Annotated in this window: 51 protein-coding genes, 1 tRNA gene and 2 pseudogenes (1 of these 54 running past the window's edge); 37 read left to right on the forward strand and 17 right to left on the reverse strand. The window is 71.2% G+C overall.

The features are described 5' to 3' along the window. Positions 1-243: 243 nt before the first annotated feature. The 3 genes from ABD250_RS12030 to sp36 are packed head-to-tail and all read right to left on the reverse strand — an operon-like array spanning position 244 to position 1,736. Positions 244-1,080 (reverse strand): MBL fold metallo-hydrolase, encoded by an 837-nt coding sequence (locus ABD250_RS12030; RefSeq protein ID WP_344392496.1) that lies wholly within the window; start codon positions 1,078-1,080, stop codon positions 244-246. Positions 1,081-1,089: 9 nt separating this feature from the next. After that, positions 1,090-1,569, reverse strand: a complete 480-nt coding sequence (locus ABD250_RS12035) for a RidA family protein (RefSeq protein ID WP_182657974.1) — start codon at positions 1,567-1,569, stop codon at positions 1,090-1,092. Then, on the reverse strand, positions 1,569-1,736 hold the full coding sequence (sp36, locus tag ABD250_RS12040) for a Sp36 family protein (protein WP_182657975.1): 168 nt from the start codon (positions 1,734-1,736) through the stop codon (positions 1,569-1,571). The genes ABD250_RS12035 and sp36 overlap by 1 nt, the downstream gene beginning before the upstream one ends. A gap of 65 nt (positions 1,737-1,801) precedes the next feature. Between sp36 and bagA the strand changes: the two genes are divergently transcribed. Further along, complete coding sequence (gene bagA / locus ABD250_RS12045; protein WP_241730491.1) at positions 1,802-2,878, forward strand: ATPase BagA; 1,077 nt, start codon at positions 1,802-1,804, stop codon at positions 2,876-2,878. Position 2,879: 1 nt separating this feature from the next. Continuing rightward, positions 2,880-3,986, forward strand: coding sequence for an ArsA family ATPase (gene bagB, locus ABD250_RS12050; RefSeq protein WP_179524408.1), 1,107 nt, complete (start codon positions 2,880-2,882; stop codon positions 3,984-3,986). Between the two features lie 142 nt (positions 3,987-4,128). On the opposite strand, the gene ABD250_RS12055 is transcribed toward bagB, so the two are convergent. After that, entirely contained in the window at positions 4,129-4,506 is a 378-nt protein-coding gene (locus ABD250_RS12055) for a WhiB family transcriptional regulator (RefSeq protein WP_170114850.1), read from the reverse strand. A gap of 270 nt (positions 4,507-4,776) precedes the next feature. On the opposite strand from ABD250_RS12055, the gene ABD250_RS12060 reads away from it, so the two are divergent. The 4 genes from ABD250_RS12060 (at position 4,777) to ABD250_RS12075 (ending at position 10,556) form a co-directional block, all read left to right on the forward strand. Next, entirely contained in the window at positions 4,777-7,161 is a 2,385-nt protein-coding gene (locus ABD250_RS12060) for a transglycosylase domain-containing protein (RefSeq protein ID WP_182657977.1), read from the forward strand. 47 nt (positions 7,162-7,208) lie between these two features. After that, positions 7,209-8,195, forward strand: coding sequence for a metallophosphoesterase (locus ABD250_RS12065; protein WP_182609467.1), 987 nt, complete (start codon positions 7,209-7,211; stop codon positions 8,193-8,195). Between the two features lie 87 nt (positions 8,196-8,282). Continuing rightward, positions 8,283-8,356 (forward strand) — tRNA-Pro (locus ABD250_RS12070). A gap of 118 nt (positions 8,357-8,474) precedes the next feature. Continuing rightward, positions 8,475-10,556, forward strand: coding sequence for an acyl-CoA dehydrogenase family protein (locus tag ABD250_RS12075; protein WP_182657976.1), 2,082 nt, complete (start codon positions 8,475-8,477; stop codon positions 10,554-10,556). On the opposite strand, the gene ABD250_RS12080 is transcribed toward ABD250_RS12075, so the two are convergent. Beyond that, positions 10,495-11,967, reverse strand: a complete 1,473-nt coding sequence (locus tag ABD250_RS12080; RefSeq protein WP_344392503.1) for a hypothetical protein — start codon at positions 11,965-11,967, stop codon at positions 10,495-10,497. The two genes, ABD250_RS12075 and ABD250_RS12080, sit on opposite strands and share 62 nt — an antisense overlap. Before the next feature lie 167 nt (positions 11,968-12,134). Between ABD250_RS12080 and ABD250_RS12085 the strand changes: the two genes are divergently transcribed. The 17 genes from ABD250_RS12085 (at position 12,135) to ABD250_RS12165 (ending at position 29,550) form a co-directional block, all read left to right on the forward strand. After that, complete coding sequence (locus ABD250_RS12085) at positions 12,135-15,008, forward strand: DUF4040 family protein (protein WP_182658615.1); 2,874 nt, start codon at positions 12,135-12,137, stop codon at positions 15,006-15,008. Next, positions 15,005-15,418 carry a sodium:proton antiporter gene (locus ABD250_RS12090; protein WP_182658614.1) on the forward strand — a complete coding sequence of 138 codons (414 nt, stop codon included), beginning with the start codon at positions 15,005-15,007 and terminating at the stop codon, positions 15,416-15,418. The genes ABD250_RS12085 and ABD250_RS12090 overlap by 4 nt, the downstream gene beginning before the upstream one ends. Continuing rightward, positions 15,415-17,067: a monovalent cation/H+ antiporter subunit D family protein gene (locus tag ABD250_RS12095; protein WP_182658613.1), complete on the forward strand. Its 1,653-nt coding sequence runs from the start codon at positions 15,415-15,417 to the stop codon at positions 17,065-17,067. The genes ABD250_RS12090 and ABD250_RS12095 overlap by 4 nt, the downstream gene beginning before the upstream one ends. Next, positions 17,064-17,447: a Na+/H+ antiporter subunit E gene (locus ABD250_RS12100; RefSeq protein ID WP_179524401.1), complete on the forward strand. Its 384-nt coding sequence runs from the start codon at positions 17,064-17,066 to the stop codon at positions 17,445-17,447. The genes ABD250_RS12095 and ABD250_RS12100 overlap by 4 nt, the downstream gene beginning before the upstream one ends. Further along, the gene (locus ABD250_RS12105) at positions 17,444-17,701 is read left to right on the forward strand and encodes an MrpF/PhaF family protein (RefSeq protein WP_179524400.1); all 258 of its coding nucleotides are present in this window, start codon (positions 17,444-17,446) and stop codon (positions 17,699-17,701) included. The genes ABD250_RS12100 and ABD250_RS12105 overlap by 4 nt, the downstream gene beginning before the upstream one ends. Beyond that, positions 17,698-18,075 carry a cation:proton antiporter gene (locus tag ABD250_RS12110; RefSeq protein ID WP_182658612.1) on the forward strand — a complete coding sequence of 126 codons (378 nt, stop codon included), beginning with the start codon at positions 17,698-17,700 and terminating at the stop codon, positions 18,073-18,075. The genes ABD250_RS12105 and ABD250_RS12110 overlap by 4 nt, the downstream gene beginning before the upstream one ends. Next, the gene (mgtE, locus tag ABD250_RS12115) at positions 18,068-19,516 is read left to right on the forward strand and encodes a magnesium transporter (protein ID WP_182658611.1); all 1,449 of its coding nucleotides are present in this window, start codon (positions 18,068-18,070) and stop codon (positions 19,514-19,516) included. The genes ABD250_RS12110 and mgtE overlap by 8 nt, the downstream gene beginning before the upstream one ends. Before the next feature lie 19 nt (positions 19,517-19,535). Beyond that, positions 19,536-19,802, forward strand: a complete 267-nt coding sequence (locus tag ABD250_RS12120) for a hypothetical protein (RefSeq protein ID WP_182658610.1) — start codon at positions 19,536-19,538, stop codon at positions 19,800-19,802. Then, entirely contained in the window at positions 19,799-20,149 is a 351-nt protein-coding gene (locus ABD250_RS12125) for a monovalent cation/H(+) antiporter subunit G (RefSeq protein WP_179524396.1), read from the forward strand. The genes ABD250_RS12120 and ABD250_RS12125 overlap by 4 nt, the downstream gene beginning before the upstream one ends. Beyond that, complete coding sequence (locus tag ABD250_RS12130; RefSeq protein WP_179524395.1) at positions 20,146-21,192, forward strand: hydrogenase subunit MbhD domain-containing protein; 1,047 nt, start codon at positions 20,146-20,148, stop codon at positions 21,190-21,192. The genes ABD250_RS12125 and ABD250_RS12130 overlap by 4 nt, the downstream gene beginning before the upstream one ends. Then, complete coding sequence (locus tag ABD250_RS12135) at positions 21,189-21,524, forward strand: NADH-quinone oxidoreductase subunit K (protein WP_179524394.1); 336 nt, start codon at positions 21,189-21,191, stop codon at positions 21,522-21,524. The genes ABD250_RS12130 and ABD250_RS12135 overlap by 4 nt, the downstream gene beginning before the upstream one ends. Further along, on the forward strand, positions 21,521-23,116 hold the full coding sequence (locus ABD250_RS12140) for a complex I subunit 5 family protein (protein ID WP_179524393.1): 1,596 nt from the start codon (positions 21,521-21,523) through the stop codon (positions 23,114-23,116). The genes ABD250_RS12135 and ABD250_RS12140 overlap by 4 nt, the downstream gene beginning before the upstream one ends. After that, complete coding sequence (locus ABD250_RS12145; protein ID WP_182617783.1) at positions 23,113-24,633, forward strand: complex I subunit 5 family protein; 1,521 nt, start codon at positions 23,113-23,115, stop codon at positions 24,631-24,633. The genes ABD250_RS12140 and ABD250_RS12145 overlap by 4 nt, the downstream gene beginning before the upstream one ends. Then, on the forward strand, positions 24,633-26,441 hold the full coding sequence (locus tag ABD250_RS12150) for a proton-conducting transporter transmembrane domain-containing protein (protein ID WP_344392513.1): 1,809 nt from the start codon (positions 24,633-24,635) through the stop codon (positions 26,439-26,441). Before ABD250_RS12145 ends, ABD250_RS12150 begins: the two co-directional genes overlap by 1 nt. Next, positions 26,438-26,932 (forward strand): Na+/H+ antiporter subunit E, encoded by a 495-nt coding sequence (locus ABD250_RS12155; protein WP_344392514.1) that lies wholly within the window; start codon positions 26,438-26,440, stop codon positions 26,930-26,932. The genes ABD250_RS12150 and ABD250_RS12155 overlap by 4 nt, the downstream gene beginning before the upstream one ends. A gap of 438 nt (positions 26,933-27,370) precedes the next feature. Next, positions 27,371-28,492 carry a TIGR03857 family LLM class F420-dependent oxidoreductase gene (locus tag ABD250_RS12160; protein WP_182657958.1) on the forward strand — a complete coding sequence of 374 codons (1,122 nt, stop codon included), beginning with the start codon at positions 27,371-27,373 and terminating at the stop codon, positions 28,490-28,492. Then, the gene (locus ABD250_RS12165) at positions 28,489-29,550 is read left to right on the forward strand and encodes a phosphotransferase family protein (protein WP_182657959.1); all 1,062 of its coding nucleotides are present in this window, start codon (positions 28,489-28,491) and stop codon (positions 29,548-29,550) included. Before ABD250_RS12160 ends, ABD250_RS12165 begins: the two co-directional genes overlap by 4 nt. Positions 29,551-29,703: 153 nt before the next feature. On the opposite strand, the gene ABD250_RS12170 is transcribed toward ABD250_RS12165, so the two are convergent. Next, positions 29,704-31,230 carry a catalase gene (locus ABD250_RS12170; RefSeq protein ID WP_179524388.1) on the reverse strand — a complete coding sequence of 509 codons (1,527 nt, stop codon included), beginning with the start codon at positions 31,228-31,230 and terminating at the stop codon, positions 29,704-29,706. A 55-nt stretch (positions 31,231-31,285) separates the two neighbouring features. Next, positions 31,286-31,726, reverse strand: coding sequence for a Fur family transcriptional regulator (locus ABD250_RS12175; protein WP_182615825.1), 441 nt, complete (start codon positions 31,724-31,726; stop codon positions 31,286-31,288). Between the two features lie 153 nt (positions 31,727-31,879). Here ABD250_RS12175 and ABD250_RS12180 point away from each other — a divergent pair, with 153 nt between their 5' ends. Beyond that, complete coding sequence (locus ABD250_RS12180; protein ID WP_344392516.1) at positions 31,880-32,734, forward strand: universal stress protein; 855 nt, start codon at positions 31,880-31,882, stop codon at positions 32,732-32,734. A 206-nt stretch (positions 32,735-32,940) separates the two neighbouring features. Beyond that, positions 32,941-34,614 (forward strand): vWA domain-containing protein, encoded by a 1,674-nt coding sequence (locus tag ABD250_RS12185; protein WP_344392518.1) that lies wholly within the window; start codon positions 32,941-32,943, stop codon positions 34,612-34,614. 14 nt (positions 34,615-34,628) lie between these two features. On the opposite strand, the gene ABD250_RS12190 is transcribed toward ABD250_RS12185, so the two are convergent. Further along, entirely contained in the window at positions 34,629-36,209 is a 1,581-nt protein-coding gene (locus ABD250_RS12190) for a hypothetical protein (protein WP_422110524.1), read from the reverse strand. Positions 36,210-36,254: 45 nt separating this feature from the next. Next, the gene (locus ABD250_RS12195) at positions 36,255-37,028 is read right to left on the reverse strand and encodes a SurA N-terminal domain-containing protein (RefSeq protein WP_182658451.1); all 774 of its coding nucleotides are present in this window, start codon (positions 37,026-37,028) and stop codon (positions 36,255-36,257) included. Positions 37,029-37,197: 169 nt separating this feature from the next. Here ABD250_RS12195 and ABD250_RS12200 point away from each other — a divergent pair, with 169 nt between their 5' ends. Next, positions 37,198-38,778: an MFS transporter gene (locus tag ABD250_RS12200; RefSeq protein WP_344392523.1), complete on the forward strand. Its 1,581-nt coding sequence runs from the start codon at positions 37,198-37,200 to the stop codon at positions 38,776-38,778. Between the two features lie 156 nt (positions 38,779-38,934). Here the strand turns inward: ABD250_RS12200 and ABD250_RS12205 are convergent, their stop codons facing one another. From ABD250_RS12205 to ABD250_RS12215, 3 genes are all read right to left on the reverse strand, one after another. After that, a complete protein-coding gene (locus ABD250_RS12205) occupies positions 38,935-39,600 on the reverse strand; it encodes a hypothetical protein (RefSeq protein WP_182658429.1) in 666 nt (221 codons plus the stop codon). A 97-nt stretch (positions 39,601-39,697) separates the two neighbouring features. Next, positions 39,698-41,761, reverse strand: coding sequence for an oxidoreductase (locus tag ABD250_RS12210; RefSeq protein ID WP_344392525.1), 2,064 nt, complete (start codon positions 41,759-41,761; stop codon positions 39,698-39,700). 81 nt (positions 41,762-41,842) lie between these two features. Continuing rightward, complete coding sequence (locus ABD250_RS12215) at positions 41,843-42,949, reverse strand: baeRF3 domain-containing protein (RefSeq protein ID WP_182659191.1); 1,107 nt, start codon at positions 42,947-42,949, stop codon at positions 41,843-41,845. 245 nt (positions 42,950-43,194) lie between these two features. Between ABD250_RS12215 and ABD250_RS12220 the strand changes: the two genes are divergently transcribed. Then, positions 43,195-43,776 carry a CAP domain-containing protein gene (locus tag ABD250_RS12220; RefSeq protein WP_182659192.1) on the forward strand — a complete coding sequence of 194 codons (582 nt, stop codon included), beginning with the start codon at positions 43,195-43,197 and terminating at the stop codon, positions 43,774-43,776. Positions 43,777-43,913: 137 nt separating this feature from the next. Beyond that, on the forward strand, positions 43,914-44,456 hold the full coding sequence (locus tag ABD250_RS12225; RefSeq protein WP_182659193.1) for a CAP domain-containing protein: 543 nt from the start codon (positions 43,914-43,916) through the stop codon (positions 44,454-44,456). A gap of 197 nt (positions 44,457-44,653) precedes the next feature. Here ABD250_RS12225 and ABD250_RS12230 read toward each other — a convergent pair whose 3' ends face one another. Next, positions 44,654-45,190 carry a TetR family transcriptional regulator gene (locus tag ABD250_RS12230; RefSeq protein WP_344392530.1) on the reverse strand — a complete coding sequence of 179 codons (537 nt, stop codon included), beginning with the start codon at positions 45,188-45,190 and terminating at the stop codon, positions 44,654-44,656. Between the two features lie 118 nt (positions 45,191-45,308). On the opposite strand from ABD250_RS12230, the gene bioB reads away from it, so the two are divergent. The 4 genes from bioB to bioD all read left to right on the forward strand — a co-directional run bounded on the left by bioB (position 45,309) and on the right by bioD (position 49,879). After that, entirely contained in the window at positions 45,309-46,448 is a 1,140-nt protein-coding gene (bioB, locus tag ABD250_RS12235; RefSeq protein ID WP_344392532.1) for a biotin synthase BioB, read from the forward strand. Position 46,449: 1 nt separating this feature from the next. Then, positions 46,450-47,832: an adenosylmethionine--8-amino-7-oxononanoate transaminase gene (locus ABD250_RS12240; RefSeq protein WP_344392534.1), complete on the forward strand. Its 1,383-nt coding sequence runs from the start codon at positions 46,450-46,452 to the stop codon at positions 47,830-47,832. Between the two features lie 107 nt (positions 47,833-47,939). Further along, positions 47,940-49,070 (forward strand): 8-amino-7-oxononanoate synthase, encoded by a 1,131-nt coding sequence (locus tag ABD250_RS12245; protein ID WP_344392546.1) that lies wholly within the window; start codon positions 47,940-47,942, stop codon positions 49,068-49,070. Next, entirely contained in the window at positions 49,067-49,879 is an 813-nt protein-coding gene (gene bioD, locus ABD250_RS12250) for an ATP-dependent dethiobiotin synthetase BioD (protein WP_344392536.1), read from the forward strand. The genes ABD250_RS12245 and bioD overlap by 4 nt, the downstream gene beginning before the upstream one ends. Here the strand turns inward: bioD and ABD250_RS12255 are convergent. Both ABD250_RS12255 and ABD250_RS12260 read right to left on the reverse strand, forming a co-directional pair. Then, a pseudogene (locus ABD250_RS12255) lies at positions 49,848-50,486 on the reverse strand (Fic/DOC family protein). The gene bioD and the pseudogene ABD250_RS12255 sit on opposite strands and share 32 nt — an antisense overlap. 4 nt (positions 50,487-50,490) lie before the next feature. Next, the gene (locus tag ABD250_RS12260) at positions 50,491-50,688 is read right to left on the reverse strand and encodes an antitoxin VbhA family protein (RefSeq protein ID WP_182657988.1); all 198 of its coding nucleotides are present in this window, start codon (positions 50,686-50,688) and stop codon (positions 50,491-50,493) included. Positions 50,689-51,070: 382 nt separating this feature from the next. Between ABD250_RS12260 and ABD250_RS12265 the strand changes: the two genes are divergently transcribed. After that, positions 51,071-51,778 (forward strand): Fic family protein, encoded by a 708-nt coding sequence (locus ABD250_RS12265; RefSeq protein WP_182657989.1) that lies wholly within the window; start codon positions 51,071-51,073, stop codon positions 51,776-51,778. Positions 51,779-51,832: 54 nt separating this feature from the next. Here the strand turns inward: ABD250_RS12265 and ABD250_RS12270 are convergent, their stop codons facing one another. Next, complete coding sequence (locus ABD250_RS12270; RefSeq protein WP_182657990.1) at positions 51,833-52,129, reverse strand: ArsR/SmtB family transcription factor; 297 nt, start codon at positions 52,127-52,129, stop codon at positions 51,833-51,835. 169 nt (positions 52,130-52,298) lie between these two features. Between ABD250_RS12270 and arsB the strand changes: the two genes are divergently transcribed. From arsB to ABD250_RS12290, 4 genes and pseudogenes are all read left to right on the forward strand, one after another. After that, positions 52,299-53,411 (forward strand): ACR3 family arsenite efflux transporter, encoded by a 1,113-nt coding sequence (gene arsB, locus ABD250_RS12275; RefSeq protein ID WP_182657991.1) that lies wholly within the window; start codon positions 52,299-52,301, stop codon positions 53,409-53,411. Next, positions 53,408-53,812 (forward strand): annotated as a pseudogene (locus ABD250_RS12280) (arsenate-mycothiol transferase ArsC); the annotation flags it as partial. The gene arsB and the pseudogene ABD250_RS12280, both read left to right, overlap by 4 nt. A gap of 39 nt (positions 53,813-53,851) precedes the next feature. Beyond that, on the forward strand, positions 53,852-54,244 hold the full coding sequence (locus tag ABD250_RS12285) for an arsenate reductase ArsC (protein ID WP_425551902.1): 393 nt from the start codon (positions 53,852-53,854) through the stop codon (positions 54,242-54,244). Positions 54,245-54,310: 66 nt separating this feature from the next. Beyond that, positions 54,311-54,940 carry an arsenate reductase ArsC gene (locus ABD250_RS12290; RefSeq protein WP_182657993.1) on the forward strand — a complete coding sequence of 210 codons (630 nt, stop codon included), beginning with the start codon at positions 54,311-54,313 and terminating at the stop codon, positions 54,938-54,940. A gap of 54 nt (positions 54,941-54,994) precedes the next feature. Here the strand turns inward: ABD250_RS12290 and ABD250_RS12295 are convergent, their stop codons facing one another. Next, positions 54,995-56,111, reverse strand: the 3' portion of a protein-coding gene (locus tag ABD250_RS12295; protein ID WP_182657994.1) for a glutamine synthetase beta-grasp domain-containing protein. Its footprint extends 386 nt past the window's final position; 1,117 of the gene's 1,503 nt are visible here — the last part of the coding sequence; the start codon falls outside the window, past its right edge; the stop codon is at positions 54,995-54,997.

Here is a 56,111-nt window from a genome sequence, read left to right on the forward strand (position 1 = left end):
TCAACAACGACGGCACGCTCCGCGCAGCGGCCTGACCCCCGACGCACTAACGGAGATACCCACTAGCTTCATCGTCAAGAGCGTTCCGCACACATCCCCCGAGAGAGGGGTGAGCGGAACGCTCTTTTCGTTGGGCGGGCCGGCGCCGTCGGGCGGGCCGGAGCCGTTGAGCGGGCCGGCGCCGCTGAGCGGGCCGGCGCCGTTGGGCGGGCCGGAGCCGCTGGGCGGGCCGGACCCGTCGGGCTACCCGGACCGGTCCAGGTAGCGCAGGGCCACGAGCGTCGACTGCTCGGCCACCTTGAGCAGGAACGGCGTGACGTCCTGGTAGATGTGCTGCGTGATGGCCTCGGCGGACGCGCCGGGACCCAGTTCCTCCCGGGCGGCCACGATCTGCTCGAGCCGGTCCCGCCGGTGGCGGGCGAGCACCTGGGCTGCGCGCGCGGTGTTGTCCACGTCCGGCCCGTGCCCGGGGACACCCACGACACCGTCGGCGCGGGCGGCCAGCAGGTCGAGGCTCTCCAAATAGTCGCCCAGGTCGCCATCGGTCGAGTCCAGGACGGTCGAATCGCGGCCCAGGATCGTGTCTCCGAGCACCACGCAGTCCGCGGGGGCGGTGAACCCGGTGCCTGCGGGCCGTACCTCGAGGCTGACCGAGTCCACGGTGTGCCCGGGCGTGGCCAGCACGATGATGTCCAGCCCGGCGGCGTGGATCTCCTCGCCGTCGACCAGTGGCCCGGCGTCGCGGCAGTACCGCTCCCCGATCGCTCGGACCGGCGCGCCGGTCAGCGCGCGGAGGTGGTCGATCCCGTCGGTGTGGTCCCCGTGACGATGGGTGACGACGACGAGCTCGATCTCCCCCACGATGGCGGCGATCCGCTCGGCGTGCGCGCGATCGTCCGGACCGGGATCCACCACCACGGCGGTGGGCGATCCCGGGGCCCTCAGCACGACCGTGTTGGTCCCCTCGAAGGTCATCTCCGAGGGGTTGTCGCAGAGGATCACGCCGGCCAGGTCGGTGACGGGGCGCAGCGTCTCGTACGCGGGGAACGTGATCGGGGCCAGACCGCCGGACGTCGCCATGGTCCGTCCCTAGCCCTCGACCTCGACGATGAGCTCGACCTCGACGGGCGCGTCGAGCGGCAGCTCGGACACCCCGACGGCGGAGCGGGCGTGGACGCCGGCGTCGCCGAAGATCTCACCCAGCAGGTCCGAGGCGCCGTTGATCACCGCGGGCTGGGCGTTGAAGCCCGGCGCCGAGGCGACGAACCCGACGACCTTGACGATCCGCACCACCGAGTCGATGCCCACCAGGCCGTCGACCGCGGCGAGCGCGTTGAGTGCGCAGGTCCGGGCGAGACCGGCGGCCACCTCCGGCGCGACCCCGGCGCCGACCTTGCCGGTCGCGGCGAGGGCACCGTCGACCATCGGCAGCTGACCGGAGGTGTAGACGTACGCCCCCGTCCGCACGGCGGGGACGTAGTTGGCCAGCGGGGTGACCACGGTCGGCAGGTCGATCCCCAGCTGCTCCAGCTTGCGGGTCCAGTAGCCGCCGCCCTCGCCCTCCGACATCAGAGCCGGCGCTTGAGGTAGGCGACGTGCTGCTCGCCGGTGGGCCCGGGCAGCACGGAAACGAGCTCCCAGCCGTCACTGCCCCACTGGTCGAGGATCTGCTTGGTGGCGTGGGTGAGCAGCGGGACGGTCGCGTACTCGAACCGGGCTGCGGTGGATTCGCTCATGCCCCCACTCTAGGGAAGTCGAGAGCAGCCCGCGCGCGGTGGTGGAAGCGCTTAGTCTGGAATGCATGCCGTCCACCGACAATCCAGGAACGCAGGCGACACGAACCCAGGGGACACAGTCGACGAGGGCGACCATCGCCGACCAGCTGTCCACCGGCTGGTCCGACTCCTCCGCCCGCGCAGATCTCCACTACGTCTCCGGGAAGGGGGGAACGGGCAAGACCACGGTCGCCACCTCGCTCGCGCTGGCACTGGCCTCCACCGGCAAGCGCGTGTTGCTGGTCGAGGTCGAGGAACGCCAGGGAATCTCCCGGATCTTCGACCGCGCCCCCCTGCCGTACCGCGAGGAACTCGTGGCCCGGGTGGACGGCGGCGGCAAGGTGTTCGCGCTGGCCATCGACATCGAGGCCGCGATGCTCGACTACCTCGACACCTTCTACCACCTCGGGGTGGTGGGCAAGGTGATGAAGTCGGTGGGCGCGATCGAGTTCGCGACCACCATCGCCCCCGGTCTCAAGGACGTGCTCCTGACCGGCAAGATCTACGAGGTCGTCACGCGCCAGCACGCCAAGAAGGAGGTCGTGTACGACGCCGTGGTGGTGGACGCCCCACCGACGGGCCGCATCGGCAAGTTCCTCGACGTGACCACCGCGATGGCCGACCTGGCCGCCGGCGGGCCCATCCGCCGCCAGGCCGATGCCGTCTCCGAGCTGGTCCACTCCCCGCAGACGGTCGTCCACCTGGTCACCCTGCTCGAGTCGCTACCGGTCCAGGAGACCATCGAGGCGATCGAGGAGCTGCGTTCCCACGACCTCCGGGTCGGCCAGGTGATCATCAACCGGGCCGAGACCAGGCACCTCGACGACGCCGCGCTCCAGCGGATCGCCGAGGAGGACATCGATGCGGAGGCGGTGCTGGCCGGGCTCGAGGAGACCGGTGTGGAGCTCGACGACGAGGGCCTGCAGGGGCTCCTGGTGGAGGCCATCGAACACGCCCGCGTCGCCCGCGGCCAGCTCGCGGCCGGCGAGACCCTGACCTCGTCCGGCTGCCCGACCCTCGTGCTGCCGGCCCTGCCCAACGGCGTCGAGGTCGCCGACCTGTACGACCTCGCCTCCGCCCTCGCCGATCAGGGAGTGCACTGACATGACTCGTCGTCTCGACATCACCGGAATGCTCACCGACCCCGCGACCCGTGTCGTGGTCTGCACCGGCGCCGGCGGCGTGGGCAAGACCACCACCGCCGCCGCGGTGGCCCTGCGTGCGGCCGAGCTCGGCCGCGACACCGTGGTGCTCACCATCGACCCGGCCCGGCGCCTCGCGCAGGCGCTGGGCATCGACAGCCTCTCCAACGAGCCGTCCCGGGTGGACCTGGGACCCGAGCACGCGGATTCGGACGGGTCGCTGCACGCGATGATGCTCGACATGCGTCGCACGTTCGACGAGCTGGTCACCGCCAACACCACGCCCGAGAAGGCGCAGTCCATCCTGGACAACCACTTCTACAAGACCATGGTCACCTCCTTCGCCGGCACGCAGGAGTACATGGCCATGGAGAAGCTGGGCCAGTTGCTCGACGACTCGACGTGGGACCTCGTCGTCGTCGACACCCCTCCCTCCCGCAACGCCCTCGACTTCCTCGACGCCCCGCGCCGACTGGGCGCGTTCATGGACAGCCGTCTCATGCGGGTGTTCGCGGCGCCCGGTCGCGGGGTCGGCCGGTTGATGACCGGCGCCATGAGCACGGCGATGCGGGGGGTCTCGGCCGTCGTCGGCTCGTCCATGCTCAAGGACGCCTCCGAGATGGTCGTGGCGCTGGACTCCACGTTCGGTGGATTCGCCACCCGGGCCTCGCGCACCCAGGCGATCCTGCGCCGCAAGGGCACCGAGTTCCTGGTGGTCTCGTCCGCGGAACGTCCCGCCCTGCGCGAGGCCGCGTTCTTCGCCGAGCGGCTCTCGGAGGAGGAGATGCCGCTCGCGGGGGTCGTGATCAACCGCACCCACCCCCGGCTGACCGACCTCACGGCCGAGCAGGCGTGTGCTGCGGCCGACCGGTTGGCGGGGAACCCGGAGGCCGAGGCGGTGCTGCGGATCCACGCCGACCGGGCCGGCACGGCCAAGCAGGAGGTCCGCCTGCTGGAGTCGTTCACCGACACCCATCCGGACGTGCGGATCGTGGGCGTGCCGTCGTTGCCGTTCGAGATCTCCAACCTGGAGGCCCTGCGCTCGGTCGGCGACCAGCTCTGCGGGTGACCAGCTGTCCCGGCGACCAGCTCTGCGGATGACCAGAGCGGCCGGACGGTCATCCGGGTGACCGGACCCGGTGATACGACGCGACCCGCGGCGGGAGCCGCGGGTCGCGTCGGTGTCGGGGTACGGGGCCGATCAGGTGACGTCAGTAGATGACGGTGTGCCGCTCGATCTGCTGGGCGAAGAAGTCGGCCCAGGACCGTACCTCGGGATGCTGCTTGAGCAGAGCGCGGCGCTGACGCTCGGTCATCCCGCCCCAGACCCCGAACTCGACGCGGTTGTCCAACGCGTCGGCCCGGCACTGCAGGAGGACCGGGCAGTGGCGACAGATGGAGGCCGCCTTGCGCTGCGCGGCGCCGCGAACGAAGAGCTCGTCCGGGTCGATGTCCTTACACCGGGCCTGGGCGACCCATTCCTGGCGCCCCTCCCCGATGATCGTCTCCTCGGACCCGAGGGGATTGCTTGAACCGGGGCGGACCCCGGCGTCGTCGGTGCGGGAGGTCCCGGGAAGGGTGGCCGTCATCGATGTACCCCTGTCTGTGTGGAGTCGCGGACGGGTTGCCGTACACGCCTCCGGCCTTCTGGACCCACCCGGCGCGGCGGGCCCACGGTGTCCACGGGAGCCTCTCGGCCGTGAGTGCCGTCGGACCACGACATCATCCGGGTTCGAAACGTCCCGCGCTCCCTCATATTGTTACCGTAGTCACACAACAGAAGTAAAGAGTCGTGTGCTGCGGACGCCTCACGGGGTGGCGGGACAGGGGTGTTCACGTACTCTGGCCCCGTGTCGGCTATGAGTTCGCTGGGAAAGCTGGTCGCGACCTGTGTCGCGGCCGGGGTGGTGGCGGCCGGGTCGTTGTTCCCGATCGCCGGGGCGGCGGGGCTGGCCTCCAACAAGATGGCGGACTCGCTGTCCGGGACCTCGGCGGACCTGATCAAGGGTGATCTGCCGTCCATCTCCACGGTCACCGACTCCGAGGGGACGCCCATCGCCTGGTTGTACGACCAGCAGCGGGTGGTGGTCCCGAGCGAGGAGATCTCGCAGAACATGAAGCTGGCGATCATCGCGATCGAGGACCGCCGGTTCGCCGACCACAACGGTGTGGACTGGCGGGGCACGATCCGCGCGGCGCTCACCAACGCCACGTCCGGGGACGTGCAGCAGGGCGCCTCGACGATCGATCAGCAGCTGGTCAAGAACTACCAGTTCCTCGTCTCCGCGGAGAACGACGCGGAACGCCGCGCGGCCGTGGAGACCACACCGGCGCGCAAGATCAAAGAGATCCGGATGGCGCTCACGCTGGACAGCGAGATGAGCAAGGACGACATCCTCAGCAAGTACCTCAACCTGATCTCGTTCGGCAACGGTTCCTTCGGGGTCCAGACCGCGGCCCAGACCTACTTCGGCGTCGACGCCTCGGAACTCACCGTGCCGCAGTCCGCCATGCTCGCGGGGATGATCCAGTCCACCAGCATGTTCAACCCGTACGCCAACCCCGAGGACACCAAGAACCGCCGCGACACCGTCATCGACACCATGGTCCAGACCGGCGCGATCACGCCGGCCGAGGGCGCGGCCTACGCCGCCGAACCCCTCGGTGTGCTGGAGCGGCCCAACTCGCTGCCCCGTGGCTGCATCACCGCCGGTGACCGGGGGTTCTTCTGCGACTACGTGCTGGACTACCTGGACCAGAACGGCCTGAGCCGGGAGATGGTCCAGCAGGGCGGGTACACCATCCGCACCACCCTGGACCCGACCGTCCACGACTCGGTGCAGCGGTCGCTCAACACCTACGGCAACCCGACGGGCCAGGGCGTGGCCGAGGTCATGAGCGTCGTGCGCCCCGGCCGGGAGTCCCACAAGGTCGTGGCGATCGCCTCGAGCCGCCAGTACGGCCTCGAACTGGGCGACAGCCAGACCGTCCAGCCGCAGCCGTTCTCGCTGGTCGGCGACGGCGGGGGGTCGGTGTTCAAAGTCTTCACGGTGGCCGCGGCCATGGAGAAGGGCATGGGCACCAACACCAGCCTGGCCGTCCCCCGCCGCGTCCAGGTCTCGGGCCTGGGCTCCGGCGGCGCGCGCGGGTGCCCGCCCGCCCAGTACTGCGTGGAGAACGCCGGGTCGTACCCGAGTTCCCTGTCCGTCGCGGACGCGCTCGCGCAGTCGCCCAACACGACCTTCGTGAACCTCATCAAGGACGTGGGGGTCGCCCCCACCGTGGACATGGCGGTGCGGCTCGGTATGCGGTCGTACGACCGCAAGGGGACCGCGGCGGACGGCGACTCGATCGCCGGGTTCATCAAGAAGAACAACCTCGGGTCGTTCACCCTCGGGCCCACGGCCGTCAACGCTCTGGAACTGTCCAACGTCGGCGCCACCCTCGCCTCCGGCGGGATGTGGTGCCCGCCGAGCCCCGTCGAGTCGATCACCGACCGCACCGGCAAGCCGGTCGAGCTGAGCGAGCCGGGGTGTGAGCAGGTGGTCGAGCCGGGGCTGGCGGACACGCTCTCGGTGGCCCTGTCCAAGGACCACGTGGGGGCCGGCACCGCCGCGGGCGCCGCGGGTGCCGCGGGGTGGAGCCTTCCCATGTCGGGCAAGACGGGGACGACCGAGGCCAACCGCTCCTCCGCGTTCCTCGGCTTCACCAACCACTACTCCGCCGCCGTCTACGCCTTCAACGACGGCACCACCACCAGCGAGCTGTGCACCAGCCCGCTGCGGCAGTGCTCGTACGGAAACCTCTTCGGCGGTCTCGAGCCGGCCAACACCTGGTTCTCCGCGTTCGCCCCGATCGCCCAGATCTACGGCCCGGTCCAGCTGCCCGCGCCGGATCCCGCGTTCCAGGCGGGCACCAGCGGGGCGGGGACACCCGATGTCGAGGGGATGAGCCAGTCGGCGGCCACCTCCCTGCTCACCGGAGCCGGATTCGTCGTCAACACCCAGTTCGTGTCCGGCACCGGACGCCCCTACGGGACGGTCGTGGGACTCGACGGCGGGACCGGCATCCCCGGATCCCAGATCACCCTCCGCGTCTCCGACGGTTCGGGCGGCGGTGGCGGTGCCGCGGCGCGGGGCACCGACGGCCAGGGCGCGTCCGGACCGGGGGCCGCGATCGGCGACGAGCCCGTCGTCCTCAACGTCCCCGGGCTCGCACCGATCACCATCTCGCCCCCGAGGTAGTCGCCGCGGCCGGGGAGGGTTCCCGCAACCGCCGGTAGAGTGAAATGATGCAACGCCCCTCACGTCGGCCCCAGAGCACCCCGTCGAGTCCCTCCGCCCGCGCGGCGGCCGTCCTCGCGGGGGCGGTCGTGGCCGGGACCGTCTACGCCTCGGGGTGGGAGCGCAACGCGTTCACCGTCCGACGCCACTCGCTCCCCCTGCTCGCGCCGGGGTCGGAGCCCCTCAAGATCCTGCACATCTCGGATCTGCACATGATGCCCGGCCAGAAGCGCAAGCAGGACTTCCTGGCGGCACTGGCGCGGCTGGAGCCGGACCTGGTGCTCAACACCGGCGACAACCTGTCGGACGTGCGCGCGGTGCCGTCGGTCGTGCAGGCGCTCGGCCCGCTGCTCGGCCGGCCCGGGGCGTTCGTCTTCGGCTCCAACGACTACTACGCCCCGGTGCCCAAGAACCCCCTGTCCTACCTCGGGATCGGCCGGAAGAAGCACTCGTCCGTCCCGCTGCCGTGGCGCGACCTCAAGGCGGCGTTCTCCGAGCGGGGCTGGGTCGACGCCACCCACCGGCGTGCGGAGATCGTCGTGGACGGCCGGCGCGTCCTGGTGGCGGGCGTCGACGACCCCCACATCGGTCGCGACCGCTACAGCGAGATCGAGGGACCCGCCGGGCCGGCGTTCGACCTGCGGATCGGGCTGGTCCACTCCCCGGAGCCCCGGGTACTGGACCGTTTCGACGCCGACGGGTACGACCTCGCGGTGGCGGGCCACACCCACGGCGGACAGCTCTGCCTGCCCACGGGGGCGATCGTCACCAACTGCGGCATCGACCGCTCGCGGGCGCAGGGCCTGTCCGCGTGGGGCCGGAACCTGGTCCTGCACGTGTCCGCCGGACTCGGGACCTCGCCGTACGTGCCGGTCCGGACGTTCTGCAGGCCCGAGGCCACACTTCTCGAACTGGTCGCCGGACCCGGCGGTGGCGGAGACGACGCGACGGTGCCGGAGACGCCTCTGCGCGAACGGGTGCCGCTGCCGGCCTGACCCGGTTTCGCGAATCACCCCGGTTTCGCGAATCACCCCGGTTTCGCGAATCACCCGGCGGGGCGCTAGAGTATCCCTCGTTGTCACCGGGGTGTGGCGCAGCTTGGTAGCGCGCTTCGTTCGGGACGAAGAGGTCGTGGGTTCGAATCCCGCCACCCCGACAATGCGAGGTCCCGGGCCGTTCACGGTCCGGGACCTCGGTCATTTGCGTCCCCTGACGGTCCGATTCCGGCCGCGCTACCGGTGCACTTCGGCGTGGACGATCCGTAGAGTCGTGTCATGACCTCCCAGACCGACGTCCAGAACGCCGCGGCCCCGGGGGCGGCAGCCCCCCAGACGACCCACACGGGCCATCCCCACTACGGCCGCATCACCACCACCGGCCAGGGGGACCCCGCCCTCGCCGCCGGGCTCCAGAAGGTCCTCGACGGCCGCTGGGCGGACGCACGGCGGATGACGCGCGAGGCCATGACCCCGGACATGCTCAACCCGATCGGGGTCACTATGGAGGAGCACCGCGCCCACGTGCTCGACCAGATGAGGCGCCTGGCCGACTCGGGCATGCCCGGGCTGGGGTTCCGCACCGAGGACGGCGGCACCGGGGACACCGGTGGGGCGTTGACCTCCTTCGAGATGCTCGGCCACCTCGACCTGTCCCTCATGGTCAAGGCCGGCGTGCAGTGGGGTCTGTTCGGCGGGGCGATCGCCAATCTCGGCGACGCCGAGACGCGCGGGAAGTACCTGCCGGGCGTCATGTCCCTGGACCTGATGGGCTGCTTCGCCATGACCGAGCTCGGCGGCGGGTCGGATGTGCAGAACCTCGAGACCACCGCCACCTTCGACACGGAGACCGGCGAGTTCGTCGTCCACTCCCCCACTCCGAGTTCCGAGAAGTGGTACATCGGCAACGCGGCCCGCGACGGTTCCATGGCCGCGGTGTTCGCGCAGCTCATCACCCACGCCGAGAACGGCGAGGAGCTCCGCCACGGCGTCCACTGCCTGTTGGTGCCGATCCGGGACGAGGCCGGGAACGACCTGCCGGGGGTCACCACCACCGACCACGGGCACAAGGGCGGACTGCTCGGCGTGGACAACGGCAAGATCATGTTCGACCACGTCCGTGTTCCCCGTGAGGCGCTCCTCGACCGGTTCGGTGCGGTCGACGCCGACGGACAGTACTCGTCGCCCATCGACTCCGTCGGTGCCCGCTTCTTCACCATGCTCGGCACGCTGATCCGCGGCCGGGTCTCGGTGGGTGCGGCCGCCGGTGCCGCGGCCCGGACCTCACTGGCACTGGCGGTACGGTATTCGCTGATCCGCCGCCAGTTCGACCACCCCGCGACGGGCAAGGGCATCCCGCTGCTCGAGTACCGCGAGCACCAGCGTCGACTGATGCCGCGGGTGGCCCGCGCGTACGCCTACGCGTGCGCCCAGAACGCGATCGTCGCCGAGCTCCACGACTTCGAGAAGAACCCGGAGGCGTTCGACGCCGAGCGACGCCGCGAGATGGAGTCCCACGCCGCGGGGATCAAGGCCACCGTGACGGGCTTCGCCAACGACACCATCATCGAGGCCCGTCTGGCCTGCGGTGGGGCCGGGTACATGGCCGAGAATCTGCTCACCGAGATGCGCGCGGACTGCGACGTCTTCTCGACGTTCGAGGGCGACAACGTGGTGCTGACGCAGTTGGTGGCCAAAGAGCTGCTCGGCGCCTACGCCGCGGAGTTCGGGGACATGGACCAGCGCGAGACCGTGGCCTTCGCCCTCACCACCGCGGTGGACGTGGTGCAGGAGAAGGCCCGCGCGTCGACGCTGTGGCAGAAGCTCATCGACACGGTGACGGACCGGGAGAACACGGACCTGCTCGACCGCGCCAACCAGCTGGAACTGCTGGTGGACCGCGAGGAGCACCTGTTGGAGACGGTCGCCCGCCGCCTGCGCAAGGCCCAGGGCGAGGACGGCTCGGCGGCGTTCAAGGTGTTCAACTCGGCGCAGGACCACATGCTGCAGGCCGGGCGCGCGCACATGGACAGCTGGGTGTTCGCCCGCTTCGCCGAGGCCGTGGACGCCTGCGAGGACCCCGAGGCCAAGGAGGTCCTGGGAACGCTGTGTGACCTCTACGTCCTGGACATCGTGGACCGCGACAAGGGGTGGTTCCTCGAGCACAACCGCCTGACGACCGAGCGCACAAAGGCCGCGACCGCCGCCCGCAACCGCCTGTGCACCAAGCTCGCGGGCAAGGCGCGGACCCTGGTGGACGCCTTCGCGATCCCCGAGTTCGTCTTCGACGTCCCGATGCTCACCGACGGCGGGGTGGACGCCCCCCTCGAGACCACGTCGGGAGCCGACGAGCGCGGCTGACGGGCCGCTGACCGCAGATCCCGGCCGCCACCGCGGCGCACAGGGCCACCGCGGCCAGCACCGCGGCGGCCGTCCACGCCACGGTGGGGGAACCACCCAGCAGGACCGCGTCGAGGGCTGCGGTGGCCTGGCCGGTCGGGGTACCCGACACCGCCGTCAACGCTGCGGTCGGTGCGCCTCCGGACACCCACACCCACCAGGCGACCCCGATCGAGGCGGCCGCCGCGAGCAGTCCCGCGACGCGGCCGGGCCAGGTGCCGAGCACGACGGTCAGCGCGTGCCACAGGGTCGACGAGGCGACGACGACGAGGAGGATCAGGCCCACCACGGCGGCCGCGGTCGCGGCGGTCGGCGCATCCGCCGTGGCGAGGGCCCACGCGGACAGGCCCGCGGAGAGCACGGCCAGGGCGAGCACCGGTTCGGTGATGCCGGAGCCGGGCCGGCGGACCAGGGCGACGAGCAGGGCACCGAGCACCGCCGCCGCGGCCAGGGCGAGGATCCCGGCCGAGGTGCGGCGCTGGGTGTCGTCGGCGGCCTCCGCGGCGGCGGCCCCGGCGTCCCCGCGCTCCGCCGCCAGGGCCCGCCCGGCCCGGCCGATCGCGTCATCTGTCCGCTCCGCGGACCCGGCGACCCCGGCGGCACCGTCGCGCAGTTCCCCGGTCCCGGCGGCGAGCTCGGCGGCCCCGTCCCGCAGCTCGTGGGAGCCGCGGGTCACCTGGAACACGCCGTCCCGCAGGGGCGCGCCCGGGGCGGAGAGCTGACGGGCGAGTTCGTCGGCCCCGCCCTCCAGGGCGTCGAGTCCGTCGAGGGTGCCCTGCCCCATCCCCTGGGTGGCGAGCTGCTGTTGCAGCCCGGTCAGCGCCTCCCGGGCCCGGACCACCTCGGGGGCGTCGCCCTGCAGGCGCCCCAGCGCGTCGTCGATCGCCGTCGAGACCTGTCCCTGGATCACCGCCACCCCGCGCACCGCTCCGACGACCTCCCGCACTCCCCCGGCGACCTCTGTCGCACCGGAGCCCGCCTGACCGATCGCGGACTGGAGTTGGTCCATCCCGTCCGCGAGCTCGGCGCCACCCGCCCGCATCTGCTCGGCGCCGTCCGCCAGCTCGGCCGAGCCGTCACGGAGTTGTTCCGCCCCCGCCCTGGTGAAGGTGGACTGGGCCGAGGCGTCGGCGAGCGCGGACTGCAGCGGACCACCCGCGCCGGCGCGGTCGGCGTCCCCGTCCGGGGCGGGGCCGACGGCAGCCCACAGCGCCGCCAGGACCAGCGGCAGGATCACCACGACCAGCGCGAGGGCCCGCCTGCCGGGGCCCGGGCCGCTGGGCGCCCCGCCGACCGGCTCGTCGACGGGCTCGTCGACCGGGTCGTCCAGAGGTTCGTCCGCGCGGTCGGCTGCACTGGGGGTGGGGGGCATGCCGTGGATGGTAGTGACGTGGCGCACTCGTTCCCGCAGGTCATTCGGCATGCCCCGGAATCCTGCCCGAATCCACCCCGGCGGACAGTGTTAGCCTGGCCCGGCGGGCTCGGTACCCACGGGTCTGTTCCGACGCCCATCTCGACCACCTCCGGAGCCAACGGCACGTGACCCTGACCCTCGCCCTCGCAGTGGCCTTCGGCATCGCGGCGATCTCACCGTTGCTGGCCCGCACCATGGGGCGGGACGCGGGATGGCCGCTCGCGGCGCTGCTCGGCGGCCTCGCCCTGTACATCTGGTTCGCCGTCCCCGTCGACACCGTCTCCACGGTCGCGTGGATGCCCGCGTTGGGCGTCGAACTCCGCCTGTCCCTCGACCCGCTGGCCCGCGTGTTCACCATGATCGTCCTCGGGATCGGGGCCGTGGTGATGGCCTACTCGTCCCGGTACCTCGGGCGCGGTGGCGGTCACGGCGGGTACTACGGCCTGATGACGCTGTTCGCCGCGTCGATGCTCGGGCTGGTCCTGGCGGACGACGTCGTCCTGCTGTTCGTCGCGTGGGAGTTCACGACCCTGTGCTCCTTCTTCCTCATCGCGCTCGCCGGCCCCAAGGGGACGCAGCCCGCGGTGCGGACGCTCCTCGTCACCGTCGCGGGCGGGCTCTGCCTGCTCACCGCCGCGGCGCTCATGGTGGTCCGCACCGGCACCACCGTGCTGTCGGAGATCCTGGTCGATCCGGTGTGGTCGACTGACCCCGGCTTCGCCACGGTGATCGCCGTGCTGATCGCCATGGCCGCGTTCACCAAGTCCGCGCAGTTCCCCTTCCAGGCGTGGTTGCCGGACGCCATGGTCGCGGCGACGCCGGTCAGCGCGTATCTGCACGCGGCCGCCATGGTCAAGGCCGGCATCTACCTGCTGCTGCGGTTCTCCGAGGCACTGCACGACGTCCCGGTGTGGAACCTCCTCCTCATCACCTGCGGCATGACCACCGCCGTGCTCGGGGCCGTGTTCGCCATGCAGCGGGACGACCTCAAGGAACTGCTGGCCTACTCCACGATCAGCCAGCTGGGCTTCCTGGTGGCGACGATCGGCGTCGGCACCCCGGCCGCCATGGTCGCCGCGATCGTGCACACCATCGCCCACGCGCTGTTCAAGTCGTCCCTGTTCATGTTTGTGGGAGTGGTCGACCAGCAGACCGGCACCCGGGCCATGAGTGGTCTCCCGCGGCTCTACCGCATCATGCCCGGCACGGCGATCGGCGTGGGCCTGGCCGCGGCGTCGATGGCGGGGTTGCCCCCGCTGCTGGGCTTCGTGTCCAAGGAGTGGATGTTCAAATCCATGCTCGACGCGCCGGGAGCCGCGTGGACCGGGCCCGCGCTCGGTGCCCTGGCCGTGTTCGCCGCCACCTTCACCTTCGCCTACTCGGCACGCTTCCTGCTCGGCGGGTTCGTCACCCACGGCCCCCCGGCGGGGCCGGGCCCCGAGCCGGTACACAGCACCCCGGAGACCATCGAGGCGCCCCACGCCACGTTCTTCCTCCCCGCCGCCCTGCCCGCGGTGCTGGGGCTGGTGCTCGGATTCACCGGGTTCCTCCTCGAACCCGCTGTCGCGGCAGCGGCCCGCGCCTCCCTCGGCGAGGGATACAAGGCGGATTTCGGTCTGTGGCACGGGTTCGCGCCCGAGTTGTTCATGTCGATGGCCGTGATCGCGTTCGGCATCGTGCTGGTCCTGGTGCGCAATCCCCTGGACCGCTTCCTCGACCGTGAGCTCGCCCCCATCACCGGGGTGGCGACGGTCGACGCGCTGCGCCGCTGGGCCATCGCGGGCGGGGCGCGCGTCGGCGACGTCACCCGGACGGATCGGATCTCCCGGCACGTCTGGGCCGTCCTCGTGGTGCTGGTCGCCCTGGCCGCCGTGGGTGTGGCGGTCGTCCGCCCCGAACCCGAGGTGGGCTCACCCGTCCGGGCGGAGGACTGGGTGGTGGTGCTACTGCTCGTGGTGGGGACCGCAGCCATGGTCATCTCCCGCTCCAGGGTCGGCGCCGTCGCGAACGTCGGGATCGTCGGGTTCGCCATGGCGCTGTGGTTCTTCACTCTCGGTGCGGTCGACGTGGCTTTGACCCAACTCCTCGTCGAGGTCCTCACCGTCGTCGTCATCGTCCTGGTCCTCCAGCGACTCCCCCCCACCTTCCACATGGTCTCCCGCTCACGCATGCTCGTCAGCGCGGCCGTCGCGATCGTGATCGGCCTGGCCTCGGGCGCGGCGGTGTGGGCCATGACCGGTCGCCGGGAACTCTCCGATGTCGGGCGGTACTTCCTCGACAACGCGGAGGAGGACACCGGTGGCATCAACGTGGTCAACACCGTCCTGGTGGACTACCGAGCGCTGGACACCCTCGGCGAACTCACCGTGCTCGGGGTGGCCGGACTCGCGGTGGTCCTGGCTCTGCACGCCAGGCGCACCCTGCCCCGTCGCCAGGTGCGTCTCTCCGTCCCCTCGAATTCGCCGCTCCTGCCCGCCGAGGACAACGGGGTCTTCCTCCGCACGTTCGCCCGGGTACTGGGCCCCCTGATCGTGTTCCTCTCTCTCTACTTCCTCGTGCGCGGCCACAACGCCCCCGGCGGAGGTTTCAACTCCGCGCTCATCGGCGGCGCCGGGATCGCGATCTACTACCTGCGCGCGCCGAGCGACGAGGCGGCGCGGATCCGCGTGCCGTACGTCGCGGTCATCGCGGCCGGCGTGATCATCGGGGTCCTCACGGGCCTGGCGGGCTTCGCCGACGGCTCCTTCCTCCTGCCGCTGCACGCCTACCTCGGTGACGTGCACCTCACCACCGCGCTGGTCTTCGACGTGGGCGTCTACCTGGCCGTTCTCGGCGTGGTCATGGCCGCGATCGACAAGCTCGGCGGGGACGACCGGAGCGACGAACCCGCCGTGCCGCCCCCGCCCCCCGGCCCGGGCGCGGAGGCCACCGACCCCGCCACCACCGAGGACGCGGAACCGGTCCTCGACGCGGCCGACAACCGGGAGGTACAGGCATGACCCTCGCGATCTCCGTCGGCGTCCTCATGGCCGGCTTCGTCTTCCTCGTCCTGCAGCGCGGGATGGTCCGGCTGATCCTGGGGTTCATCCTGCTCAGCCACGCCGCGCACCTCACGCTCATGGCGGCCGGCGGGGCGTCCCGGCGCGAGGAACCACTGGTGTCCGACCCCGACCCGTCGCTCACGGCCGACGGTCTGCCGCAGGCGTTCGTGCTCACCGCCATCGTCATCGCGTTCGCCATCACGATCTACCTGCTCGTGCTGGCGGTGATCGGCGGGGACGACGACGACACCGACGTCGGCGATCTCGACCACCTGGACCTCCTCCCGGAGATCCCGGGGGGCGCCCACCCGGAGGACCCGGAACCCGACGAGCCGACGAACCACGACGCGGAAGGGGCCCACCGATGATGCTGGAGTCCGCCCTCACCCTGTTCGTCGCCGTCCCGTTGTTGGCGGCGGGCCTGCTCGTCGCCGTCGCCTCGCGGACGCGCCTGGTCCTGTCGGTCCTCTTCGTCGTACTCGTGGCGCAGCTGGCCGCGGCCGTCGCCACCGTGCCGTGGGTGTCGGACGGGTCGGTCGTGGTGCACCAGGTCGCGCTGTGGGCCCCCGGGGTGGCCATCCCGTTCGTGCTCGACATGTTCTCCGCTCTCATGCTCACGGTGACGAGCCTGTTGACGCTCACGTGCGCGGTCTTCGCCGTGGCGGCCGGGGAGGCGTTCAAGCGGTTCTACCCGCCGTTGGTCCTGCTCGTGACCGCCGGCGTCAACGGGGCCCTGCTCACGGGGGACCTGTTCAACTTCTTCGTCTTTGTCGAGGTCATGCTTTTGCCCTCGTACGGGCTCATGATGATCACGCGGTCCGGGCGGGCGAGCGTGGCCGGGGTCGCCGCGTCGCGGCTCTACATCTCGGTCAACCTGCTCGCCTCGACCATCCTGCTGATCGGCGTGGCCCTGATCTACGGGCTGACGGGGACCGTCAACATCGCCGAACTCCACGGGGCCGCGTCCGAGGACACCGCTGTGGCCGTGGCCACCGCCCTGGTGCTCTTCGCGCTCGCCATCAAGGCCGCCGTGGTCCCCGTGCACGGGTGGTTGGCGCGGGCGTACCCCAAGATGTCCCCCGCGGTGACCGCGATGTTCTCCGGACTGCACACCAAGATCGCGATCTACGCGATCTACCGCGTCTACGCGGTGATCTTCGACGGGGACTCCCGCTACCTCTGGGTGGGCGTGGTCGTGTTCTCGGCCACCATGCTGATCGGCGTCCTCGGCGCGGTGGGCGAGGCCGCCCCCCGCTCGATCCTCGCGTTCCACATGGTCAGCCAGATCGGCTACATCCTGCTCGGGGTCGCCCTGTTCGGCCCCCTCGGGCTCACCGCCGGCATCTTCTATCTGCTGCACCACATGATCGTCAAGGCCGGGCTGTTCCTGGCGATCGGCGCGATCGAGGTGCGCTACGGACCCAGGCGGCTCGGGCAGCTCTCGGGACTGGCCAAGACCGAGCCCCTCATCGCGATCGCGTTCTTCGCCTCCGCCATGTCGCTGGCCGGGATCCCGCCCTTCTCCGGCTTCGTGGCCAAGCTCAGCCTGATCATCGCCGCCCTCGACGCCGGGCAGATCGCCGCCGCGGCCGTCGCCGTGGCGGTGAGCATCCTCACCCTGCTGTCGATGCTCAAGATCTGGACGGGGATCTTCCTCGGCGAACCCACCGCCACCGACTCCCGCACGCTCCCGGAGGGTCTGGACCCCGCCTACTCCGATGCCCCGGGGATCCCCGACGGCCGGGACCGCGCCGGGCTCGACGCGACCGGTGACGCCGCGAGCGGTGGCGCCGCGACCTCCACGGTGGCCACCGCCACGGCGGCGGCCGGGCCCCCCGATACCGTCATGGTGCCCCCGGGTCGCCGGATCGGTCTGGCACTCGCGGCGCCCTCGCTGGTGCTCGCCGCGGTGACCCTGACGCTGGGACTGGGTGGTCAGCTGCTGCTGGAGTTGTCCGGGACCGCGGCGGCCAACCTGTACGACCCGACCGGATACGTTCAGGCGGTGCTGGGATGACAATCGCCACTCGGAGGAGTGCCACGTGGACCTGGCCGTTGCGGATCCTGTGGTTCCTGCTCTGGTTTCTCTGGCAGCAGACCACGACCAGCGCGAAGGTCGTCCGGGACGCCTTTCTGCCCCACGCCGCGATCACGCCCGGGTTCGTCCGGTACTCCACCCGGTGTCGCACCGAGCTCGAGGTGACCGCCTTGTCCGCGCTGATCACCCTGACGCCGGGGACGTTGACCCTGGGCGCAGATCACCCCGGGGAGGGTGGAGAGTGGGAGATCGTGGTCCACGGGATGTATTTCACAGATCCCGACGATCTGACGACCTCGATACAGAGTATGGAGAACCACATGCTGACCGCGGTCCGGAGAGAGGGGTTCATCCGATGATCGTCGTCGACATCGCGATCATCCTCGTCGGGATCGCCGCCGTCATGTCCTCCTACCGCATGATCCGTGGACCCCACGCCGGGGACCGGGCGATCGCAGCGGACCTGCTCTTCTTCGCGTTCATCGCTCTCCTCGCCCTCGTCGGCGTCAGGGTGGACAGCCCCTTCGTCTACGACCTCGTCCTGGTGGCGACCCTGGTGGGCCTGGTCTCCGCTCTCTCCCTGGCCCGGCTGATGTCGGGAGGTCGGCGATGAGCTGGGAACTGGTCGCGACCGTCCTGGGATCGGTCTCCATCGTGACGGGTTCCGTGGTGTTCCTCGGTGGCGCCGTCGGTCTCCTGCGGTTCCCGGACCTCTACGTCCGGACATCGGCGATCGGTGCGGCCGCCGGACTCGGGCTGGTCTTCGTGATCGTCGGCGCCTTCCTGCTGCACCCCACCTGGGACGCGGCACCCAAGCTGGCGGTGGCCGCGCTCCTCCAGTTCGCCTCCTCCGCCATCGGCGCGATGTACATCGCCCGCGCCGGGTTCCTCTCCGGTGCCGCACCCACCACGGCGACCCTGTATTCGCAGATCAGGTTCACGGCCGACGCCCCGCCCCATGACCCGGAGGAAGCTCGTGATGAGTGAGCCGCGCGATCTCCCGGACGATCCCGGGGGGCCACCGACCGACGCCACGGGTTTCGCCCTGGTCGACGAGCATGCCGACGAGGACAACACCTACGGCGAGATGAGTCTGGACGAGGCGACCCGGCGGTTGGCCCGGCTCCGCTCCCGCGGCGATCTGCGGGCGGCCTCGCGCCTCATGGCATCACTGCCCGACCAGGTCGTGGTGGACATGTTCGAGCGCAGTGCCGACCGGGACAGGGCCGTCGCGTTCCGGCTGCTGCCCAAGGGGCGCGCACTGGTGCTGTTCGAGGCCCTCGACGCGCCGGTTCAGTCCGAGCTGCTCCGCGGGCTGCGCGAGGAGCAGGTCGCCCACCTCTTCGAGGAACTCGACCCCGACGACCGCGTGGCGCTCATGGACGAGCTCCCGGCGTTCGTCGCCACCCGCCTCCTGCGCGGTCTGCCGCCGGAGGAGCGCGCACTCACCAACGAGATCCTCGGATACCCGGCCGGTTCCATCGGCCGCAGGATGACGCCGGAGTTCGTCTCCGCCCGACCGGAGATGACTGCGGATCAGGCGCTCGACAGGGTCCGCGCCCGGCTCGTCGACGTCGAGACGATCTACACCATCCCCGTCGTGGACCAGGGACGCCGCCTCATCGGCGTCGTCGGACTCCGGTCCCTCATGGGCGCGGATCCCGACACCCTCGTCGGGGACCTGATGAACGACGCCATCTCGATCCACGCCCGCGCCTCCGAGGAGGAGGCCGCCCGCCTGAGCGCGGACGAGCGCGTGATAGTCCTGCCGATCACCGACGAGGAGGACCGCCTCGTGGGCATCCTCACCGTCGACGACGCGCTGCGGATCCTCGAGGACGCCGAGACCGAGGACGCGGCCCGCCAGGGTGGTGCCGAGCCGCTCCGTCGGCCGTACCTGTCCACGCCCGTCCGGTCCATCGTCCGCTCCCGCGTGGTGTGGCTGCTCGTGCTGGGGTTGGGCGCCGCGCTCACCGTGCAGGTGCTCGCGGTGTTCGAGACGACGCTCGAGCAGGTGGTGGCGCTCTCGCTGTTCGTGCCGCTCATCATCGGCACCGGCGGCAACACCGGCAACCAGGCGGCCACGACGGTCACCCGCGCGCTGGCCCTCGGCGACGTGCGCCCCCGCGACGCCCTGCGGGTCCTGGTGCAGGAGGTGCGGACCGGGTTCATCCTGGGTCTGGCGCTCGGCGGGGTGGGGTTCGTCGCCGCGGGGTTGATCTTCGGATTCGACTTCGGGATGGTCATAGGGTTCACACTGCTGGCGCTGTGCACCATCGCCGCCACGGTGGGCGGGCTCATGCCGCTGCTCGCGCAGGCCGTCAGGGCGGACCCGGCGGTGTTCTCCAACCCGTTCATCACGACGTTCGTCGACGCGATCGGGTTGATCGTGTACTTCCTCATCGCCCGCTCGGTGTTGGGGTTGTAGTGGTGCAGGGGTCGTAGCCGTGGACGTGGTGACCGTGGTCCTGCAGGCGCTGGTGGTCGTGCTGGTCCTCAACATCCTGGCCTGCCTGGTCCGGGTGGTCCGCGGTCCCGGCCCACGCGACCGCGTCACCGGGGTCGTGCTGGCCGGCACCACCGGCGCCGCCCTGCTGTGCACGCTGTCCGTCCTGGCCGGCGCCCCGGCGGTCCGTTCGGCGGCGCTCGCACTCGTGGCGCTGGCGCTGGTCGTCACCGTCACCGTCGTGACCGCGGAGCCGGGGCGTCGATGAGCAACGCGCTGGAGATGGCGCGCGACGTCGCGATCGTCCTGTCCGCCGCGGCGGGACTGCTGTTCTTCACCGCCGGGACCGTCGGCCTGCTCCGGTTCCCCGACCTGCGTAGCCGACTGCACGCGGTGACCAAGGCCGACACCCTGGGCCTCGGGTTCGTCATGCTGGCGTTGTCGCTGGCCTCCGACTCCCTGTGGGCGGCCGCCACGTTCATGCTGGTGTGGGTGCTGGGCATGGGCGCGGCCGCGGTCTCCGCGACCCTGCTCGGCTCGGGCCCCGAGGCGGCCCCTGAGGCGGACGGCGCCCCGGGGTCCGGGACGAGCCCGCACGACCGGGGGTCGCCATGACCGGGCCCGGGATCGTCGACATCGCCGTGGGCGTGGCCGTCCTCGTGGCCGCCGCGGTGGCGCTGGCCGTGCGTGACCGGCTCACCTCGGTGGTCACGTTCATCCTGCTCGGCGGGCTGCTGGCGCTGCTGTGGACCGCGGTCCGGGCCCCGGACGTGGCCCTGGCCGAGGCGGCCATCGGCACCGGCGTCACCGGGGCACTGCTCGTCGACGCCGTCGCCGACCGCCGGTCCACCCAGGCTCGCTCGGGTCGGGGACGGGGACGGCTCGTCGCATGGGCCGCGGCCGCGACCGGCGGGGCCGGCCTCGTCGTCGCCCTGGTCGCCGGCGTGCTCGCCGCCGACGGTTCCGGCGACGCCGCCCCGCTGACCGGTGCGGTCAACGAGGCCATGTCCTCGGCGGCGGTGGGGCACGACATCACCGCCGTCCTGCTGGACTTCCGCGCCTATGACACCCTCCTCGAGGTGGCGGTGATACTCGTGGCGGTGGTGGGCGCGTACGCCCTGGCCTCCGCGGTCCCCCCGGGGGCCGCCGCCGGACACGCCGCCGATTCCTCTGCCGGACACGCCGTCGGTTCCTCGGCCGGTTCCTCGGCCGGTTCCGCGGCCGGTTCCGCGGCTCGGGGGTCGACGCCGCCCGCCGCGACCCTCGTGGACTTCCTGCGGGTGGCCTCGCCGGTCCTGCTGCTGCTGGCCGCCTGGCTGCTCTTCGCCGGCGCCTATCAGCCGGGAGGGGCGTTTCAGGGCGGCGCGATGCTCGCCGGGGCCGCGATCCTCGCCGCCGGCGCCGGGGCGGCCCCCGCCCTACTCGAGGGCGTCGCGGGCAGGGTGGCGGTCACCGTGGGCCCGCTGGCCTTCCTCGCCGCCGGCGGGGCGGGGGCGCTGCTGGCCGGACACTGGCTGCACATGCCGCCGGGGATCGAGGCGCCGGCCACCGTGGCGGTGGAGACCGCACTCGCGGTGTCCATCGGCGCCGGCCTGGCCACGCTGTTCCTCACCGTCCGCCGCCGGCCCCGGCAGATCATCGGTGGTGATCCCGCATGACCGCGCTCGCCTGGTACTCCGCGGTGGGAGCCACGCTGTTCGCCCTGGGTCTGGTGACGATGCTGGTGGCCGCAGACCGGTTCCGCCGAGTGGTGGCGCTCAACGTCGCCGCCGCCGGCACGCTGGTGATCCTGCTGGCCGTCGCCGGCCGGGGTGCGGACGCCGATCCGGTGCTGCACGTGCTCGCCCTGACCGGGATCGTCATCACCGTGGCGTTCACCGGCTTCGGGGTGGTCCTGGCCCGCCGGATCGACGACGCCGAAGCGGCCGAGGCCACCGAGACGGCTGAGGCCGCCGGGGCCGCCGAGGAGATCGACGGTGATCAGCCGTGAACCCCTCCCCCACCTGGGCGGCCGCGCTGCTGCCCTCGGCCGTGTTGCTGCCGCTCGCGTGGGCGGTGCTGTGCGTTCTCATCCCCGCCCGGGCGCGGCGGGTGCTCGGGCCGGTGGGCGCCATGACCACCGCGGCCGTCGGCATCGCGATCGCCGTGGTCGTCGCCGTCGGGGGCCCGGTGGAGGCCGCGCTGGCCGGACGGGTCCCGCCGTTGGGCATCGCCGTACGCGCGGACGGGCCCGGAGCGCTGTTCCTCCTGCTCACCTCGATCGTGGGCGGGTTGGTCTCGTTGTTCGCGGCGATCCACCCGCACTCGACGGGTGTCGCGGGGGCCCGTGACTGGTTCTGGTCGGCCTGGCTGCTCGGCTGGAGCGGTCTGGCGGCGGTCTTCCTGTCCGCCGACCTGTTCAACATGTACGTGGCCATCGAGATCGTCGGCCTGGCCGCGGTGCTGCTCGTGGCGCTCGGCGGCCCCGGCGCGTGGCGGGCGGCGTTCCGCTACCTCATGGTCACCGTCACCGGGTCGCTGCTGTTCCTGCTCTCGCTGACCATGGTCTACGCCGCGACCGGGGTGCTGGACCTGCGACTCGCGGGCGAGCGGCTGGCCGCCGGCGACCCGGGCGGCGTCCACGTGACGGTGATCCTCGCGCTCGCCGCGGCGGGAATGGCCTTCAAGTCCGCGCTCTTCCCACTGCACGGCTGGCTGCCCGACGCCCACGCCGGCGCGCCCGGGGCCGTGAGCCCGCTGCTGTCCGCGCTGGTGGTCAAGTCGTCGTTCTTCATCCTGTTCCGGGTGTGGACGGAGGTCACCGGCCCAGACCCGGTGGTGGGCGCCGTTTTGGGAATCGCGGCGGCCGGATCGGTGCTCTGGGCCGGCCTGTCCGCCATCCGCACCCCGCGCTTCAAGCGACTGGTCGGCTACTCCACGGTCTCGCAGGTCGGCTACCTCTTCCTCTACTTCCCGCTGTCCGCCGCCGCCGACGGCCCCGAGCAGCAGCGGGCGGCGTGGATCGCGGTGGCACTGCTGGCGTTCGCGCACGGTTTGGCCAAGTCGTCGCTGTTCCTCTCCGCCGGGGTGATCAAGGACCGACTCGGCACCGACCGATTGGCGGCGATGACCGATCAGGACGCCCGGATGCCCGTCGTGACGATGGCGATCGCGATCGCCGCCGTGAGCCTGGCCGGGCTCCCCGTCAGCCTGGGTTTCGCCGGCAAATGGCAGCTGCTCATGGCCGCTGTAGGCACCGGATTGTGGTGGGTGGTCGCGGTGGCCGTGGCGGGTACCCTCGTCGCGGCCATGTACCTGCTGCGACCGGTCCAGACGTTGCTGTCGGGGGAGTCGAGCGACCACCGGCCCACCCCGGGCGGCGCCGGTGATGGGGGCCACGCCGACGATGGGGGCGACGACGAGGGCCGCAGTACCGATCCGGCGTCCGGTGCCCACCTCCGCGGAACGGGCACGAGAGCCGTCCCGCGCGCCGCCACCCTGATCCCCTTGGCCGCGGCCCTGCTCGCCGCCCTCGCGATCGGGGTGTCCGGGCCGTTGGCCGACCTGGCGGTGCTGGGGATGACCCACGGAGGTGGAGCATGACCCCGCCGTCCTGGGTCGGTGAGTCGTCCCTGCTCGCCGTGGCCCCTCTCGCGCTCTCGGCTCTCGTCGCCGTCGTCGTCTTCCTCATCCCGGAACCCCGCACCAAAGCGCGCACCACGGTCAACATCACCGGCGCCTCGGTCAAGTTGCTCATCGTCGCGGCGCTGGTGCCCGCCGTCATCGCGGGCGCCCGGCCCGAATGGCGCAGCGCCCTCCTGCCGGGTCTCGACCTGGTCCTGCGCGTGGAGCCGCTCTCACTGCTGTTCGCCGGACTGAGCTCGCTGCTGTGGTTGCTCACCACCATCTACGCGATCGGCTACCTGGAGGGCCGCCCGCACCGGGCCCGGTTCTTCGGCTTCTTCTCGCTGTGCGTCACCGCCACCGTGGGCATCTCCTTCTCCGGGAACCTGGTGACGTTCCTGATCTTCTTCGAGCTGCTCACCCTTGTCACCTACCCGCTGGTGGTGCACAACGGCACGGCGGCCTCGTTCCGCTCCGGCCAGCTGTACCTGCGGTACACCCTCAGCGGCGGGCTCTCGGTCCTGGTGGGCGTGGCCTGGCTGACCGCGCTGGTCGGCGACGTGGACTTCACCGCCGGCGGCGCGGCGGCGGTCGCCGAGCTGGCCGCCGAGGACCCCGCCACCGCGGTGGCGATCTTCGTGCTCATCGCGGCCGGCCTGGGCGTCAAGGCCGCGCTGTTCCCATTGCACGGCTGGTTGCCCCGGGCGATGGTGGCGCCCGCCCCGGTCAGCGCGCTGCTGCACGCCGTCGCCGTGGTCAAGGCCGGCGTGTTCGGCCTGGTCCGACTGATCGACGACGTCTACGGCGTGCAGGTCGCCGACGACCTGGGCGTGCTGCTGCCGCTGCTGGTGCTGGCCTCGTTCACGGTGATCTACGGCTCGGTCCGCGCCCTCATGCAGGACGATCTGAAGAAGCGACTGGCCTACTCCACGGTCAGCCAGGTCTCCTACGTCACGATCGGCATCGCCCTGGTCTCCGAGATGGGCACTGCCGGCGGACTGACCCACCTGGTGCACCAGGGCCTGATGAAGATCACCCTGTTCTTCTGCGCCGGGCTGTTCGCCGAGGTGCTGGGGATCAAGACCGTCTCGCGACTGGCCGGGCTCGGGCGGCGGATGCCGTGGACGTGCGCGGCGTTCACCGTGGGCGCGTTCGGGATGATCGGGGTCCCGCCGATCGCCGGGTTCGCGTCCAAGTGGCAACTCGGGCTGGGCGCACTGGACTCCGACCACACCTGGGTGCTGGGGATCTTCATCACCAGCGCGCTCCTCAACAGCGCCTACTTCCTGCCGCTGGTGTACTCGATGTGGTTCGCCGAGCGGCCCGGGGGCGAGTCCCCGACAGGTGCGGGCCGACGGCGGGCGGAGGCGCCCCTGGCGCTGCTGGTGCCGACCATGATCACCGCGACGGCCTCGCTGCTGGTGGGGATCATCGCCGCGGCCCCGTACTCGCCGATGGGGATGGCCAGGTTCATCGCCGAGGGGGTGTTCCCCTGATGGCCTCCGCCCCGTGGATCGCGGCCCTGTGGGCTGCCGCGCTCGTCCTGCCGCTCGTCGTCGCGGCCGCCCTCGGCGTGACCTCCGTGCCCCGCCGGCCGGCCGTCGACACCTCGATCCCCTCGCCCGACCGTCCGGCCCCGCGGCTGCTGCTCCTGCTCGCACCACTGACCGCGCTGCCGGCGCTGGCGCTGACCGCGGTGCCGGATGCCGCGCTGGAGGTGCCCTGGCTGCTCGTGGGCACACACCTGCACGTCGACGGGGTGGCCCGCCCCCTGGTCCTGGTGTCGGCGCTGCTCTACGCCGCCGCCCTGGCCGCCGTGGCCTGGGCCGGGTTCCGGGGCGGCCGCGGACTGGTGGCGTTCCTGCTGGTGTGCCACGTGGGCACGACCGTGGTGTTCACCGCCGGCGACACGGCGACGTTCTACCTGGGCTACAGCCTGATGAGCTTCGCGGCATACGGGCTGGTGGTGAACTCCCGTACCGTCGAGGCGCTGCGGGCCGGCCGGGTGTACATCGTCCTGACGGTGATCAGCGAGTCGGCGGTGCTGGCCGCGCTGATCCTCATCACCGCCTCCGGTGGCAGGGTCGTCGCCGACGCCCCGCTGGCCGTGGCCGAGTCCGACCACACCGCGCTCATCGTGGCATTGCTGCTCGTGGGTTTCGGCGTCAAGGCGGGCACGTTGCCGCTGCACGTCTGGCTCCCGCTCGCCCATCCGGCTGCGCCGCCCGCCGCCAGCGCGGTCCTCTCGGGCGCGATGGTCAAGGCCGGCCTGATGGGCTGGCTGCGGTTCCTGCCCCTGGGTGAGGCGGAGCTGCCCGGCTGGGGGCTCGCGCTGCTGGTGCTGGCCCTGGCCGGGGCCTTCCTGGCGGTGCCCGCCGGCGAACTCCAGGGTGACCCCAAGGTCGTCCTAGCCTACTCCACGATCAGCCAGATGGGCTTCCTCGCCGCCCTCGTCGGGGTGGCCCTGGCCTCCCCCGGGCTGGCGCCCGCGGTGGTGCCGGCGGCCGTGGCGTACGCGGTGCACCACGCGCTGGCCAAGGGCGCACTGTTCCTGGGCGTGCCGGTGTGGTCGCACCACGCGCACGGCGCCCGCCGCTGGGTGGTGATGTTCGGCCTGGGCGGCGCCGCGCTCGCCGTGGCGGGAGCACCGTTCAGCTCCGGCTCGGTGGGCAAGTACGCCGCCAAGAACGCCGTGGAGGGCGTGCAGCTGGGCGGCGTGGACCTGGTCGATCTACTGCCCCTGATCGCCACCGGGTCGACGCTGCTGCTGGTGCGCGCGGGGTGGCTACTGGTCCGGCGCGAACCGGACTCCCGCCCGAGGGCGGACGCCGAACTCTGGGCGTGGCTGCTGCTGGTGGCGGCCGGGATCGTCGTGCCCTGGGCCGTCACCGACCGCTGGTTGCCGCTGACCGACGTGCCCGGACTCGCCCCGGTCGCCCTGTGGGATGCCACCTGGCCCATCCTGCTGGGGCTGGCGATCGCTGCCCTGGCACTGCTGCTCTCACGCCGGCATCTCCTGCCCGGATGGGCGGCGCACCCCGACGGCCGGGCGCTTCCGCCGGGCGACCTGGTGGTGCCCGAGGAGCGCCTGGCCCGCGTCGCCGGTTCGGTGGCGGGGTCCGCGCTCACGGGTGTCCGGCAGGTGCGCGACCGCGGGGTAGACGGGCTGCGGCGCTCCGTCCCCTCCGCCGCGGCGGGCCGCGCCCACGACGCCCTCGAGGCGGGGCTGTCCTCCCGCCCAGGCAGCGGAGCCGTGGTGGTGCTGTTCTGCCTGGCGCTGATCACCGCGGGAGTGCTGTCATGACCTACGCCCTGTCGACCGTCGGCCGGTTCCTCGGTCTCCTGCTGCTGTGGTGGATCGTCGCCGGTGGGGACGCCGCCTTCTGGTACTACGGCCTGTTCTCGGCGGCGCTGGCCACGGCGCTGAGCCTGCGCCTCATCCCGCCCGTGCGGCCCGGGGTCGGTCGGCGCGCCGGACGGCGGGGCAGACCCTGGGAGATCCCCGGACTCACCGTCTGGTTCCTCTGGTCGGCCCTGAGCGGCGGCGTGGACGTCGCGCGGCGGGCGTTCGCCCCTGCCATGCCGATCTCCCCGCACGTCGCCCGGGTGCCGATCGGCATCCGGCACCCGGGCGGCCGCCGGCTGGCGCTGTGGATGGTCAACCTCATGCCGGGGTCACTGGTGGTGGACGAGGGCGACGGCTGGGCGGACCTGCACGTGCTGTCCGCCGAGCTCGACATCGAGGCCTCGTGGCGGGAGCTCAACCGGCGGATCGCGCGGATCGTCGGCGACTGAACCCGGTGCCGGCGCGCGCACCACCCGCCGCCCGTGGCCCGGGTTCTTCCACGGCCCCTCGGTATCCCTCCGGCGTCCCTTGGTCCCCTTGGTCCCCTTGGTCCCCTCCGTCCCGACCTACGTGTCCTCTTTGCCCAGGCCCGGCCGGGTTGCGTGCCCTCTTTGGTCCATTCCGCACACGCACCCCGGCGCGGCCAACGGAGCGCGACATTCCGCACGCGTACCCCGGCGCGGCAGCCCGGCGCGGCAGCCCGGCGCGGCCCGGCGCGGCAGCCCGGCGCAGCAGCCCGGCGCGGCCCGGCGCGGCCCAAGGACCCAGCAATACCCACACCGGGCCGACGGCGTCTGCGGCAACACCCGGTGGTGGACTCCGCAGGCGGGCTAATGTGACACCTGTCACTCAATATCTGCGTGACCATCCACCGCCGGAAGGCGCCCATGCCCCACGCTGCAGCTGCCCACCTCATGCCCGAGCTCGCCTGCTACGGACTCGCCGGGCACAGCGCGTCGCCGGCCGACCTCATCACAGAGGCCGCGCGCGCCGAGGAGTTGGGACTCGGGTCGATCCTGCTGTCGGAGCGGTTCGCCCTCAAGGACGCCGCGGTGATGGCCGGCGCTGCCGTGGCGGCCACCAGCCGGATCGGCGTGGGCACCGCGGCGACCAACCACAACACCCGGCATCCGCTGGTCACCGCCACCATGGCCACGACCCTGCACCGCATGTCGGGCGGGCGGTACGCCTTCGGGCTGGGCCGCGGCATCCCCATACTGTTCGACATCATGGGCCTGCCCCACGTCACGTCGGCGCAGCTCGAGGACGCGGCGGGGATCTACCGCACCCTGTGGCGGGGCGGGTCGGTGGCGGGGCACGACGGCCCGGCGGGGAGCTATCCCTATCTCGTGCAGGACCCCTCGTTCGACGAGGACATCCCGGTGCTGCTCATGGCCATGGGCGACAACTCGCTCCGGCTCGCCGGACGGATCGCCGACGGCGTGGTCCTGCACACCTTCATGTCCGACACCGCCGTCGCCAGATCCGTCCGGCTGGTCCGCGAGGCCGCCGAACGGGCCGGCCGCGACCCGGCGCAGGTGCGGATCTGGTCGGTGATGGCCACCATCGAGGACTCGCTCGACGAGACCGCGCGGCTGCGCAAACTCGTCGGCCGCCTGGCCACCTACCTCACCGGGTACGGCGATGTGCTGGTCCGGGTGAACGGCTGGGACCCGGCGGGCCTCGAGCGGTTCCGCGCCGACGAGCGCCTGTCCGCCCACTCCGGTGCGCTCGACGCGACCGACGACCTCGACATCCTGCGTCACGCCCGCGACGTGCTCCCGGACGAGTGGCTCGCCTGCGCCGCGGTCGGCAGCGCCGAGCACTGCGCCGACCGCATCGAGGGTCAACTCGCGCTCGGCGCGGACTCCGTCGTCCTGCACGGCGCGACCCCCGACGAGCTCGCCCCGGTCCTGGCCGCCTGGCATCGCCGGCGGGACCCCCGCCGGTTCGACCATCTCGCACCCAACCCCGGACGTCTCCACCTGCGGAAGGACCCCCAGACATGACCAGCGTCGACTCGAGCGCCTCCGTGGTCTGCACGCCGGAGGAGGTGACGGCGGGGTGGCTCACCCGGGCGCTCGGCACCGAGGTCCGGTCGGCACGGACCGAGGCGGTGGGGACCGGCCAGATCGGCTGCTGCGTAGTGGCCCACGTGGACGGTGACGGGCTCCCGCCGACGCTGTTCGTCAAACTCCCGAACCCCGACGAGGGCATGCGGCCGCTGCTGCACGGCGTCTACCGGAGCGAGGTGCTGTTCTACCGCGACCTGGCGCCGACGGTGGCCGTGCGGGTTCCGCGGGCGCGGTTCGCCGCCCTCGGGGAGCGGGAGGGCGAGTTCACGCTCGTGCTCGACGACGTGGCGCCGCTGGTCCAGGGCGACCAGCTCACCGGGCTGACCGTCGAGGACGCCCGCGACTGCGCGGTCAACCTGGCCGGGTTGCACGGCCCGCGCTGGTGCGATCCGGCACTGCGCGGCATCGACGGCCTCTCCTGCCCCTCCGCCGAGGACAACGTCACCCTCCAGGAACTCGGCGGGCCGGCGCTGGAGGCCTTCCTCGCCGAGTTGGGGGACCGGCTCGACGACGACGAGCGACGGATCCTGTCCGAGATCGCGCCGCTGATCGCGGACTGGGCCAACGGGCGGTCCGATCGCTTCGCGCTGCTGCACGCCGACTACCGCGCCGACAACATGCTGATCGACCCCTCCGGGGAGCGGCCGTCCCTGGCCTGCGACTGGCAGACCCTCACGGTGGGGTTGCCCGGGCGCGACCTCGGCGGCTTCCTCGGCTCCAGCCTGGACGTCGCCGACCGCCGGGCCGCCGAACGCGGGATCGTGGCCGACTACCACCGCGCGCTCGTCGGGCACGGGGTGACCGGGTACTCCCTCGAGACCTGCTGGGACGACTACGTCTACGGGCTGCTCCAGACCCCGGTGCTCGGGATCTTCGGCTGGATGTACGGCACCCGGACCCCGCGCGGTGACGAGATGTTCGCCCTGCTCATGCGGCGGGCCTGTCGGGCTATCGCCGACCACGACGCCCTGACCGTGGTCCGCGGCGGCTGACTGGGCCCTGACCTTGGTCCGCGGCGGCTGACGGGGCCCCGGAAGCCGGCGCACGAGGAGGGCCCGACCCCGCTGGTCGCGGGATCGGGCCCTTCGTCTCAGTCGAGTTCGGCCGACGCGTGCTCGACCGAAACATGCTCGGCTACGGAGTGGTCACTCCTGGCGACGGTGGTTGCCGCGCGGACCGGACTCGACGCCGGCCTTGACGGCCTCGCACAGCCCCTGGTCGACGGCCGCCCAGTAGGCGTACACGCGCTCGAGGAGCTCGGTCTCCGAGGGGTCGATCTTGCTCACGTGACCGGCGATGTTGGACGCCAGACGCTCGCGGGCCGCGTCGTCGAGGACCTCCCGGTAGAGCGTGGTGGCCTGCGCCTGGTCGGTGTCGTCGGAGTGCGGCGAGACGTCCCCGCGGTAGATCTCCGAGCCCTTGGTGTCCCAGTCACCGAAGTCGAACGCCTTGGCCGGGTCCGCGACCGGGCCGTCGAGGGTGTTGGGGGCGTACTCGGCCTGCGCCGGGTGCGGGAACTCGTACTGCATGGCGCCCTCCTTGGAGTAGGAGTTCACCGGCGAGAGCGGTCGGTTGACCGGCACCTGCTGGTAGTTGGCGCCGATGCGGTAGCGCTGGATGTCCGGGTACGCGAAGACACGGCCGAGGAGCATCTTGTCGGGCGAGAAGCCGATGCCCTTGACGATGTTGGTCGGCGCGAACGCCGCCTGCTCGATCTGGGCGTGGTGGTTCTGCGGGTTCCGGTTCAGCGTCATGGTGCCGACCTTGCGCAGCGGGTAGTCCTTCTGCGACCAGACCTTGGTGAGGTCGAACGGGTTGAAGCGGTAGGTCTCCGCCTCGTCGAAGGGCATCACCTGGACGTGCAGGTCCCACGACGGGAACTCGCCCTTGGCGATGGACTCGTAGAGGTCCTGACGGTGGTAGTCGGCGTTCTCACCGGCGAGCTTGTCGGCCTCGTCCTGGGTGAGGAAGTCGATGCCCTGGTTGGTCTTGAAGTGGAACTTGACCCAGTGGCGCACGCCCTCGGCGTTGATGAACTGGTAGGTGTGCGAGCCGAACCCGTCCATGTTGCGCCAGGTGGCCGGGATGCCGCGGTCGCCCATGAGCCAGGTGACCTGGTGGGTCGACTCGGGGCTCAGGGTCCAGAAGTCCCACTGCATGGCGTGGTTGCGCAGGCCGGAGGCGTTCTTGCGGCGCTGCGAGTGGATGAAGTCCGGGAACTTGAGGGCGTCGCGGACGAAGAAGACCGGCGTGTTGTTGCCGACCATGTCGTAGTTGCCCTCGTCGGTGTAGAACTTCAGCGCGAAGCCGCGCGGGTCACGCCAGGTGTCGGGGCTGCCCTTCTCGCCGGCGACGGTGGAGAAGCGGGCGAGCATGGGGGTCGTGACGCCCTGCTGGAACAGGCCTGCGCAGGTGATGTCCGAGACGTCCTCGGTGGTGACGAACTCGCCGAAGGCGCCCGAGCCCTTCGCGTGGGGCAGACGCTCCGGGACGTTCTCGCGGTTGAAGTGGGCGAGCTTCTCGATCAGGTAGAAGTCGTGGATCGGCTGCGGACCCAGCTCGCCCAACCGGGCGCTGAACTCGTCGCTCGGTACCGGCTGGCCACTGTCGGTGGTGGTGGCGGACTTGGGCTGGAAGTCGCGTACGCCGCGGTCGGCGGGATGCGTGGTCACGTCTGGTGCTCCTCGTTGTGGTGGGGTGATGGGCGATGTGGTCTGGGTCTCAGTCTTAACCGAGCCGGGCACGGCCCGCCTGACATTCGGGACATGTGCCCCAGTAGTTGACCTCGGCCTCGTCGATCAGGAAGCCGTGATCGTGGTCCGCCTGCAGGCAGGGCGCATGCCCCACCGCGCATTCGACATCCTCGATCCGGCCGCACTGCCGGCACACGAGGTGGTGGTGGTTGTCCCCCGTGCGGCGTTCGTACCGGGCCGGCGAGCCGGCCGGTTCGATGCGCCGCATGAGTCCGACGTCGGTGCACACACGCAGCGCGTCGTAGACGGTCTGCGTGGACACCGCGCCCAGCCGCTCCCGGACCAGTACCGCGACGTCCTCCGCCGCGATGTGGGGACGACTGTCGACGACGGCGAGGACCGCCAACCGGGGAGAGGTGACCCTCAACCCGGCTGTCCGGAGCAGCGCTCCCGGATCCTCCATCTGCGTCGTCATGGGCCTCACCCTAGCCGACTTTCTGGAACTGGTCCAGAAAAGGACTGGTTCCGCTTTGGTAACGATGTCGGCTGCGCATCTGCTGCTCCCCCCGGACGCCGTCGTACCCGCCGACTAGGCTGATCCGCGACGCCGAACCCGCAGGAGGACGCCATGACGGAAACCGCCACCGGACCGGTCGTATGCGGCTACGACGGTTCGCGGGACGCCCGCCGGGCCGTGGCCTGGGCCGCGAACTGGGCACGCGACCACGACGCGGGGCTCGAGGTGGTCTCGGCCGACCGCGCCGTCGGACGCGTGGTGGCCTTCGACGAGACCGCCCGCGCCAACGTCGAGGGAGCCATGCGGGACCAGCTCACCGACCTCGTCGGACAGGTCCCGGCGACCTACCGCGTGGTCGCCGACAGCCCCGTCGGCGCGCTCGTCGAGACCACCGGATACGCCTCGGCGATCGTCGTGGGCAGCCGCGGACTCACCGCCCGCGAGGACTTCGCCATGGGGTCCACCTCCGCCGGGGTGGTCGAACACGCGAGATGCCCCGTCCTCGTGATCACCCCGCGCACACCGGAGGGCCCCGCCAGCGGCCCGGTGGTGCTGGCCGCCGACGGATCCGAGGCCGGGGACCCCGCCGCGGCGTTCGCCTTCGCCGAGGCCGAGAGGCGGGGCACCACCCTGCGGGTGGTCCACTCCGTCGAGGTACCCCGGCTCCCGGGTGCCTCGCTGTTCGACCTGGACCAGCTCGCCGAGAGCGTGTTGGCCGAGGACGAGAAGGCGGTCACCGACGCTCTCGCCCCGCACGAGGCCCGCCACCCGGGCGTGACCGTCGACCTGGTCCTCGTGGTGGGCGAACCCGCCACCACCATCGCCACCGAGGCCGAGGGCTCCGCGCTCCTGGTGACCGGATCGCGCGGACACGGCGGGTTCGCCGGCCTGTTGCTCGGTTCGGTCAGTCGGCGACTGCTCCAGACCGCGCCGTGCGCTGTCGCCGTCGTCCGCCCCGCCGACTGACCGGCTGACACACGCCTCCGGGACCGAACCCCCGGCGCTTCGGCTACCACGTTCGCCACTGGCCGCCGAGTCGTCACCTGTCACTCGTTCGGGGGACAGACGAGGGCGCCGACCGCTGTCATCATCACGGGATGCGCCCTGCTCCACCCTCTCGATTCGGTCGGCCCGCTCGACACGGCCGCTCCCGGATCCACTGGTCACGGGCGGTGACCGCATCGACCGTCGCTCTGGCGATGGGCCTGTCCGCCTGCGGCTCCATCGGCGGCGAAGGCTCGGACGGCAGCGCCGACGCAGCTGCGGCCACGGGCGTGCCCACGGTCCTCGTCGTGGACGCCTCGGCCTCGATGCTCGTCGACGATGCCCCCGGGCCCCGGATCGACGCCGCCAAGGCCGCGGCCGATGGCTTGCTCGCCGTACTACCCGATGACGCGGTCCTCGGCCTGGTCACGTACGGCACCTCCACCGATGATGCCCCCGGGTCCCAGGCCGCGGGCTGCCGGGACGTCACCACCCTCGCGACGCCCGCAGGTCTCGGCGACGACGGGCACCGGCAGTCCCTCGTCGACCTGGTGGACGGGGTGGTGCCGCAGGGTTACACGCCCATCGCCGAGTCGCTCCGCCAGGCCGCCGGACTCCTGCCCGACGGTGAGACGGCCGTGATCGTGATCTCCGATGGCGAGGACAGCTGCGGAGACCCGCCGTGCGAGGCCGCCGCTGAGCTGCGCGAGCAGAACCCCGGCCTCCGGATCTCCACCGTGGGATTCAAGACGGCGACTCCGGAGCTCGCGTGTATCGCCCGCACCACCGACGGGTTGTTCGTGACCGCAGACGACGCCGACCAGCTCGCGACCCGACTCATGGCCGCCCGCGACGTGGACAGCAACGCGGCGGCGCTGACCCCCACCGGACTCGGCGGAATCGACGTGGGCACGCACTACGACGACATCGTGCAGGCCCACCAGGACTTCCCCGGCCAGTCCACCGGCACGGCAGACGGCGAGAACACTGTCATCACCTACATCGACTGCGATTACGTCTTCGACCCCTCCGGCACCGTCATCGAGGTCCGCCCCCACACCGGCCGCACCGTCGACGGCCTGGCGGTAGGCGATCCGGTGAGCAAGGCGGTCGAACTGTACGGCGAGGCCGTCGAGGATCCCAGCCGGTCCACGGACGCGGACACCCGCCTGTTCGTCGCGAGCCGTGAGGCCGGCACCGCCTGGAAGGTGAAGGTCGACGACGATGTGGTCACCACGGTCGCACTCTGCCGATGCCTTCCGGGCACGGTGGCCTCGTCGGCGGCAGGCTCGGGCTCGACCTCCGGCGATTCCCGAAGAACCACCATGAAGAGCGGCCAGACCGAAGTCATCATCTATGACCCGTACCTGGACGACGGATCACTCGCACCCGGCCTCGATATGCGGGACGGTGAGAACACCGGCTGGGGCTGTAGCTCCATGGACGACGAACTGTTCCGTTGCGGCCGCATGCACACGGACGGCTCCGTCTACTTCTGCTCCACCGACGGGGCTACTGCATGGTGCCCCGACCGGCAGTCCACCGACGGACTGGAGTTCACACGCCACGCGAGGGTCCAGGTACTTGACGGCGGTTACGATCCACGGAGCGGCTCGGAACCTGTCCCGGTCTACGTGGATCTCACGAACGGCGACAGATGCTGGTTCAGTGTCCAACTCGGCAATATCAGGACGGACGCCACCGAACGGTTCATCTGCGCGGGGCAGCAGTGGCTCTGGGAGCCCGCCGAAGGCAGGATCTTCGACAACACCAGCGGGACATGGACTGCGCTGAAGGCGCCGAGTTCGCAGTCGGCGCCGTTCGAGCAAGTGACGGTGGCCCGCGCTGTGTTCATCGAATAGTTGCTGGCTGGCGGTCAGGCGGGGCCGATCCGGAGCATGCGCGTGAGCGTAGGCTGCCACATGACACTCGGGGCCTCGCCGCGGGAGACCACGGTGCCGGTGAGCTCCATCGGCTCGTCCAGCGGGGCCACGCCCACGAAGGAGCGCGCCACCTCCCGGCCGGTCTCCACATCCGTCGAGGTCACGTCCACCGGGCCGAACTTCTGGGCCAGCCCCTGATCCAGTGCCGGGTGCACACCCCGCGGGCCGTACGCCAGTGCGTGGATCAGCCCGTCACCGGTGGTGAGCTTGGGCAGCGACGCCGTCCGCGACAGCGAGGTCCAGGCCCGGGAGCAGGTGCCGTCCGCGCCTCCGGTCCCGTCGGTCCGCACGTCGATCCGGGTCATCCCTCCGGTGTACGGCGCGGAGGCGGGCACGGCCGGGCCGTCGACGGCGAACGGCGGGTACTCGTACCCGTAGGTGTTGACCAGCACCAGCGCGTCGGAGACCGCGATGATCGAGTTCTCCGTGGCCGCGGGCCCCTCGATCAGCACACCGTCCGGAGCGGCGGAGGCCGGCGCGAGCGAGGTCGCGAACGCCGGCATCCGGCACACCTCGGCGCCGTCGGCTCGGCGCAGGACGATCAGATCGGGGTGCTCGGCGTCGTCGGTGATCGCCACCAGCGAGTCGCCCGGGCCGAAGTACGTGGGCGTGGTTCCCGAGCCGTGCGCCAGCAGTCCGGGCTTGCGCGCCGGGCCCACCTCGTAGCCGTGCCGCCAGCGCACCACCGGGGTCCCGTCCGGCGCCGCGTCCACCTCGTAGAGCGCTCTCGTGGTGATGATCGACGCCCCGCCCGGACGGACCGTCAGCCCGTTGGTGATCCTCTCCCCTGCGGGTAGTGCGAGGGTGCGCACAGTGTCGTCGTCGCCCGGTAGGACGGTTCCCACCACCCCGCCGGACGTCGCGAACCAGACCCGTCCGTCGAACGCCGGGATCAGGCCGGTCACCGCGTCCCCGTCGGGGACGCCCGCGGACAGGTCGGCCAGGACCTCGACCGACATGCGCCAGGTGCCGTCCGGATCGCGGTGGTGCCCGACGGCGAGGAGCTTGCGGTTGCCGTCGGCAACCACCACCCGGTCGAGCTCGTCGAGGTATCCGTACACACCGCCCAACAGCGCGCCCTTGGCCAGTTGCACCTCCGCGAGCACCGCCGCGGTGTCGGGATGGAAGAGCTTGACCGTCGGGGCGAGCGGGGTCGGCGGTTGGAGCCCCACGTAGGAGGTGCACAGCGCGACGGGCATGCCGTCGGTGCCGACGAACACGGTCGAGCAGGTGGCCCCCGTCAGCGCGCCCACGATCGCGGGGTTCGCACCCGGCCCGCGACCGGGCATGGTGTCGGTGGAGGCCACGTCCCCGTGGACCGTGGAGGTGCCGGCGGGGCCGAGTCCGGGCGGTGCTGCCACCGGGTGCGCGGCGTGCGGCTGCGCAACGGCCGTCGTGGCGCTCAGGACCACCACACCCGTCACCGTCGCGGCCAGAGCAGCGGTCACCGCCGTTCTCAGTGCCGCAGTCAGTGTCGCGGTGCCTGCCGCGTAAATCCTGCCCGGTGCGCCCATGGAGCCGATTCCACCACGGACTCAGGCGCCCTACTGCCGGTTCCGCTAGAGGTGCTCGGTCACGTCCGCGTCCTCGCGCAACTCCTCGGAGAGCGTCTGCATGGCCTGCGCCTGCTGCTCGGCCACCAGCTGCTGTTCGACCTCACCGCGAACCTGCTCGAGTGGGGGCAGTCCACCGCCGGCCTGGCCTCCGGACATCGCCTGCTGCTGCACCAACTGCTCGTAGGCGGCCTCGATCTCCTGGTCGGTCGCGGAGAACTCGCCGTACTCGTCGACGATCAGCTTGTCCACGAGGAGCTGCTTCTCGATCTGCTCCATCACGGCGTCGCGGTCCAGACCCTGTTCCCCCATCGCCGCGAAGAATTCGTCCTCGCTGGCCTGGTTGGCCTCGGCGAACCCGGCGAGCGCGGTGTTGATCTCGGCGTCCGAGACCTCGAGCCCGCGCTCCACGGCCTCCTGGCGCAGCAGCTCGCTCCCGACCAACCCCTCGAGGGTCTGCGCCTTGAGCTGGTCCTCGTCCACGGGCTGCCCGGTCATCTGCGCCTGCATGGTCATCTGCTGGTACTGGCCCTGCAAGACGGTGACGAACTCGTCCTTGGTGATCTCGGTGCCGTTGACCTCGGCCACCGGATCCGGGATGTCGTCGGTGTTCGGGCCCGCGCCGTCCTGGTCGGCGTCTGCCTGGGCGTCGGCCTGCTCGGTCGCTGCGGTCGGCTCGCCCTCCGGGGCGCCCTCACCGTCGCCGGGGGCACTGCAGCCCGCCACGATGAGCACGGACGCCGCCGCGACCGCTACCAGCCGCCATTTGTTCTTCAGCACTCGATCTCCTGACGTTGATGGGTGCATCAGTCCGCCGAGGTTACACACCGGAGTTAGGCGGGACCTGTGCACGCGGGACCCGGACCCGCGCGACCTGGGTACGCGCACGGGGGCGCCCGCCGCGCGACGACCGGCCGCCTCCCGCTGGCCCACGGATACCATCTCCCGGGTGACCGACCAGCCAGTGACTCCCGCGGCCGAGCCGCCCGTGAGTACGGCGCGGGTCCTCACCACCCTGATGGTCCCGCTGTTCATGGCGCTCCTCGCGTTGTCGGTCATCAACGTGGCGCTGCCCGTGATCGGCCCGGCCCTCGAGGCCGACTCCAGTGGCCTGCAGTGGGTGGTCTCCGGGTACGCGTTGTCGTTCGGCCTGCTGCTGGTGCCCTCGGGGCGCCTCGGTGACGCGACCGGCCGCAAGCGGCTCTTCCTCGCCGGGGTCGCCGTCTTCACCGTCGGGGCCGTCATCGCCGGTTTCGCGCAGAACATCGAGATGCTCAACGCCGCGCGGGTGGTCCAGGGCATCGGGTCCGGGATGCTCAACCCGCAGACCTTCGGACTCATCCAGAAGTACTTCCGCGGGTCGGCCCGCGCCCGCGCGTTCGCCACCATGGCCACCACGGTCTCGGTGGCCACCGCCTCGGGCCCACTGGTCGGCGGCCTGCTCATCGAAGCTCTCGGCGACGACCTCGGGTGGCGCGCGATGTTCCTGGTCAACGTGCCGCTCGGCGTGCTCGCCCTGGTGCTGGGACTGCGGTGGTTGCCCGACGACCGCGCACTGCCCCGGACCGCCCACGACGGCCGCGACGTCGGCGGATCCAGGGCGCGCGCGGGCGCGTTGGCCTACCTGGAGAACGACGACGACGAGCACGCCGCCTCCCGGGCCGCGGCCGCGACCAACGCCCCCGCGCCGGTGACACCGCCGCGGAAGCCAGCACGCCGCCGCCTCGACCTGGACCCGGTCGGAATCGTGCTGCTCGGGGCGGCCGTGCTCTCGGTGATGCTGCCCTTCCTCAACCGCGGGGCCCACCCCGCGCTGTGGGCGCTGGTGCCGCTCGGGGTGGCCCTGCTCGCGGCGTTCGCCTGGTGGGAGCGCCACTACGAGCGGGTCGGTCGCCCGCCGCTGGTCAATCCCGAGATCTTCCGCGACCCGGCGTTCCGCAACGGCATGATCATCGTCTCGATCTACTTCATGGGCGGGACCAGCCTGTGGATCGTGATGCCCATGTACCTGCAGTTCCACCTGGGGTACGCGCCGATCGACTCCGCATTGGTGAGCCTGCCCGCCTCGATCTGTGCCGCGGTGTCCGCCCAGGTCGCGGGACGGTTCGTGCTGAAGCTCGGGCGTCGGTTGGTGATCGTGGGGTTCTGTCTCACCCTCACCGCACTGGCCACATTCATCCTGCTGGCGGGGTTGGTCGAATCCGGGGCGGTGGGCTACCTGATCTTCATGGCTCCCGCCGCGCTGATGGGCACCGCCCAGGGAATGACCATCTCCCCCAATCAGACGTTGACGCTGCGGGCGGTCGACCCCGCGTACGGAGGGGTGGCCGGGAGCATCATCTCACTGGGCCAGCGCATGGGCACCGCCATCGGCACGGCGGTCGTTCCCGGCGTGCTGTTCTGGATCGTCGAGTCCCAGGACGACTGGCTGCTCGCGTTCCGGGCGGCCCTGGGATTGATCGCCGCGCTGGCCGCGGGAGCGCTGGCGTTCAGCGTCGTCGACCGCCGCCGCGAGAAGCGCTGCGCCTGAGTGGCCTCGCTGTTCGGTCCACGCACCAGACTCGCGGCCCCGAACTCGCCTGTGGGGTCGCTCCACACGCCGATCGGGTGTCATCCGAACCGCGTTTGTAGGTCGACTCCGCGAGCTCGCACCTGGAAATTCACAGATCCCCGCGAAACACCGGGGCTAGCTGCCATTCAACGAGACGGCCTGCCGGGAGACGGTGAACCGCTCGCCGCTGCCTGAGTCTTCGCAGGTCATTCCGTCTTCTCGGCTGGTGCAGGTCACCTGGCCGTCGGAGGTGGCCTGACCGTAGGGCAGGACGGGGAGGCTTGAAGGGCCTCCCCGGTAGTCGAAGGGCTGCCCGCCGGCGCACATGCCCTGCACCGCCCGGCCGCGGGAGTCGACCGCTGCGGCCCCCTCCATCGATGACACCCCTCCCTGGCAAGTCGGCCTTGGCGCCTGTCCGCTGAAGCTGCCGACGTAGCAGGCCGCGCGTGGTGTGCTGTCCCCTCCGAAGACCGCGGCAAACTGGCCTCCGACCTGGCAGACGATGTTGCCGGTCGGCGATTGGAAGACGTCGTAGGAGTATGCCGGCGCCTGGCCCGCCGCCTCTGTGGCCTGAGCCGGTCCCGGGGTCTTGTTCGCCGGGGTGTCGTCGGCGCCTGGCGCCGCGGCGGCACTGGTGACCCACTCCCGTGGTTCGGTGTGGGCAACGCTCGCCTCGGGGACTGCTGTGGACTCGGGGCTGCGATCGACGATGAACCAGACCAATGCGGCGGCGGCTACGGCGAGCACCACGACGAGGAGGGCCAACCCGGTCACGAGGCGACGGTGCGCGGCGTCAGACATAGGATAAAGGTTAGTTGATTTAAATCGTAGAGCGCACCAATGCGGGAATGGCCTCAGACGCAGAGGCCGCAACGGCCATCCGCCCTTGGCGAGCGCCTCAGAGGGTGGCCGCGAGCTCCACGCCCTGTTTGATGGCGCGTTTGGCGTCCAGCTCGGCGGCCACGTCGGCGCCGCCGATCACGTGGACCCGGCTCCCCGCCGCGGCTCCGGGACCGGCCAACTCATCGGCGAGGTCGCGCACCGACTCCTGGCCCGCGCACACCACGACAGAGTCCACCGGAACGACCTGATGAGCGCCCTCGGCGTCGAGGATGTGCAGCCCGTCGTCGTCGATCTTCTCGTAGGTCACCCCGGTGTACTGCTGGACTCCGCCCGACTTGAGCTCGGCGCGGTGGACCCAGCCGGTCGTCTTGCCCAGGCCCTTGCCGATCGAGGTGGTCTTGCGCTGGAGCAGATGCACCTCGTGCGCGGGGTCGTCCAGGACAGCGGTGCCCAGGCCCGCGCGATCGACGGCCGGGTCCGTCACCCCCCAGTGCCGCTTCCACGCCTCTACGTCGGTGGAGTGTCCGTGGGCGCGGCGGCCGTCGAGATCCAATCCCGGCCCGCCGGCCAGCAGGAATCCCGAGACGTCGACGCCGATCCCGCCGGCACCGATCACGGCCACGCGTCGACCGGGCCTGCGCGTACCGGTGAGCAGCTCGGGGTAGGTCATGACCATCGGATGGTCGGCGCCCGGCAGGTCCAGCTCGCGCGGGCGGACGCCGGTCGCCACGACCACGTGGTCGAACCCGGCCAGATCCGAGGCGGCGGCGCGCCGGCCCAGGTGTACGGGAACCCCGAGAACGTCGAGGCGGCGGCTGAAGTAGGCCAGGGACGCCGCGAACTCCTCCTTGCCCGGTACGCGCATGGCGTAGCGGAACTGCCCCCCGATCTCGTCCTCGGCCTCGAACACCTCCACGGCCAACCCGCGTGACGCGGCCGCCTCCGCGCAGGCCAGGCCGGCCGGGCCCGCACCCACGACGGCCACCCGGCGGCGCGAGGGGGCCACGGTGAGCACCAGCTCCGTCTCCCGGCCCGCGCGGGGGTTGACCAGGCAGGACGCGCGCTTGTTGGCGAAGGTGTGGTCGAGGCAGGCCTGGTTGCAGGCGATGCAGATGTTGATCTCGTCGGCCCGCCCCTCGGCGACCTTGGCGGCGAACGCCGCGTCCGCCAGCAGCGGCCGCGCCATCGACACCAGATCGGCCTGCCCGCTCGCGAGGATCTGCTCGGCCACGTCGGGGGTGTTGATGCGGTTGGACGCGATCACCGGGACCCCCACGGTCTGCTTGAGTCGGGCCGCCAGGTCGACGAACGCCGCCCGTGGCACCGAGGTCACGATGGTGGGGATGCGCGCCTCGTGCCAGCCGATGCCGGTGTTGAACACGTCGACCCCCGCGGCCTCGAGGCGCTGGGCGAGCTCGGCGGTCTCGTCCCAGGTCTGCCCGTCCGTCACCAGGTCGAGCACGCTGATTCGGTACTGGATCAGGAAGTCCGGGCCGACCTCGGCGCGGACCCGGCGGACGATCTCCTCGGGGAACCGCATTCGCTTGCTCGCGGTGCCGCCCCAGGAGTCGGTGCGCTGGTTGGTCCGGGCCGCGAGGAACTGGTTGATCAGGTACCCCTCGGAGCCCATGATCTCGACGCCGTCGTACCCCGCCCGGCGCGCCAGTCGTGCGGCCCGCACCCAGTGGTCGATGGTGCGCTCGACGCCCCGCGAGCTGAGGGCCCGCGCCTTGAACATGCTGATGGGGGACTTGGTGGACGAGGCCGAGCGGACGAACGGTTGATAGCCGTACCGGCCGGCGTGCAGCAGCTGGAGCAGGATGTGCGAGCCCTCGGCGTGGACGGCATCGGTGAGGCCGCGGTGTTTGTCCGCCATCCGCCGGCTGGCCATCATCGACCCGGCAGGGAGCAGCCAGCCCTCCACGTCGGGGGAGAACCCGCCGGTGACCATCATGGCGGTGCCGCCGCGCGCCCGCTCGGCGAAGTAGGCCGTGAGCTCGGGCAGGTGCTTGCTGCGGTCCTCGAGTCCGGTGTGCATCGACCCCATGACCACGCGGTTGCGAAGGGTGAGGGGCCCGACGACGAGGGGGCTGGTCAAGTGCGGGTGGCTGGAGCTCATGGGACCCATTGTGCCCTGACCGGACACGACCTTACCCACGGGTAAGGTCGTGTCGCGCGAGAGCCGAGTGCGGCACCACGGTCAGTAGCGCAGGATCGCGCCGACCGAGTTGCCGTGCGGGAGAGCCTCGAGCACCACGAGCCGACCGGACGTGGCGCAGGTGTGGCCCACGGCGTCGTCGAGGTCTCCCGGCTGATCCTCCGGACGACAGGCCGCCCCGGTGAGGATCAGCGTCTCCACCCGGCCCTCGGCGGCCGCGGTGACGATCTCTCTGGGGTCGCTCACCCCGAGCCCGGTGCCGAGGGCCTCCCCGAACCGCTCGGTCGCGGCGGCGGCGTCCGCGCTGAGGACGGGCTGCACGATCGGCCACGCCTTCTCCTGCAACTCCGCCCCGCTGGCATGGTCCGGGTTCCCGGCCACCACCTCGTCGAGGAGGTGGGGATAGGACAGCTCGTCCCTGAGCATCGGGTGGTGCTCGGCCACCGCCGCCAGGACGAGCGGTCGGCGATCGGGCCCCGCGAGCAGCTCGTCGATACCCGCTGCCACCTGACGGAAAAACTTCTGCAGCATCACGCGGTCCACCTCGCCGCCGGCCCCGTGCCCGTGGAAGGCGGCGGTGCCCCCGGCCGCCGCCTGGTGCTGCAGCTGGGGCTCGCGCTCGGTGCGACCCTCGGCGTCCTCCATCGACGCCGGCGCGGTGCCGATGTCCCGCTCGTGGACCGAACCCCGGGTGGCCTCGAACAAGCGCACCGAGTTCTGGCTCAGGGCCAGGATGAGGAACTCGCCGTCGCCGACCGCGGACGGGACCAGGGGGCGGACGGCGAACGAGTCGGACACGTGGACCAGTTCCGGCATCTCCGTGCCCAGCCGGAAGGCCCGTGCGATGCCGGGGGCGGCGTAGAGCGCCAGTCCGTGGGCGGTGTGCTGCCAGAAGGGGTCCTCGTTCCCCAGCTCCCGCAGCGGCGCGAGCAGCTCGGCGGCCACCTCGGCCGGTGTGCCCCGGGTGACCAGCTCGGCCTGCGCGCGGTCGAGCAGCGAGCGCAACCTCAGCGGGCCCTGCCGCGTCTCCGGCCCGCCGCGGTGCGTCGGCATGAACACCGACACCGCCGGTCCCGAGGCGGTGCCCAGCGACTCCAGGTCGGCGGCGGTGATCGGATCGATGTTCCGTGTTCGTTGGATCGACGTCATGGCTCCGACCGTAACGCCGATCACAGCTCGACGCGGGCTCTCGAGCCGATCGTTGCAAGTCGGAGATGTGCACGGGCACGGCACACGCAGCCGCCTCCAGCCGGGCCCGGGCAGCCCACTACATGCGGTGTAACAGATGTGACTTCTGTGACGAAAGATGCGTGAGTGAACTCGCGGCACTACTATGTGAGTCAACGATCCCCGCCGGGTCCGGCTCCGGCCGCCACCCAGGAAAGGACACCCACGTGCGTCATCCCATCCGTTCCGCCGTCGCAGCCGGGGCCTCCGCCCTCCTGCTCGTCACGGGCGCCGGCACGGCCTCCGCCCAGGGGTCACTCGAACTCGCCCTGCCGTTCCCGCTGGACATCCCCGGCCTCGCCTCACTGATGTCGGGCCCGTCCGCACCGGGGGCCACCGCCGTGGCCGAGCAGGACGCCCCTCTCGTCGTGGTTCCGCCCGAGGTGGCCCGTAAGGCGTTCGAGGGCAGCGTGGTGGCCGGGGTCAACGAGGCGCGGACCGCCGTGGGTGCCGAACGCCTGGTCACCGACGCGATCCTGTCCGTCGAGGCCGGGGTCCGCGCGGACCAACTGGCGGTGGGCGACCCCACGACCGGCGACCTCCCGGTCCCTGACAGTGGCGAGGACCGGGACCGCACGGTCCTGGCCCTGCCCCCGGAGGCCACGCCACAGAACGTGCTCACCGCCATGCTCACCGACACCGGAATGCGCGAGCGGATGCTCGACGGCGAGTTCACGAAGGTGGGAGTGGGAACGGCCGCGGGCGAGGACGGGGTGATCCACGTCGTACTCGACTTCGAGCGGGGGTAGCCCCACCAGGGGTTATTTCGGTTAACAGTGTGAAAATTCGGCTAGAGTTCCTTTCCTGCTAGCCCGACGGGGACTTGCTCTCTACTGTTGCCTCTGCGCGCCCTCCCCCTCGGGGTGTGCAGAACTGGAGATCCCACGTGCGTCGCACTTCCCCTCGTTTCGTCACGCCCCTCGCCGTCTGCGCTGCCGCCACCATGGCGGTCGCCGGTCTCGGCGCACCCGCGGCCTCCGCGCAGCAGTTCCTCATGCCTGGCTCGTCGTTCGGCGTCGCCGTCGGCGGCGGCGGCACCGTCCCGGCGCTCGACCCCACGAGCGACGAGTACCGCCAGCAGCTCCACGACGCCACCAACGCCGCGCGTGTGGCCAACGACCGGACGTCGCTCCCGTCCAACGACGCACTCGTTCAGCTGGCCACCGCCTGGAGCCAGGTGCAGGCCGCCGAAAACCGGATGTACCACAACCCCGACCTGCGCTACCAGGTGCCGAGCGGAACCACGCGCTGGTCGGAGAACGTGCTGCAGAACTGGCGCAACGCCACCCCTCAGCAGCTGGTCAACCAGTGGATGGCCTCCACCGGCCACAGGCTCAACCTGCTGCGCAGCGACCACACCTCGATGGGAGTGGGCGTCGCCGTGGCCGCCGACAACAAGCTCTACGCCACCCAGGTGTTCACCCGCTAGCTGAGCCGGCCCGACCCTTCCCGGTCGAAAGCGCTCGTCGACGAAAGCGCTCGTCGACAAGGACGTTCCGCACACGTTTCGCGAGAAGCGGGTGTGCGGAACGTCCTTTTCGATGCGCGGGCCCGGTCGATGCGCGGGCCCGGTCGATGCGCGGGCCCGGGCGATTCGCGGGACGGGCGACCAGCGAGTCGGCGGGTTCAGCCGGCCATTCCCGCCAGCATCGCCTCGAGCCCCTCGTCGAATCGCGAGTCGTAGTCGACGCGTGACATCGCGGGGTCCACGGCCGCGAGATTGTGGTGGGTCTGCTCCTCGACGGTCACGCCCAGGACGTAGGCGGTGAGCGCCGTGGTCAGTCCCGCCGCCCGTTCGCCGCCGCCGTGCCGCGCACACGTCCGCCCGACCGCCTCGGCCACCGGGTTCACCGCACCGGCGGCCAGCCCCAGCGCCACGATCTCGGCCCCGTCGGGCACCCCCGCGACAGCGATCCGCATCGCCCGCGACACCCCGCGAAGTTCGTCGGCGGCCGATGCTCGAGCCTCCACCGGGGCCACGTCCGCCAGGACCCGCTCGGCCACCGCGGTGAGCAGCGCCTGCTTGGACGGGAAATGCCAGTACAGCGCACTCGGCTGGACGTTCAATCGCGTCGCCAGCGTGCGCATCGACATGCCGGGCAACCCCGCTTCGTGCAGGAGTCCGAGCGCGGTGTCGACGACGGCCGACTTGTTGAGAGCCACGACCGGTAACCCTATCGCCCCTCCCGCGGCTCCGACGCGCCTGCAACCTGAACGCTGTACAAGTCGGCGAATTCCCGCTACCTTAACGGCGTTCAATGAACGGCGTTCAGGAGGAACCATGGCCACCACGACCACCCGTTGGCACGAGCTCGCGGACCGCATTCTCGACGGCGGGGCGATCGACGCGACGGAGGCGCTCGCCGTGCTCGACTCGTCCGACGCCGAGCTCATGGAAGTAGTCGCGGCGGCGTCCCGGCTGCGGTTCGAGCACTTCGGCAACAAGGTCAAGGTCAACTACCTGGTCAACCTCAAGAGCGGCCTGTGCCCAGAGGACTGCTTCTACTGCTCGCAGCGCCTCAACTCCACCGCTGGCATCCTGCGCTACACCTGGCTGAACACCGAGGAGGCCGTCACCGCGGCCAAGGCGGGCATCGCGGCCGGCGCCTCGCGCGTGTGCCTGGTCGCCAGCGGCACCGGCCCGAGCAACCGCGAGGTCGGCAAGGTCTCGGACATCATCGAGGCCATCAAGTCCGACACCCCGGGCGTCGAGGTGTGCGCCTGCCTGGGCGCGCTGAAGGACGGTCAGGCCGAGAAGCTCTGCGCGAGCGGCGCCGACGCCTACAACCACAACCTCAACACGGCGGAGAGCCACTACGAGGAGATCTGCACGACCCACACCTACGCCGACCGCGAGCACACCGTGAGCCAGGCGCACGGCGCGGGCCTGTCGGCGTGCTCGGGCTTCATCGCCGGCATGGGCGAGACCCGCGAGCAGCTGGTCGAGCTGGCCTTCGACCTGCGCGCCAAGGGCGTCGACTCGATCCCGGTGAACTTCCTGCTGCCCTTCGACGGCACCCCGCTCGAGGGCGTGGACACGCTCAACCCGCGCGACTGCCTGCGGATCCTCGCGATGGTCCGGTTCGTCGCCCCCGACACCGAGATCCGGATGGCCGCCGGCCGCGAACGCCACCTCGGCTACCTCCAGGGCATGGGCCTCTTCGTGGCCAACTCGCTGTTCCTCGGCGACTACCTCACCAGCGAGGGCCAGCCCGGCGGCGAGGACCTGCAGATGATCGCCGACGCCGGGCTCGAGGTCCTGCGGATGGAGGACGCCGACGGGGCCGGGGCCGGGCCCGGGGCCGGCGAGATCGCCCACGCCGCCGCCCCCGTGACAGCTCCCGCCGCGCCGGTCGCGCAGGAGAAGAAGGTGGCGATCCGCACCCGCGGCGCCGGCACCAGCGAGCCCGCGAACGCCTGACATGGCCGCCGCTCCCTCCGCTGCCGGCCTCGTCGTCGTCGATCCGGGCGCCGTCGGCGACACCCGCTCGTCACCAGACCCCGCCGCGCTCCTGGCCGCGGACGCCGAGCACGTCTGGCACCCGTACGGCGGGTTCCCGGCGTCCACGCAGCCGCTGCCGGTGGCGTCGGCGTCCGGGGTGCGGCTACGTCTGGCGGACGGCCGCGAGCTGATCGACGGCATGAGCTCGTGGTGGGCGGCCATCCACGGCTACCGCCACCCGCACCTCGACGCCGCCGCGCACCGGCAGGTCGACACGATGAGCCACGTGATGTTCGGCGGGCTCACCCACGCGCCGGCGGTGGAGCTGTCGACCCGGCTCGCGCGGATGGCGCCGGGTGGGCTGAACAAGGTGTTCCTCGCGGACTCGGGGTCGGTGTCGGTGGAGGTGGCCGCCAAGATGGCGCTCCAGTACCAGCGCTCGATGGGCCGACCCGGGCGCACCCGCCTGGCCACCTGGCGCGGCGGCTACCACGGCGACACCCTGTCGCCCATGAGCGTGTGCGACCCCGACGGCGGCATGCACTCGATGTGGCGCGGGGTGGTGGCCGAGCAGGTCTTCGCGCCCGCCCCGCCCGCCGACTACTGCGATGACTACGTCGCCGAGCTCGAGCGGGTGATCCGTGGGAGCGCCGACGAGCTGGCGGGGATCATCGTCGAGCCGGTGGTCCAGGGCGCGGGCGGGATGCGCTTCCACCACCCCGGTTACCTGCGCGACCTGCGCCGGTTGGCCGACGAGACGGGCACGCTGCTCATCTTCGACGAGATCGCCACCGGCTTCGGCCGCACCGGCGAGCTGTGGGCCGCCGACCACGCGGGCGTCGCACCGGACGTGATGTGCGTGGGCAAGGCCCTGACCGGCGGGTATCTCACCCTCGCCGCGACGCTCACCACCGACCGGGTGGCCGAGGTCATCAGCGCCGGCGAGGCGGGGGGCCTGGCGCACGGGCCGACGTTCATGGGCAATCCGCTGGCGTGCGCGGTGGCGTGCGCGTCGTTGGACCTGGTGGCCGGCGGCGGGTGGCGGCGCGATGTGCCGCGCATCGAGGCGCGCCTGCGCCACGGGCTGGCGTCCGCACTCGACGTGCCTGGTGTGGTCGACGTGCGGGTGTTGGGGGCAATCGGCGTGATCCAGCTGGCCGAGCCGGTGGAGATGACGACGACGACAACAGCGATCACCTCGCACGGCGTGTGGCTACGCCCCTTCCGGGACCTCATCTATACGATGCCGCCGTACACCTCTACGGATGAGGAGATCGGTCAGATCTGTGCGGCTGCCGTGTCCGGAGCGAGAGCCGCGGCCGGGGCGGCAGCTGCGGACGCGCGGGCGGGGTCGGGCCGATGACTGAGCAGACGCTTTCCGCTGGACCCGGCGCTTCGGCCGAGGCCGTCGACCGCTCTCCCGCCCTGGATTGGCTCGACGACGCCGCCGCCGACCGCCGGGCGCGACACATGCGTCGCGTGCTCACCCCGCGGGCGCCGCGCGACGGCGTGATCGACCTGGCCTCCAACGACTATCTCGGCCTGGGACTGCACCCGGAGATGGTGGACGCAGCCGTGGCGGCAACCCGCCGCTGGGGTGCCGGAGCCACCGGATCGAGGCTGGTCACCGGCACGACCGACGAGCACCTGGCGCTGGAGGCAGAGCTCGCCGAGTTCTGCCGTCAGCCCGCCGCGCTGGTGTTCTCCTCCGGCTACACGGCCAACCTCGGGGCCGTGGTGGCGCTGTCCGGGAAGGGATCGCTCATCGTCTCGGACGGAGGTTCTCACGCCTCGCTCGTGGATGCGTGTCGGTTGTCGAGGGCCCGCGTTGTCGTCGTCGAACGGGGTGACGTCGCGGCGGTGGCGCGCGCCCTGGCCGGACGCTCCGAGGAACGCGCGCTGGTCGTCACGGACTCGGTGTACTCCGCCGACGGCGACCTGGCGCCCCTACTCGCACTACACGGCGCATGCCGGGCACACAGGGCGGTGTTGCTGGCCGACGAGGCGCACGGGCTGGGTGTGCGCGGCGACGGCGGTCGGGGACTCGTGGAGGAGTTGAGGCTGGCCGGGCGCGAGGACGTGGTGGTGACGGCGACGCTGTCCAAGGCGCTCGGCTCGCAGGGCGGGGTGGTACTGGGGTCGCAGCGGGTGCGGGAGCATCTGGTCAACAGTGCCCGCACTTTCATCTTTGACACCGGCCTGGCCCCGGCGGCGGTGGGGGCGGCCCGCGCGGCCCTGGGTGTGCTGCGGCGCGAACCGGATCTGGCGTCGCGCGTGGTGGAGGTCGCCGAGCACCTTGCCGCGGTGACCGGCGCTGATCACCCGCAGTCCGCGGTGGTCTCGGTGGTGCTGGGCGATGCCGAACGCGCGGTCTCCGCTGCCGGGCGCTGCGCCGAACTCGGACTGCGGGTGGGCTGCTTCCGGCCGCCGTCGGTGCCCGAGGGCACTGCGCGGCTGCGGCTCACCGCGCGGGCGGACATCTCCGAGGCTGATCTGGCGCGAGCCAGCGAGGTGCTGGCGCAGGTGCTGGCCGAGCACGGGCACGTCGTCGATCCCGCGCCCAGCGCCACTACGTTGGCCACCGCAGGGGCCCGCGCATGACCGCCGGGCCGGGCCAGGTCGTCGGGCCGAGCGTCGGCCCGGTTGTCGTGACCGGCACGGGTACCGACGTGGGCAAGACGGTGGCCACGGCGGCGTTGGCTGCGTGGGGTCGGGCGCAGGGCCTGGACGTGGGCATCTGTAAGCCGATCCAGACCGGCCTCGGCCCCGAGCAGCCCGGGGACGCTCATGTGGCGGCGCGGCTCTCGGGGGCCCGGCGGGTCTTGGAGGTGCGGCGGCTGGCCGAGCCGTTGGCGCCGGAGACCGCTGCCCGCGTGGCGGGTCAGCCGCAGTCGACCCTGGAGGGGCTGGTCAGCCCGATTCGCGAGTGGCTGGCCTCCCCCACCGCCACCGATCCGCCTGGCGGACCAACCGGTGGCTCCGGTGATCAGACCCCACGGCTCGACCTGGTGGAGGGCGCCGGCGGGGTGCTCGTGCGGCTTGGGACAGACCTCACCGTGCTCGACCTCGCGGCCTCGCTGGACGCGTCTGTGATCGTGGTGGCACGCGCGGGCCTGGGCACGCTGTCGGATACCGAACTCACTGTGCGCGCAGTCGAGGCCGCGGGGCTGCACTGTGCCGGGATCGTCATCGGTTCCTGGCCCTTCGACCCGAGCCTCGCAGAACGGTGCAACCTTGAGGACCTCCCGAGGCTGACCGGCATCCCGGTGCTGGGCCGGGTGCCCGCGGGAGCCGGGATGCTCTCGCCCGCTGAGTTCGCCCGGGCCGCTCCGGCGTGGCTCAGATGCCAGCTCCTTACCGCCTTCAGATCAGAGAACGTCAGAACTCGTAAGCGGGTTCTGCGTCAATGATCTTCGCGAACATCTTCTCCATTCGTTCAAGGTCACCCCTGGATCTCGCCGCATGGCAAGCTCCGTGTAGTTCCTCTGACTCGGTCGCCTGCCAGTCCAGTCCGACGCCCGTCTCGGACAGCAGCAGATCAAAGAACTCCCGCGTTGCGCGTCCATTCCCCTCTCGAAACGGGTGCGCGAAGTTGGTGTAGTCGTAGAGGTAGGCCCCAGTTCCCGGGAGACTCTGTCGTTAAACCAGCGCCAGCCGTTTCGACTCATTGATTCGGTTGGCCACGTGCGCCATCGGCACCGCGATCGAGTTTGGTGGGCAGAATGCCTCGTCAGCCTTCTCGATCCCGACGGTTCGTAGATGCCCGGCCCATTCGTAGACATCCTGGAAGAGATGGCGATGGATGGCCTGCAATAACGTCAGGTCGTAGGTGCGTTCACCCAATAGTCGAGGGAACTCACGAAGTTCGATGAGCCGCGCCTCGACCAGGTCGTTCTCGGCATCGCGCAGGACCTCGACTGAGGCGATACCAAGCTTATTTCGGAGCACTGTCGTGCCCGGGATGAAGTAACCAGGCCAGTTCTCTTCGTGGCTGCCAGCCCCCCACGGATGGCCCACCCGATTAGCCGACGTTGTAACGACGCCGGACGCGGTCCCCTAGCTCAGCGGCGCTGATCGTGCCGCGCGCGTAGGCGAGTTGGTCCGCTCGGGTGGCACCCGTACTGGAAGCCCCTTCAAGCTCGCTACTCCGGCGAATTGAGCGAATCGCCCGCACGCGCCGTTGGGTGCGCTCGGCCTTGGTCGCCCCATCACCGTCCATAAACCCCAGCATAGTCCACGCTACTGACCCGCAGAAGTGCCTCGGACCTCCGCGAGCCCGGACGATTCAGCGCGGAGCCGTGCAGGCCAACGCCTTTCGCCGTCCTCATATCGCAGTGTCTCACCCAGATGCTCGAGCACTAGCCAATCTTTCCTGAGCAGGTAGAATAAGGCGGACGACGAGGCAAGGAGGACACCCTGTCCACCCGCATTCGCCCCACCACTGATCAGGCACTCGCTGGCGTTGTTGCCGGGCACCGCATGGCCGGAATGGACCTGTCCACGGCCGAACTGGCAATTCTCCGCCGCCAGGCGGACGGCGAACTGACCGGAGATCAGGCCCGTGCCGAATTGCTGGCCACCCTCCGCCGGTCCTGACACGAGTGAACCCCCGCGATCCGTATGCGGACCCCTCGGGGGTTCTTCGCAACCTTCTTGGCATCACTGATCCGGAAGAACTACAACAATACGAACGCCTTCTTGCCGCCAGCCGGGTACTCGAACTCGAACAGCATCCCGTGGCTGGCAGGTTCGACTTCGCCCATTTACGCGCGATCCACCGCTACATTCTCCAAGACGTCTACGACTGGGCTGGCGAGCTTCGCAACAGCGACACCGCCGCGTTCGGTATTCCTCACGCCCGGCCACAGTTTCTCCCGGACGAGCTCGACCGGGTCTTCGGCCTGATCGCCTCACGGCCACCCAGCACCACCGACCCTGGTGTCGCCACCGACACCATCGCCGCGCACTGGTCCGAACTGACCCTCGTCCACCCGTTCCGCGACGGCAACAGCCGCAGCCAACGCGTGTTCTTCGATCAGATGTTTCGTCACGCCGGCTGGGCTGTCGATTGGGCCGACGTCGATGCCGCAGCAGCCCATGCCGCTCGCCACATGTCCCTGTACGGTCGGCCCGACTACCTCGCTGACCAGCTTCGACACGCCGTGCATCCTGCTGCAGACTTCGCCGACGGACACCTCGTCGCCACCCAGGGCGTCCGCCCTGCCCGCGACGCCGCAGAGCACTTCCGTGCCATGCGCGAGCACCACAGATCCGGAGCCACTACGCCCTACGGGCGTCCCACACGGTAGAGCGACGATTCCATCAGCCGACTCCCCCGGTGCCGACGGGCCCACCCTGGCCTGTCAGGCCAGATCGAGGAAGCCGCGTAGCTCGTCGAACATCTCCCGCACCACTGTGTAGTGCGCCCACTTTCCGCGCTGCTCACGGACCAGCAGCCCCGCGTCCACGAGCTTCTTCAGGTGGTGGCTTATCGTCGGCTGGCTGATGTCGACCACCTCCAGCAGGTCGCACGCGCACACCGAGTCGCACCCCTGCGCCGCGATATGGGACAGCAGCCGCAGCCGCGTCGGGTCGGCCAGCGCCTTGAGCCGGACCGCCATCCGCTCCGCCGTGGCCACGTCGACGGGTCCGGTCGACATGGAGCAGCAGCCATCCTGCGCTGGGGCCGCCAGACCGATCTCCGCTGATGTCATCGTCACCCCACTTGCCCTGACCATTTATCTGCCCCGACAATACATTGACACTCGCCGATATGACGGCCTAGCCTCCCACCCATAGACATTCATCGATCCGAGGAGTTCCGCCCGGATGAGCATCACCACGACCGGACCCGGTGCGGCACCGGTCGCCAAGAACATGTCCTTCCTCGACCGCTGGCTGGCGCTCTGGATTCTCGCAGCGATGGCCGTCGGCTTGCTGCTCGGACGGTTCATCCCCGGCCTCGACCGGGCCCTGGACTCGGTGAAGGTCGGTGGGATCTCCGTCCCGATCGCCATCGGGCTGCTGGTGATGATGTACCCGGTCCTGGCCAAGGTCCGCTACGACGAGACGCACCGGGTGACCGGCGACCGCAGACTCCTCACCCTGTCACTGGTGCTCAACTGGGTGCTCGGCCCGGCGTTCATGTTCACCCTCGCGTGGGTCTTCCTACCCGACCTGCCGGAGTTCCGTACCGGGCTGATCATCGTGGGCCTGGCCCGCTGCATCGCCATGGTGTTCATCTGGAACGACCTGGCCTGCGGGGACCGCGAGGCCGCGGCGGTGCTGGTGGCGATCAACTCGGTGTTCCAGGTCGTCGCGTTCGGCGCCCTGGGCTGGTTCTACCTGCAGCTTCTGCCCTCCTGGCTGGGGCTGGAGACCACGACGGCCGAGTTCTCGGTGTGGGCGATCGTGCTCTCGGTGTTGGTGTTCCTCGGCATCCCGCTGCTGGCCGGCTTCCTCACCCGAGTGTTCGGCGAGCGGGCCAGGGGCCGGGAGTGGTACGAGGAGACGTTCCTCCCCCGGATCGGCCCGTGGGCCCTCTACGGGCTGCTGTTCACGATCGTGTTGCTGTTCGCCATGCAGGGCGATGCCATCACCTCCCAGCCGCTCGACGTGGCGCGGATGGCCGTGCCCCTCCTGCTGTACTTCGTCCTCATGTTCCTCGTCAGCCTGTTCGCCTCGCGGGCGGTGGGACTGAACTACGCCAAATCGACCAGCGTGGCCTTCACCGCGTCGGGCAACAACTTCGAACTGGCGATCGCGGTGTCGATCGGCACCTTCGGCATCGCCTCCGGCCAGGCCCTCGCGGGCGTGGTCGGGCCGCTCATCGAGGTCCCGGTCCTCATCGGGCTCGTCCACGTCGCCCTGTGGGCCGGACCGAAACTCTTCCCGGGCGACCCGACCCTGCCCGATCGTTCGGTGACCGGGACCCGCTCATGACCGCGGAGCAGCAGGCGCACCACGTCCCCAGCGTTCTGTTCGTGTGCGTGAAGAACGGCGGCAAATCCCAGATGGCGGCGGCGCTCATGCGCCTGCACGCTGGCGACGCCGTCGCCGTCCATTCGGCGGGCACGACGCCCGGCTCGGCGGTCAACGCGCTCGCCGCGGAGGCGGTCGCCGAGGTCGGCGCCGACATGTCCGGCGAGACCCCCACGGCCATCGACCCCGACCTGCTGCGACAGGTGGACCGGGTGATCGTCCTGGGCGACGAGGCCGCCGGGGAGATCGACGACGACGAGGTCAGCGCGCTCGAAATCTGGCGCACCGACGAGCCGTCGCACCGGGGCATCGAGGGCATGGAGCGGATGCGTCTGGTCCGCGACGACATCGATCGCCGCGTCCGCACCCTGCTCGCAGAGCTGACCGATTCCAGGCCCCGCGTGCTGTTCGTCTGCGTCCACAACGCAGGGCGCTCCCAGATGGCCGCCGGCTACCTGTCTCACCTGGCCGGAGGACGAATCGACGTCCTGTCGGCCGGGTCGGCACCCAAGGATCAGATCAACCCGGTCGCCGTCGAGGTGATGGCCGAGGACGGCGTCGACATCACCTCGGCCACGCCGAAGATCCTCACCACCGACGCCGTCCGCGCGTCCGACGTGGTCATCACCATGGGCTGCGGTGACGCGTGCCCGGTCTTCCCCGGCAAGCGGTACGAGGACTGGGACTTGGCGGACCCGGCAGGCCAGGGAATCGAGGCCGTCCGCCCCATCCGCGACGAGATCAAGCGGCGGGTCACCGCGCTGATCTCCGAACTGCTCGAGACCGAGTCGTAGCGGCTGCCCTGACCTGATCTCCATCGGCGTGACCTCCGGCTCCATCTCAAGCTGAAAGGGCCCATCATGATCACCGACACCCCCGAGCTGGACGTCCACGTCCTGCACCGCGCCGCCGAGAGACTCGCCATGACATACGAGGGGATCTTCTCGCCGGAGACCGTCGAGCGGTACGTGTTCGAGTCCTACGCGACGCTGGGCCGCACGGCGAAGGTCAGGACGCATCTCGCGGCACTGGCCCAGCACTTCGCGGCCGATCGGCTCCGGGCTCTGGCACTCGCCCAGGGCAAGCTCGAGTCCGCGGTCCCCCAGGTGCTGTTCGTCTGCGTCCAGAACGCCGGCCGTTCCCAGATCGCCGCGGCCCTGTTGCGGCATCATGCCGGCGCCGACGTGGAGGTCCGGTCTGCCGGCTCACTCCCCGGCTCGGAGGTGGATCCGCGGGTCCTCGCCGAGCTGGAATCCCGGGGAATCGACATGGCCGGGGCGTTCCCCAAGCCACTGACCGATGACGTGGTCCGCGCGGCCGACTATGTGATCACCATGGGCTGTGGCGACGCGTGCCCCGTCTACCCGGGCAAGAACTACCTGGACTGGGACCTGGTCGACCCCCGGGGCGAGTCCGAGGACACCGTCCGCCGGATCGTCGAGGAGATCGACGGCCGGGTCCGGGCACTGTGGGCGGAGATCAGCCGCTGAGCTGAGCCCCGGGAGCTGCACGGCCGGTAGTGCCACCTCGCCGACCGGGCGGGGTCAGCCGACGTGCCAGTGACGGCGGATGAGCTCATCCCGGTCGGCCTCTCCGCTTCCGGAGTCGCCCACCTCGTCGTCGTCGTTGTCGTCGTCATCGTCGTCGTCGTCATCACCGCGTAGCCCCGCGAGCACCGAGTCGAGGAGCGCGGCGGGGAACACACCGTCGGCCTCGAACATCTCCCGCTCGGCCTCCAGCACGTCGGCCGCTTCCGCGCACGAGGTGGGCAGGGTCTCGAAGTCCTCGCCGTCGGCGGCGTTGAGGCGCTCGGCCTGCTGCAGGCTGCCGGGGTCGTCGAGCCCGCGCCTGGCCGCGACGGCCATGCCCGCCAGGAGCAGGTGCACGTCGGCTGAGCCGTCGCCGAGCCGGAACTCGATGGTCTGGGGGTGCGTGGCGGGCTCGGGGACGGGCTCGGTGCTGCCGGGGTTGGCGTGAGCGACCATGTCGCCCAGGACGTTGCCGCCCCAGGCCAGCGGGACCCGGACCAGGCCGGTGCGGTCCTGCATACCCCAGCAGATGTCCTCGGGCGACTCGTCGCCCTCGGCGAACCGCAGGTACGAAGTGGGGACCGTGTTGCCGAACGCGGACAGTGCCCGGGCGGCCGAGAGGTAGCCGGCGATCAGTCTGCGCGCGGTGTCGGTGATGCCGGCGTCGTCGCCGATGACGTTGGTGCCGTCGCGCACCAAGCGGCTGTGGATGTGCAGTCCGTTGCCCGCGCCGTCGCCGCTCACCAGCGGGGCGAAGGTCGCCTCGAGGCCGTGAGCGTAGGCGACCTGACGCACCACCCACTTGGTCAGGACGATGGCGTCGGCGGCCTGCTCCAGGGGGACGGGCTGGAGTTCGATCTCGTGCTGGACCAGCTGTCGGTCGTCCTCCAGGATGTTGCCGACCTCGCCGTGGACGTATTTCATCGCGACCCCCATCTCGCGGAGGTGCCCCAGCACCTGCTCGCGGACCCGCTCGTGCTTGGAGAAGGGCGCCGACTCCTGGTAGCCGCGTTCGGACTCGACGGGGTAGATCGGCTCGGGCTCGGCGGCGAGGTAGTACTCCAGCTCACCGAAGGCCTCGAGCGTCATGCCGGTCTCCCGCGTCAACACCTCGGCGGCGCGGCGCACGACC

It is taken from the genome of Dietzia cercidiphylli (genome assembly GCF_039531545.1).
In the GTDB taxonomy this organism is placed as follows: Bacteria; Actinomycetota; Actinomycetes; order Mycobacteriales; family Mycobacteriaceae; genus Dietzia; species Dietzia natronolimnaea.

What these genes read in the sequence shown, in the direction of transcription:
- ABD250_RS12030 (WP_344392496.1), bottom strand. Translation starts at nt 1,080, where the DNA reads ATGGCGACGTCCGGCGGTCTGGCCCCGATCACGTTCCCCGCGTACGAG.
- ABD250_RS12035 (WP_182657974.1), bottom strand. Translation starts at nt 1,569, where the DNA reads ATGTCGGAGGGCGAGGGCGGCGGCTACTGGACCCGCAAGCTGGAGCAG.
- sp36 (WP_182657975.1), bottom strand. Translation starts at nt 1,736, where the DNA reads ATGAGCGAATCCACCGCAGCCCGGTTCGAGTACGCGACCGTCCCGCTG.
- bagA (WP_241730491.1), top strand. Translation starts at nt 1,802, where the DNA reads ATGCCGTCCACCGACAATCCAGGAACGCAGGCGACACGAACCCAGGGG.
- bagB (WP_179524408.1), top strand. Translation starts at nt 2,880, where the DNA reads ATGACTCGTCGTCTCGACATCACCGGAATGCTCACCGACCCCGCGACC.
- ABD250_RS12055 (WP_170114850.1), bottom strand. Translation starts at nt 4,506, where the DNA reads ATGACGGCCACCCTTCCCGGGACCTCCCGCACCGACGACGCCGGGGTC.
- ABD250_RS12060 (WP_182657977.1), top strand. Translation starts at nt 4,777, where the DNA reads ATGAGTTCGCTGGGAAAGCTGGTCGCGACCTGTGTCGCGGCCGGGGTG.
- ABD250_RS12065 (WP_182609467.1), top strand. Translation starts at nt 7,209, where the DNA reads ATGCAACGCCCCTCACGTCGGCCCCAGAGCACCCCGTCGAGTCCCTCC.
- ABD250_RS12075 (WP_182657976.1), top strand. Translation starts at nt 8,475, where the DNA reads ATGACCTCCCAGACCGACGTCCAGAACGCCGCGGCCCCGGGGGCGGCA.
- ABD250_RS12080 (WP_344392503.1), bottom strand. Translation starts at nt 11,967, where the DNA reads ATGCCCCCCACCCCCAGTGCAGCCGACCGCGCGGACGAACCTCTGGAC.
- ABD250_RS12090 (WP_182658614.1), top strand. Translation starts at nt 15,005, where the DNA reads ATGACCCTCGCGATCTCCGTCGGCGTCCTCATGGCCGGCTTCGTCTTC.
- ABD250_RS12095 (WP_182658613.1), top strand. Translation starts at nt 15,415, where the DNA reads ATGATGCTGGAGTCCGCCCTCACCCTGTTCGTCGCCGTCCCGTTGTTG.
- ABD250_RS12100 (WP_179524401.1), top strand. Translation starts at nt 17,064, where the DNA reads ATGACAATCGCCACTCGGAGGAGTGCCACGTGGACCTGGCCGTTGCGG.
- ABD250_RS12105 (WP_179524400.1), top strand. Translation starts at nt 17,444, where the DNA reads ATGATCGTCGTCGACATCGCGATCATCCTCGTCGGGATCGCCGCCGTC.
- ABD250_RS12110 (WP_182658612.1), top strand. Translation starts at nt 17,698, where the DNA reads ATGAGCTGGGAACTGGTCGCGACCGTCCTGGGATCGGTCTCCATCGTG.
- mgtE (WP_182658611.1), top strand. Translation starts at nt 18,068, where the DNA reads ATGAGTGAGCCGCGCGATCTCCCGGACGATCCCGGGGGGCCACCGACC.
- ABD250_RS12125 (WP_179524396.1), top strand. Translation starts at nt 19,799, where the DNA reads ATGAGCAACGCGCTGGAGATGGCGCGCGACGTCGCGATCGTCCTGTCC.
- ABD250_RS12130 (WP_179524395.1), top strand. Translation starts at nt 20,146, where the DNA reads ATGACCGGGCCCGGGATCGTCGACATCGCCGTGGGCGTGGCCGTCCTC.
- ABD250_RS12135 (WP_179524394.1), top strand. Translation starts at nt 21,189, where the DNA reads ATGACCGCGCTCGCCTGGTACTCCGCGGTGGGAGCCACGCTGTTCGCC.
- ABD250_RS12145 (WP_182617783.1), top strand. Translation starts at nt 23,113, where the DNA reads ATGACCCCGCCGTCCTGGGTCGGTGAGTCGTCCCTGCTCGCCGTGGCC.
- ABD250_RS12150 (WP_344392513.1), top strand. Translation starts at nt 24,633, where the DNA reads ATGGCCTCCGCCCCGTGGATCGCGGCCCTGTGGGCTGCCGCGCTCGTC.
- ABD250_RS12155 (WP_344392514.1), top strand. Translation starts at nt 26,438, where the DNA reads ATGACCTACGCCCTGTCGACCGTCGGCCGGTTCCTCGGTCTCCTGCTG.
- ABD250_RS12160 (WP_182657958.1), top strand. Translation starts at nt 27,371, where the DNA reads ATGCCCCACGCTGCAGCTGCCCACCTCATGCCCGAGCTCGCCTGCTAC.
- ABD250_RS12165 (WP_182657959.1), top strand. Translation starts at nt 28,489, where the DNA reads ATGACCAGCGTCGACTCGAGCGCCTCCGTGGTCTGCACGCCGGAGGAG.
- ABD250_RS12175 (WP_182615825.1), bottom strand. Translation starts at nt 31,726, where the DNA reads ATGACGACGCAGATGGAGGATCCGGGAGCGCTGCTCCGGACAGCCGGG.
- ABD250_RS12180 (WP_344392516.1), top strand. Translation starts at nt 31,880, where the DNA reads ATGACGGAAACCGCCACCGGACCGGTCGTATGCGGCTACGACGGTTCG.
- ABD250_RS12190 (WP_422110524.1), bottom strand. Translation starts at nt 36,209, where the DNA reads ATGGGCGCACCGGGCAGGATTTACGCGGCAGGCACCGCGACACTGACT.
- ABD250_RS12205 (WP_182658429.1), bottom strand. Translation starts at nt 39,600, where the DNA reads ATGTCTGACGCCGCGCACCGTCGCCTCGTGACCGGGTTGGCCCTCCTC.
- ABD250_RS12210 (WP_344392525.1), bottom strand. Translation starts at nt 41,761, where the DNA reads ATGAGCTCCAGCCACCCGCACTTGACCAGCCCCCTCGTCGTCGGGCCC.
- ABD250_RS12215 (WP_182659191.1), bottom strand. Translation starts at nt 42,949, where the DNA reads ATGACGTCGATCCAACGAACACGGAACATCGATCCGATCACCGCCGCC.
- bioB (WP_344392532.1), top strand. Translation starts at nt 45,309, where the DNA reads ATGGCCACCACGACCACCCGTTGGCACGAGCTCGCGGACCGCATTCTC.
- ABD250_RS12240 (WP_344392534.1), top strand. Translation starts at nt 46,450, where the DNA reads ATGGCCGCCGCTCCCTCCGCTGCCGGCCTCGTCGTCGTCGATCCGGGC.
- ABD250_RS12245 (WP_344392546.1), top strand. Translation starts at nt 47,940, where the DNA reads ATGCGTCGCGTGCTCACCCCGCGGGCGCCGCGCGACGGCGTGATCGAC.
- bioD (WP_344392536.1), top strand. Translation starts at nt 49,067, where the DNA reads ATGACCGCCGGGCCGGGCCAGGTCGTCGGGCCGAGCGTCGGCCCGGTT.
- ABD250_RS12260 (WP_182657988.1), bottom strand. Translation starts at nt 50,688, where the DNA reads ATGGACGGTGATGGGGCGACCAAGGCCGAGCGCACCCAACGGCGCGTG.
- ABD250_RS12270 (WP_182657990.1), bottom strand. Translation starts at nt 52,129, where the DNA reads ATGTCGACCGGACCCGTCGACGTGGCCACGGCGGAGCGGATGGCGGTC.
- arsB (WP_182657991.1), top strand. Translation starts at nt 52,299, where the DNA reads ATGAGCATCACCACGACCGGACCCGGTGCGGCACCGGTCGCCAAGAAC.
- ABD250_RS12290 (WP_182657993.1), top strand. Translation starts at nt 54,311, where the DNA reads ATGATCACCGACACCCCCGAGCTGGACGTCCACGTCCTGCACCGCGCC.